The sequence below is a fragment of the Streptomyces sp. NPDC007088 genome, from assembly GCF_042869355.1.
Classification (GTDB): Bacteria; Actinomycetota; Actinomycetes; order Streptomycetales; family Streptomycetaceae; genus Streptomyces.
In genome coordinates this window covers 57672-111836 of record NZ_JBIAFO010000022.1, presented here as the reverse complement: position 1 = coordinate 111836, position 54165 = coordinate 57672, and the positions used below count along the sequence as shown (strand labels likewise).

At 74.0% G+C, this 54165-nt stretch carries 43 protein-coding genes and 1 pseudogene (1 of these 44 cut by a window edge); 20 read left to right on the top strand and 24 right to left on the bottom strand.

What is annotated here, in order from left to right; translation table 11 throughout:
- Positions 1-125 precede the first annotated feature (125 nt).
- The 3 genes from ACFYMP_RS27310 to ACFYMP_RS27300 form a co-directional block, all read right to left on the bottom strand.
- Complete coding sequence (locus tag ACFYMP_RS27310; RefSeq protein ID WP_388862487.1) at positions 126-1508, bottom strand: FAD-binding oxidoreductase; 1383 nt, start codon at positions 1506-1508, stop codon at positions 126-128.
- A gap of 139 nt (positions 1509-1647) precedes the next feature.
- A complete protein-coding gene (locus tag ACFYMP_RS27305) occupies positions 1648-2628 on the bottom strand; it encodes a rod shape-determining protein (protein WP_388862485.1) in 981 nt (326 codons plus the stop codon).
- A gap of 166 nt (positions 2629-2794) precedes the next feature.
- Positions 2795-4066, bottom strand: coding sequence for an MFS transporter (locus ACFYMP_RS27300; protein ID WP_388862483.1), 1272 nt, complete (start codon positions 4064-4066; stop codon positions 2795-2797).
- Between the two features lie 165 nt (positions 4067-4231).
- Between ACFYMP_RS27300 and ACFYMP_RS27295 the strand changes: the two genes are divergently transcribed.
- From ACFYMP_RS27295 to ACFYMP_RS27270, 6 genes are all read left to right on the top strand, one after another.
- Positions 4232-4642: a ferredoxin gene (locus tag ACFYMP_RS27295; RefSeq protein WP_388862481.1), complete on the top strand. Its 411-nt coding sequence runs from the start codon at positions 4232-4234 to the stop codon at positions 4640-4642.
- A 104-nt stretch (positions 4643-4746) separates the two neighbouring features.
- Positions 4747-5694, top strand: coding sequence for an oxygenase MpaB family protein (locus ACFYMP_RS27290; protein WP_388862479.1), 948 nt, complete (start codon positions 4747-4749; stop codon positions 5692-5694).
- Positions 5676-7865 (top strand): tetratricopeptide repeat protein, encoded by a 2190-nt coding sequence (locus ACFYMP_RS27285; RefSeq protein ID WP_388862477.1) that lies wholly within the window; start codon positions 5676-5678, stop codon positions 7863-7865. The genes ACFYMP_RS27290 and ACFYMP_RS27285 overlap by 19 nt, the downstream gene beginning before the upstream one ends.
- Positions 7866-7897: 32 nt before the next feature.
- Positions 7898-9481, top strand: coding sequence for a phytoene desaturase family protein (locus tag ACFYMP_RS27280; protein ID WP_388862475.1), 1584 nt, complete (start codon positions 7898-7900; stop codon positions 9479-9481).
- A gap of 100 nt (positions 9482-9581) precedes the next feature.
- Positions 9582-10370, top strand: a complete 789-nt coding sequence (locus ACFYMP_RS27275) for an alpha/beta fold hydrolase (protein WP_388862473.1) — start codon at positions 9582-9584, stop codon at positions 10368-10370.
- 69 nt (positions 10371-10439) lie between these two features.
- Entirely contained in the window at positions 10440-11375 is a 936-nt protein-coding gene (locus ACFYMP_RS27270; protein WP_388862471.1) for a universal stress protein, read from the top strand.
- Between the two features lie 77 nt (positions 11376-11452).
- On the opposite strand, the pseudogene ACFYMP_RS27265 reads toward ACFYMP_RS27270, so the two are convergent.
- Positions 11453-11629: pseudogene (locus ACFYMP_RS27265) on the bottom strand (GNAT family N-acetyltransferase); the annotation flags it as partial.
- A 589-nt stretch (positions 11630-12218) separates the two neighbouring features.
- Here ACFYMP_RS27265 and ACFYMP_RS27260 point away from each other — a divergent pair.
- Positions 12219-12719 (top strand): hypothetical protein, encoded by a 501-nt coding sequence (locus ACFYMP_RS27260; protein ID WP_388862469.1) that lies wholly within the window; start codon positions 12219-12221, stop codon positions 12717-12719.
- A gap of 107 nt (positions 12720-12826) precedes the next feature.
- On the opposite strand, the gene ACFYMP_RS27255 is transcribed toward ACFYMP_RS27260, so the two are convergent.
- The 3 genes from ACFYMP_RS27255 to ACFYMP_RS27245 form a co-directional block, all read right to left on the bottom strand.
- Positions 12827-14785: an N-acetylmuramoyl-L-alanine amidase gene (locus ACFYMP_RS27255; protein ID WP_388862467.1), complete on the bottom strand. Its 1959-nt coding sequence runs from the start codon at positions 14783-14785 to the stop codon at positions 12827-12829.
- A 112-nt stretch (positions 14786-14897) separates the two neighbouring features.
- Positions 14898-15521 carry a GNAT family N-acetyltransferase gene (locus ACFYMP_RS27250; RefSeq protein ID WP_388862466.1) on the bottom strand — a complete coding sequence of 208 codons (624 nt, stop codon included), beginning with the start codon at positions 15519-15521 and terminating at the stop codon, positions 14898-14900.
- A 160-nt stretch (positions 15522-15681) separates the two neighbouring features.
- Entirely contained in the window at positions 15682-16809 is a 1128-nt protein-coding gene (locus ACFYMP_RS27245) for an aminoglycoside phosphotransferase family protein (protein ID WP_388862464.1), read from the bottom strand.
- 232 nt (positions 16810-17041) lie between these two features.
- On the opposite strand from ACFYMP_RS27245, the gene ACFYMP_RS27240 reads away from it, so the two are divergent.
- Positions 17042-18553: a hypothetical protein gene (locus ACFYMP_RS27240; RefSeq protein ID WP_388862462.1), complete on the top strand. Its 1512-nt coding sequence runs from the start codon at positions 17042-17044 to the stop codon at positions 18551-18553.
- 190 nt (positions 18554-18743) lie between these two features.
- Here the strand turns inward: ACFYMP_RS27240 and ACFYMP_RS27235 are convergent, their stop codons facing one another.
- On the bottom strand, positions 18744-20138 hold the full coding sequence (locus tag ACFYMP_RS27235; protein ID WP_388862460.1) for a SpoIIE family protein phosphatase: 1395 nt from the start codon (positions 20136-20138) through the stop codon (positions 18744-18746).
- Between the two features lie 238 nt (positions 20139-20376).
- Positions 20377-21924: an ATP-dependent DNA ligase gene (locus ACFYMP_RS27230; RefSeq protein WP_388862458.1), complete on the bottom strand. Its 1548-nt coding sequence runs from the start codon at positions 21922-21924 to the stop codon at positions 20377-20379.
- Positions 21925-22079: 155 nt separating this feature from the next.
- Between ACFYMP_RS27230 and ACFYMP_RS27225 the strand changes: the two genes are divergently transcribed.
- Entirely contained in the window at positions 22080-23048 is a 969-nt protein-coding gene (locus ACFYMP_RS27225) for an NADP-dependent oxidoreductase (protein ID WP_388862456.1), read from the top strand.
- A 186-nt stretch (positions 23049-23234) separates the two neighbouring features.
- Here ACFYMP_RS27225 and ACFYMP_RS27220 read toward each other — a convergent pair whose 3' ends face one another.
- From ACFYMP_RS27220 to ACFYMP_RS27205, 4 genes are all read right to left on the bottom strand, one after another.
- On the bottom strand, positions 23235-24059 hold the full coding sequence (locus ACFYMP_RS27220; protein WP_388862454.1) for an aldo/keto reductase: 825 nt from the start codon (positions 24057-24059) through the stop codon (positions 23235-23237).
- 75 nt (positions 24060-24134) lie between these two features.
- A complete protein-coding gene (locus ACFYMP_RS27215; RefSeq protein ID WP_388862452.1) occupies positions 24135-25406 on the bottom strand; it encodes an MFS transporter in 1272 nt (423 codons plus the stop codon).
- Between the two features lie 337 nt (positions 25407-25743).
- Positions 25744-27102 carry an MFS transporter gene (locus tag ACFYMP_RS27210; RefSeq protein WP_388862450.1) on the bottom strand — a complete coding sequence of 453 codons (1359 nt, stop codon included), beginning with the start codon at positions 27100-27102 and terminating at the stop codon, positions 25744-25746.
- A complete protein-coding gene (locus tag ACFYMP_RS27205; RefSeq protein ID WP_388862448.1) occupies positions 27099-27716 on the bottom strand; it encodes a sugar O-acetyltransferase in 618 nt (205 codons plus the stop codon). The genes ACFYMP_RS27210 and ACFYMP_RS27205 overlap by 4 nt, the downstream gene beginning before the upstream one ends.
- A 111-nt stretch (positions 27717-27827) precedes the next feature.
- Between ACFYMP_RS27205 and ACFYMP_RS27200 the strand changes: the two genes are divergently transcribed.
- Positions 27828-28955, top strand: coding sequence for a LacI family DNA-binding transcriptional regulator (locus tag ACFYMP_RS27200; protein WP_388862446.1), 1128 nt, complete (start codon positions 27828-27830; stop codon positions 28953-28955).
- 96 nt (positions 28956-29051) lie between these two features.
- Here ACFYMP_RS27200 and ACFYMP_RS27195 read toward each other — a convergent pair whose 3' ends face one another.
- The 3 genes from ACFYMP_RS27195 to ACFYMP_RS27185 form a co-directional block, all read right to left on the bottom strand.
- Positions 29052-31235, bottom strand: coding sequence for a discoidin domain-containing protein (locus ACFYMP_RS27195; RefSeq protein ID WP_388862444.1), 2184 nt, complete (start codon positions 31233-31235; stop codon positions 29052-29054).
- A 363-nt stretch (positions 31236-31598) separates the two neighbouring features.
- Positions 31599-33329, bottom strand: a complete 1731-nt coding sequence (locus tag ACFYMP_RS27190) for a discoidin domain-containing protein (RefSeq protein WP_388862442.1) — start codon at positions 33327-33329, stop codon at positions 31599-31601.
- Positions 33330-33425: 96 nt separating this feature from the next.
- The gene (locus ACFYMP_RS27185; RefSeq protein WP_388862440.1) at positions 33426-34550 is read right to left on the bottom strand and encodes a DUF1996 domain-containing protein; all 1125 of its coding nucleotides are present in this window, start codon (positions 34548-34550) and stop codon (positions 33426-33428) included.
- Positions 34551-34875: 325 nt separating this feature from the next.
- Between ACFYMP_RS27185 and ACFYMP_RS27180 the strand changes: the two genes are divergently transcribed.
- The 5 genes from ACFYMP_RS27180 (at position 34876) to ACFYMP_RS27160 (ending at position 41953) form a co-directional block, all read left to right on the top strand.
- The gene (locus tag ACFYMP_RS27180) at positions 34876-35928 is read left to right on the top strand and encodes a LacI family DNA-binding transcriptional regulator (RefSeq protein WP_388862438.1); all 1053 of its coding nucleotides are present in this window, start codon (positions 34876-34878) and stop codon (positions 35926-35928) included.
- Positions 35929-37218: 1290 nt separating this feature from the next.
- Entirely contained in the window at positions 37219-38442 is a 1224-nt protein-coding gene (locus ACFYMP_RS27175; protein WP_388862436.1) for a beta-ketoacyl-[acyl-carrier-protein] synthase family protein, read from the top strand.
- A 65-nt stretch (positions 38443-38507) separates the two neighbouring features.
- On the top strand, positions 38508-40388 hold the full coding sequence (locus ACFYMP_RS27170) for an acyl-CoA dehydrogenase family protein (RefSeq protein ID WP_388862434.1): 1881 nt from the start codon (positions 38508-38510) through the stop codon (positions 40386-40388).
- Positions 40389-40475: 87 nt separating this feature from the next.
- The gene (locus ACFYMP_RS27165; protein ID WP_388862432.1) at positions 40476-40736 is read left to right on the top strand and encodes an acyl carrier protein; all 261 of its coding nucleotides are present in this window, start codon (positions 40476-40478) and stop codon (positions 40734-40736) included.
- Positions 40733-41953, top strand: a complete 1221-nt coding sequence (locus ACFYMP_RS27160) for a beta-ketoacyl-[acyl-carrier-protein] synthase family protein (protein ID WP_388862430.1) — start codon at positions 40733-40735, stop codon at positions 41951-41953. Before ACFYMP_RS27165 ends, ACFYMP_RS27160 begins: the two co-directional genes overlap by 4 nt.
- Before the next feature lie 66 nt (positions 41954-42019).
- On the opposite strand, the gene hemC is transcribed toward ACFYMP_RS27160, so the two are convergent.
- From hemC to ACFYMP_RS27145, 3 genes are all read right to left on the bottom strand, one after another.
- Positions 42020-43006: a hydroxymethylbilane synthase gene (gene hemC, locus ACFYMP_RS27155; protein WP_388862428.1), complete on the bottom strand. Its 987-nt coding sequence runs from the start codon at positions 43004-43006 to the stop codon at positions 42020-42022.
- 111 nt (positions 43007-43117) lie between these two features.
- Entirely contained in the window at positions 43118-43990 is an 873-nt protein-coding gene (locus tag ACFYMP_RS27150; RefSeq protein ID WP_388862426.1) for a ketose-bisphosphate aldolase, read from the bottom strand.
- 3 nt (positions 43991-43993) lie between these two features.
- Positions 43994-44878 carry an SIS domain-containing protein gene (locus ACFYMP_RS27145; RefSeq protein ID WP_388862424.1) on the bottom strand — a complete coding sequence of 295 codons (885 nt, stop codon included), beginning with the start codon at positions 44876-44878 and terminating at the stop codon, positions 43994-43996.
- Positions 44879-45015: 137 nt separating this feature from the next.
- Between ACFYMP_RS27145 and ACFYMP_RS27140 the strand changes: the two genes are divergently transcribed.
- The 3 genes from ACFYMP_RS27140 (at position 45016) to ACFYMP_RS27130 (ending at position 47997) form a co-directional block, all read left to right on the top strand.
- A complete protein-coding gene (locus ACFYMP_RS27140; RefSeq protein ID WP_388862422.1) occupies positions 45016-45795 on the top strand; it encodes a DeoR/GlpR family DNA-binding transcription regulator in 780 nt (259 codons plus the stop codon).
- Positions 45796-46295: 500 nt separating this feature from the next.
- Positions 46296-47129, top strand: coding sequence for an endonuclease I family protein (locus ACFYMP_RS27135; protein WP_388862420.1), 834 nt, complete (start codon positions 46296-46298; stop codon positions 47127-47129).
- Positions 47130-47421: 292 nt separating this feature from the next.
- Positions 47422-47997 carry a TetR/AcrR family transcriptional regulator gene (locus ACFYMP_RS27130; RefSeq protein ID WP_388862418.1) on the top strand — a complete coding sequence of 192 codons (576 nt, stop codon included), beginning with the start codon at positions 47422-47424 and terminating at the stop codon, positions 47995-47997.
- A gap of 164 nt (positions 47998-48161) precedes the next feature.
- Here ACFYMP_RS27130 and ACFYMP_RS27125 read toward each other — a convergent pair whose 3' ends face one another.
- Positions 48162-48905 (bottom strand): methylated-DNA--[protein]-cysteine S-methyltransferase, encoded by a 744-nt coding sequence (locus ACFYMP_RS27125; protein WP_388862416.1) that lies wholly within the window; start codon positions 48903-48905, stop codon positions 48162-48164.
- On the bottom strand, positions 48902-49510 hold the full coding sequence (locus tag ACFYMP_RS27120; RefSeq protein ID WP_388862414.1) for an RNA polymerase sigma factor: 609 nt from the start codon (positions 49508-49510) through the stop codon (positions 48902-48904). The genes ACFYMP_RS27125 and ACFYMP_RS27120 overlap by 4 nt, the downstream gene beginning before the upstream one ends.
- A 138-nt stretch (positions 49511-49648) precedes the next feature.
- Between ACFYMP_RS27120 and ACFYMP_RS27115 the strand changes: the two genes are divergently transcribed.
- Positions 49649-50716 carry a P1 family peptidase gene (locus ACFYMP_RS27115; protein ID WP_388862413.1) on the top strand — a complete coding sequence of 356 codons (1068 nt, stop codon included), beginning with the start codon at positions 49649-49651 and terminating at the stop codon, positions 50714-50716.
- 242 nt (positions 50717-50958) lie between these two features.
- Complete coding sequence (locus tag ACFYMP_RS27110; RefSeq protein ID WP_388862411.1) at positions 50959-52047, top strand: NAD(+)/NADH kinase; 1089 nt, start codon at positions 50959-50961, stop codon at positions 52045-52047.
- A 92-nt stretch (positions 52048-52139) separates the two neighbouring features.
- On the opposite strand, the gene ACFYMP_RS27105 is transcribed toward ACFYMP_RS27110, so the two are convergent.
- The 3 genes from ACFYMP_RS27105 to ACFYMP_RS27095 all read right to left on the bottom strand — a co-directional run.
- Positions 52140-52364 (bottom strand): DUF6296 family protein, encoded by a 225-nt coding sequence (locus tag ACFYMP_RS27105; protein WP_388862409.1) that lies wholly within the window; start codon positions 52362-52364, stop codon positions 52140-52142.
- 112 nt (positions 52365-52476) lie between these two features.
- Complete coding sequence (locus ACFYMP_RS27100; protein ID WP_388862408.1) at positions 52477-53514, bottom strand: phosphatidylinositol-specific phospholipase C domain-containing protein; 1038 nt, start codon at positions 53512-53514, stop codon at positions 52477-52479.
- Between the two features lie 134 nt (positions 53515-53648).
- On the bottom strand, positions 53649-54165 hold the 3' portion of the coding sequence (locus ACFYMP_RS27095) for an amidase (RefSeq protein ID WP_388862406.1). 983 nt of this gene lie beyond the right edge of the window; only the last 517 of its 1500 coding nucleotides appear in the window; the start codon falls outside the window, past its right edge — the gene reads right to left on this strand; it ends in the stop codon at positions 53649-53651.

The following is a 54165-nucleotide window of genomic DNA, read 5'->3' as shown; positions in this document are numbered from 1 at the left end:
CGTAAGCCGTGGTGGGGGGGGGCCCCCCCGGCGCGGGGGGGCCCGGCGGGGGGGGGCCCCCCGCGGCTGGGGGGGGGGGGGGGGGCCCCGCGGCGGGGGGGGGGGCCCCCCCCACGTCGTCGGCCTCACACGAGCGCTCGCCCCGAGACGACGACCTTGCCCGGGTTGAGGATGCCGTGCGGGTCCAGGGCCGCCTTCACCGCGCGCTGCATCGCGAGAGCGGCGGGGCCCATCTCCCGGTCCATGCCGCCCATCTTGAGCAGCCCCACGCCGTGCTCGCCGGTCACCGTCCCGCCGAGTGCGATCGCGTCGTCCAGGATGTCCTCGAAGGCGAGCCGGGCCCGTGCCGCCGCCGCCTCGTCCCCGGGGCGGGTGATGATCAACGGGTGCAGGTTGCCGTCGCCCGCGTGCGCGATGTTGGCGACCAGGACGTCGTGCCGTCCGGCGGTCCGCTCGATGCGCGCGAGCATCTCGGGCACCGCCGCCCGCGGTACGCACACGTCCTCCGTCAGCACCGGGCCCAGCCGCTCCAGCGCCGGATAGGCCAGCCGCCGCGCCTCGAACAGGGCGTCGGCCTCCTGCTGGTCGGTGGACCGGGCCGCCCAGCTCGCCCCGGACCGCTCGAAGCAGTCCAGGATCACGGCGGCCTCCGCGTCCCCCTCGGCGCCCGGCGTGTCCACCCGGCCGAGCAGGACGACGTCCGCGTCCGTCGACAGGCCCATGTTCTTCCACGCGTCGACCGCCGCGAGACAGTGCCGGTCCACCAGCTCCAGCGCCGAGGGCACCACCCCGGCCGCCGTCACGGCGCTCACCGCCTCCCCGGCGGTCACCACCGAGTCGAAGTACCCCGCGACGGTACGCTCGGGCAGCCGCGCCGGGCGCAGCCTGACGGTGATCTCGGTGATCACGCCGAGCGTGCCCTCCGAACCGACGAGAAGACCGCACAGGTCGTAGCCGGCGACCCCCTTCGCGGTGCCGCGCCCCACCCGGACGATCTCGCCGAGGCCGTTGACCACTTCGAGGCCCAGGACGTAGTCGCGGGTCACCCCGTACTTGACGCAGCACATGCCGCCCGCGTTGGTCGCCGCGTTCCCGCCGATCGTCGACCACGGGGAACTCGCCGGGTCCGGCGGATACCACAGGCCGTGCTCGGCGCAGGCCGCCCGCAGATCGTCGTTGACGACGCCGGGCTGGACCACGGCGATCCGCTCGGCCGGGTCGACGCGCAGGATACGGTCCATGTCCTCGAAGGACAGCACGATCGCGCCGTCGACCGCGTTGGCCCCGCCCGACAGTCCCGTGCCCGCGCCGCGCGGTACGAGCGGTATCCGGTGCTCCACGCAGTACGCGACGACCGCCCGCACCTCCTCGGTGTCCCGGGGCCGGACGACGGCGAGGGGGACGCCGTGCGGGGCCCACTCCGCCTCGTCGTGCCGGTACGCGGCCACGCTGTCCGGATCGGTGATGACCCGCTGGGCCGGGATGCCTGCCGCCACTGCCTTCGCCACGCCCGTGGCCACCTCCTCGCGCACCGCGACCACCCGCGCTGCTCGCGGGGGACGCCTGTCCCCATCATCGCGCGCCCCTCCCGCGAAGAGACCGGGCGGGGGGCTCTGGACCGCGTGAAGGCACAGGTCAGCGGGTGTTTCAGAGCAGAACGGGCTGGTTCTCGCCGCAGGCCAGCTCCCAGGCGCCCGCCACGGCGGTCGCGCCCCCGGACTCCACGACGTGCGCCGGGATGCGCAGCCGCTCCCGCAGGAAGGTGTCCAGCCCGTGCAGCCGGGCGCCGCCGCCGAGCAGGAGCAGGCCGCGGTCGTGGACGTCGTCGACGAGTTCGGCCGGGCTCGCGTCCAGGACACCGCTGACCAGCCGCACCGTGTCCTCGTAGGTCGAGCGCAGCAGCGCCCGGATCTCCGCGACCGGCAGGTCCACCACCCGCGGCAGCCCGTTCGCGCGGTCCTGCCCCCGCACCGCGACCACCTCGCGGTCCTCGGCCGCGGCCAGTTTCGCCTCCTCGGCGACCCCCGCCCCGACCGTGAGCCCGTACCGGTCCCGGGCGTACCGCACGAGCAGCGCGTCCGCGCTGCCTGCCCCGCTCTTGACGGTCCGGGTCGCGAGCGTCGAGCCGAAAGCGATCATCGACGCCGTCGTGCGGTGCTCGCCCACATCCACCAGCAGGGCGCCCGAAGGGGTCGAGCACACCCGGGCGCCCACGGCCGCGGCCACCGAGTGCGGCACCGAGGTCACCTGGCTCACCCCCGCGTCCTTGCACACCTGCCGCAGCACGTGCTGCTCCATGGACGTGGCGTGGTCCGGCACGCACACGAGGGCACGCAGTCCGCGCAGCCCGCGCCGCCTGCCGCAGGCCGCGCGCAGCCCCATGCCGAGCAGTCGCGCCGCGAGCGCCAGGTCGGTCACCGCCCCGGCGGTCACCGGACGCGCCAGACGCAGGTGCGGCGGCATCCGGCCCGCCATCGCCAGAGCCTCGGACCCCCAGGTGCGTACCGTCCCGCCCTCGTCGACGACCGCGACGTGCGGACTCGACCACCCCTCCTCCCGGTCCGCGCCGTGCAGTCGCAGCGTCGAACTGCCGAGGTCGACGGCCACCTGTCTGCTGCGCGCTGCCATGAACTTCAACTCCTGCTGTCCGGGGCCACGGGTGTCTCGCCGCGCCCCTCGCCGCCACCCGGCGACGAGGGCACGGCACCACCCCCGACGTTCACCCGCCGGAGCGGCTCCGGCAACTTCGGCGCGGCGTTCGAGTGTGGGCGAACGGCGCGCGCCGCTGCCCCGTTCAGCGGTCCAGTGCGCGGTGCGCCGTCTCCGGCAGCCTCAGGTAGACCACCGAGGAGACCAGACACAGCGCCGCGACGTACCACGGGAAGAGCCCCGGCCGCTCCACCTGCTTGAACAGGGTGCCCATGTACGGGGCGGTCCCGCCGAACAACGCGACCGTCAGCGAGTAGGGGAAGCCGATCCCCGCCGCCCGCACGCGGGCGGGGAAGACCTCCGCGTTGACGGCCGCGGAGATGGACGTGAACCCGGTCAGCAGGACCATTCCGGCGCAGCTCACCAGCAGGAGCGACACGAAGGAACCGTCGATCAGCCGCAGCAGCGGAACACACAGCAGCGCGAAGCCCAGGCCGAAGAACAGCAGCAGCGGCCGGCGCCCGTAACGGTCGGACAGCAGGCCGCCGACCGGTTGCAGGACGGCGAAGAAGGCCAGCGCCAGGGTTCCCGCGAGCAGCGCGTCCGACTTCGGGACGCCGGCGTTCAGCTCGGCGTAGGTGGGCAGGTACGAGGTCCAGGTGTAGTAAGCCAGCGTGCCGCCCGCCGTGATGCCGCCGATCAGCAGCGAGGCCCGCGGATACCGGCGCAGCGCCTCGAACAGCCCCGGGCGCGCCGTGGCCTGCTCGGCGCTGCGCGTCTCGTGCGCCCCGCGCCTGATCCAGAACCCCGCGAGGCTCAGCACCGCGCCCAGCACGAAGGGGAGCCGCCAGCCCCACGCGTCCATCTGTCCGTCGTCCAGCAGGCGCACCAGGAGCGCGGCGACGCCCGAGGCGATGAGCTGCCCGATCGTCGTCGAGACGTACTGGAAACTGGAGAAGAGACCGCGCCTGCCCGCGCCGGCCGATTCGACGAGGAAGGTCGTGGAGGCCGCGAACTCCCCGCCCACCGACAGACCCTGGAGCAGCCGGGCCAGGACCAGCACGACGGGCGCGAGCACGCCCGCCGAGGCGTACGTCGGGGTCAGCCCGACCAGCAGGCTGGAGCCGCCCATCAGCAGGATGGTCACCGTGAGCGCGGCGCGCCTGCCGCTGCGGTCGGCGACCGCGCCCATCAGCAGACCGCCGACCGGCCGCATGAAGAAGCCCACCGCGAACACCGCGAAGGTGGACAGCAGCGGGACCAGGGAGTTGTCCGCGCCCTTCGGGAAGATCTGATCGGCGATGTAGGTGGCCAGGAACGTGTAGGCGTACCAGTCGTACCATTCGACCGCGTTGCCGACGGAGGCCGCGGCCAGCTGCCGCACCGGTCGCCGGGTGGGGGACAAGGTCAGTGTCATGCGCACGTCCCTTTCCCGGGCCGGGGGTCCGCACACCCGCGGCGCGTGGCGATCTTGCGCAGGGGACGCGCGCACCGCGCACCGGGCCGGTTTGGGCGTCCCGTGACCGGCAACCCGCTCCACGGTCACGCGCGCCGTCCTGTCCGGCGCCGGAGAGGAGCCCCCATGACCTCGGCGAGCACCCGCTCCGCCCGGCAGGCGGACGGGGAATGGGACCGCGAACGGCTCGTGCGCTACCTGGAACAGCGCTTCGCGTGCGTCGAGTCCTGCCGGGCCTGCGCGCGGGCCTGTGCCCGTCACGCGCACGGCCTCGACACCAGCAACCGGGCCCTGACCTGCGTGGAGATCTGCGACCGCACCGCGCGTCTGCTGGCCGGGGAACCCCCGCGCCGGGCCGAGGACGAGTCCGAGCTGAGCTTCCGGCTCGCCTGGTGCCGTGAGGCGTGCCTCGACTGCGCCGCCCGCTGCACGGACCTGCGGGCCCCGGACGCCGAGGCCGCCGACTGCGTCCGCGCCTGCCGGGCCTGCGCCGACGCCTGCACCCAGCTCCTGCGCACCCTCGAAACCGCGCACTGACCGCGCACCGGCGGGCCCGGCGACGCGCGCCGGGCCGGCCGGAGGCAGAATCGGCGGGGCGGCCCCTCAGGCGGCCGCACCCGACCAGCCGAGGAGGCGCCGACATGGCCGAACGGCCGCACCCCGCCCAGGCGCCCGACCCGGGCCTGTTCGGGCCCGACACCGTGACCTGGCACCTGCACGCCGACCCCATGATGTGGATCGCCGGAGTCCGCGCCCTCTACTTCCAGGCCCTGCACCCGCGCACCCTGCGCGGGGTCACGCAGAACTCCGACTTCCGCGAGGACGCCTGGGGCCGGCTCGTCCGCACCGCCCGCTTCGTCGCCGCCACCACCTACGCGCCCACCGAGGACGCCGAGAAGACCGCCGCCCACGTCCGCCGCGTCCACCGCGCGCTCGGCGCCACCGACCCCGGCACCGGCGAGCGCTACGGCGTCGACGAGCCCGCACTCCTGCTGTGGGTGCACTGCGCCGAGATCTCCTCCTATCTGCACACCGTGCGCCGCTCCGGCTTCCGGCTCACCGACGCGCTCGCCGACCGCTACGTCGCGGAGCAGCGCACCTCCGCGCGGCTCGTCGGCCTCGACCCGGCCCAGGTGCCCGCCACCGTCGGTGAACTCGACGCCTACTTCCGCAGCGTGCGGGACCAGCTCGCGGTCGGCCCCGAGGCCCGCGAGGTCGACGACTTCCTGCGCCGCCCGCCCGTGCCCACCCTCCTGCGGCCGGCCCGCGCCGTCCTGTGGCGCCGGGTCGCCTCGCTCGCCTACGACTCGCTCCCGCCGTGGGCCCACACCCTCTACGGCACGCCCGCCCCGCCGCACGCCGTCGTGACACGGCGGCTGCGTGCGGCCGGCCGGCTGCTGCGGGCCGTACCGGCCACCGTGCGCTGGCAGCTCCCGCCCAAGCACATCCTCACCGCCGTCGCACGGCTCGGCCCCGGCGCGCGGCCCTCCCCGTACCCACGGGGCGAGGGGACGGCCATACTGGACGCTTCGGGCACAGCGCGGCGAAGCGACGGGGGCGACGGCACGCGATGGCGGACACCAGGCTGATCCAGGGCCGCTACCGGCTGCTGGACCTGATCGGACGCGGCGGCATGGGCGAGGTGTGGCGCGCCCGTGACGAATCGCTGGGCCGGCGGGTCGCCGTCAAATGCCTCAAACCCCTCGGCGCGCGACGGGACGCCGACTTCACCCGGGTCCTGCGCGAGCGCTTCCGCAGAGAGGCGCGGGTCGCCGCCGCCCTCCAGCACCGGGGCGTCACCGTCGTCCACGACTTCGGCGAGCACGAGGGCGTGCTGTACCTCGTCATGGAGTTCCTCGAGGGCCGCAACCTCAGCCAGCTCCTGGAGGACCACGCCCCCCACCCGCTGCCCCTCGACGTCGTCCTCGACATCGCTGCCCAGGTCGCCGCCGCCCTGGCGCACACCCACGAACAGGGCGTCGTGCACCGCGACCTCAAGCCCGCCAACATCATGCGGCTCGCCGACGGCAGCGTGAAGATCTGCGACTTCGGCATCGCGCGGCTGGGCCACGACATCGGCTTCACCTCACGGCTGAGCGGCACCGGTGTCGCCATGGGCACCCCGCACTACATGTCGCCCGAGCAGATCGGCGGGGAGAGCGTCGACCGGCGCAGCGACCTCTACTCCTTCGGCTGTGTGCTCTACGAACTCGCCACCGGGCAACCGCCCTTCGCCTTCGACGACGTGTGGGCGATCCTCGTCGGGCACAGCGACACCGCGCCGCGTCCGCCGAGCGAGCACCGCCCGGAGGTGCCCGACCACCTCGACCGCGTCGTCCTCGACCTGCTCGCCAAGGACCCGGGCCTGCGCCCGCAGGACGCCGGGGACGTCGTCGCGCGACTCACCGAGAAGCTGCCCACCGCCCGCCCCGCCACCGAGGCCCCGCTGCCGGCCTGGACACGGGGCATGACGGCCGGCCACAAAGCCTTCGCCACCACCGGGGCGCGCCACACGGTGCCGCCCGGCACGGTCACCGGGTTGTCCGCCACCTGGGCCGCCCGCGCCGCCGGGGGCGTCCCGGCCGCGGCCGAGCAGCGCCGGCCGACCCCCGCGCCCGAACTCCTCGCCCACCTCGGCAGCCGTCACCAGGCGGGGCTGAGCCTGGGGCGCCTGGGCCGCTGGGAGGAGGCGGGCGAGGTGCACCGGGCGGTAGCCGCCGAACGCGCGCACCTGCTGGGCCCCGCCCACCCCGACACCCTCGCCAGCCGGGGCGAGATCGCCCTGAGCCTCAGTCGCACCGGCCGCCTCTCGGACGCGCTGCGTGAGTACACCAGGATCGCCGGGGCCCGGGAACGCACGCTCGGTCCCGAACACCCCGACACGCTCACGGCCCGTCACGAGACCGGCTACGTCCTCGGCCGGCTCGGCCGGCACTTCGAGGCCCACGAGGTCTACCGCCGCGTCCTCGCCGCCCGCGAACGCACCATGGGGCCCGGCCATCCCGACACCCTGTGCTGCCGCCACAACCTCGCCTACACCCTCGGCCGCCTCGGCCGTCTGGAGGACAGCCTGCGCCTGGCCGAGGAGACCGCCGTCGAGCGGTCACGCGTCCTGGGCGCGGGCCACCCCGACACCCTGCTCACCCGGTACGAGATCGCCCACACCCTCGGCAGCCTCGGCCGCTGGGGCGAGGCGCTCGACAGCTACCGGGCGGTGGCCGCCGGCCGTGGCCGGGTACTGGGCGCCGGACACCCCGACACCCTGGCGGCCCGCTACGAGGCCGGCATCGCCCTCGGCCGGCTCGGACGTACCGCAGAGGCCCTGGAGCTCTACCGCGCCCTGGTCGAGGACCGGACCCGCGCGGAGGGTTCCGAGGCGCCCGAGACCCTGCGGGCCCGCCACGGCCTGGGCGTGAACCTCGGCCGGCTCGGCCGCTGGGAGGAGGCCCTGAACCAGGCGCGGGAGGTGGCCGCGGCCCGCGTACGGCTCCTCGGTCCCGGCCATCCCGACACGCTCGTCAGCCGCCGGGAGATCGCCGTCGCCCTCGGCTGGCTCGGCCGCTGGGACGAGGCGCTGGACGCCTACCGGACCGTCGCCGGGCACCGCGAACGCGTCCTGGGCGCGACGCACCCCGACACTCTCTCCAGCCGCGACGACGAGGCCCACTGCCTCGAACAGCTCGGCAGGTCCCAGGAGGCCGCGCTGGTCTACCGCGAGGTCGCCCTCCTGCGCGCGCAGTCAAGAGGCTCCGGCCCCTGACGGAGGCCGCCCGCGCGTGCTACCAAGGGTTCATGGCCGACACCGCGCCCCCCGCCCCGCCCCCGGGGCCCAGCCGTGAGGCGTACGACGCGATCATCGTCGGCGGCGGCCACAACGGCCTGGTCGCCGCCGCCTACCTGGCCCGCGCCGGCCGCATGGTCCTCGTCCTCGAACGGCTCCCGCACACCGGTGGCGCCGCCGTGTCCTCCCGCGTCTTCGCCGGCCTGGACGCACGGCTGTCCCGGTACTCCTATCTCGTGAGCCTGCTGCCCCGGAAGATCGTCGACGACCTCGGCCTCGACTTCCGGGTCCGCACCCGCGCGGTCTCCTCCTACACCCCCACCGTCCGCGACGGCCGCCCCACCGGACTGCTCGTCACCCGCGACGAGGGACGCAACCGGGCCGGATTCGCCGCGCTCACGGGGGACGACCGCGCCCACCGCGCCTGGCGGGAGTTCTACGGGATGACGGCGCGCGTGGCCCGTGCCGTGTTCCCCACCCTCACCGAGCCCCTGCCCTCGCGCGCCGCGCTGCGCGCACGGATCGGTGACGCGTACGCCTGGCGGGCGCTGTTCGAGGAGCCGCTCGGCAGGGTCGTCGAGGCGACCTTCGAGGACGACCTGATACGCGGCCTCGTCCTGACCGACGCGCTCATCGGCACCTTCGCCGACGCCCACGACCCGCAACTGAGACAGAACCGCTGCTTCCTCTACCACGTGATCGGCGGGGGCACGGGCGACTGGAACGTGCCCGTGGGCGGCATGGGCGCCCTCACGACCGCCCTCGCCGACGCCGCGCGCGGGGCCGGGGCCGAGATCGTCACCGGCCACGAGGCAATCCGTGTCGACACCGACGGACGGACGGCGCAGGTGCACTGGCGGTCGGCCGCCGGAGAAGGGCGCACCGGCACCCGCCAGGTCCTGTCCGGAGCCCCGCCCCAGACCCTCGCCCGGTTGCTCGGGCGGGCCGCGCCGCCGGCCCCCGAGGGAGCCCAGCTCAAGGTCAACATGCTGCTCACCCGGCTGCCCCGACTGCGCGACACCTCGGTCGATCCCCGCGAGGCCTTCTCGGGGACCTTCCACGTCGACGAGGGCTACGCCGGCCTCCGGGCCGCGTACGGGCAGGCCCGAGCCGGCGAGCCGCCCGCCGTCCCGCCCTGCGAGCTCTACTGCCACTCGCTCACCGACCCGGGCATCCTCGGCCCCTCCCTCGCCGCGAGCGGGCACCACACCCTCACCCTCTTCGGCCTGCACACCCCCGCTCGGCTGTTCGGCGGGGACCACGAGAAGCGCAAGGAGGCCCTGCTGCGCGCGACTCTCGCGGGACTGGACGCCCACCTCGCCGAACCACTCGCCGACTGCCTCGCCGTCGACGCGGAGGGACGGCCGTGCGTCGAGGCGAGGACCCCGCAGGATCTGGAGCGGGAGCTGCGGCTGCCCGGCGGCCACATCTTCCACCGTGACCTCGCCTTCCCCCACGCCGGCGAACACACCGGCCGCTGGGGCGTCGAGACGGAACAGCCCAACGTGTTCCTGTGCGGGGCGGGTGCCGTCCGGGGCGGAGGCGTCAGCGGCGTTCCGGGGCACAACGCGGCGATGGCCGCGCTCGGAGTCTGACGGCCCGTCCGCGCCCGCGGGCCAGGACCGCCCCGGTACCGGGGCGGCGCCGTCCGCGCCTCGATGTCTGACCGGCGGCGCGGAGGGGGAGGACTCTGCCATGAATCAGCACCCCGCGGACCAGCCCAGGACCCTGCGCGCCCACGGCATCACCCTCGCCTACCGGGTCGCGGGCCCCGAAGACGCGCCCCCGCTCCTCCTCCTGCACGCCCGGGGCGAGAGCGGAACCGACTGGCGGCCCGTACTCGGCGCGCTCGCCGACCGGCGCCGGGTCTACGCCCTCGACCTGCGCGGACACGGGGCGAGCACCTGGCCCGGCGAGTACTCGTACGAACTGATGCGCGACGACGTGTACGCCTTCCTCGGCGCCCTCGGGCTCACCCGCGTCGACGTCCTCGCCCACTCGATGGGCGGACTCGTCGCCTGTCTGCTCGCCCAGGACCGGCCGCGCCTGATGCGCAGCCTCGTCCTGGAGGACGTGCCCGCGCCGCTCCCGCTCGATCCGCCCCGGCCGCCGCCCGCACGGCCCGAGGGCCCCCTCTCCTTCGACTGGCGCATGGTTCTCGCCACCGAGCGCCCCCGCAACCTGCCCGACCCGGCGTGGTGGCGGCGCATGGACCGGATCGACCTGCCGGTCCTCATGATCGCCGGAGGGCCGGACAGCGTCGTCGACCAGGCGTCCGTGGCCGCGCTCGCCGAGCGGATACCCGGCGCCCGGCTCGTCACGGTCGACGCCGGTCACCTCGTGCACGCCACCCGTCCCGAAACCTTCCTCGCCCACGTGCTGCCCTTCCTGGACGCACCGGGCGCCCGCGTGCGGCCCAGCGCGCGGGAGGAGGACGCGCCCCGACACGGGCCCTTCGGCTCTCCCCTTCCTGGCCCCCGCTGAGCGAGGCTTGGCCGGAGGACCGATCATGGCGCGTGCCGGGGACGGCGCGCGCCGGGAACGAGGAAGAACATGAGTGACCTGCCGGTACTGGCCGCGGTGGACGGCTCGGAAGACAGTCTGCGGGCCCTGGACTGGGCGATCGGGGCGGCGCGGACGCGCGGCAGCGTCCTGCGGATCGCGCACGTACGCCAGTACGCGGCCTGGGCCCAGCCCGAGGTGCTGGCGGCGGGGGAGGAGCCGGTCGGCGACCCGGTGCTCGACCGGTTGCGCCAGAGCCTCGGCGAGCGGACCCAGTTGCCGCCCCTGGAGTTCGTCACCGTCGAGGGTGCTCCCGAGGCCGTCCTGCCCGAGATGGGCGCGGACGGTCAGCTGCTCGTCCTCGGCTCGCGCGGGCGGGGCGGATTCGCGAGCCTGCTGCTCGGCTCCAACGGCATGGCCGCGGCGCGCGAGGCGGCCTGCCCCGTCGTGGTCGTACCGCGGCCCGGACGCGCGGTCCCCGAGGACATGGCGATGGAGGTGGCGCCGGGGCCGCGCGTCGTTCTGGGCCTTCCCGCCGACGTCACCGACGAGAGGGCCGTCGAGTTCGGCTTCGAGGAGGCGGCTCTGCGCGGCGCCGTGCTGCACGTGGTCTCGGCCTACCCCTGGCCCGCTCTCGCGTGGACCGCGCTCGGCGACTACACCCCCTCCGTCGAGGACCAGGAGGCCGCGGAGAACGAGTGTCTCGCCCTGGCGCAGGGGGTGGTCGACCGCCACCGCGCCGCCCACCCGAAGGTCGACGTGCTCGTCTCGGTCGCCGCCGGGGACGCGGCGGGTCACCTCGTCGCCGCCTCGGCGGACGCCGAACTCGTCGTGGTGGGCCGCCACCGCAGGCGACTGCTCCAGCCCGGCCGCATCCTCGGTTCCGTCACCCAGGCCGTGCTGTTGCACGCCGCCGCGCCGGTCGCGGTCGTCCCGCCCGCGCAGGCCGAGGAACAGGACGAGGACGCCGACGCCTCCGCGGCCTGAGCCCCGCCGGGGACCGCCTCAGGCCGCGGACGGCACCAGCCGCCGCGAGTGGTCGACGTAGCCGGCCGTTCGAAGGCGGCGGCCGTCGGCGTGTTCCCGAGGTCGGTGTCGGCGCGCACGAGCCGCGCACCGGCCTCGGCCACGAGCACCCGGATGACCTCGCCCAGCAGCTCCTGGGCGTACCCGTGCCCCCGGTGCTCGGGCAGCACACCGGGGTAGCCGACGACGGGGTGCTCGTGGTTGCGCGAGGGCACGGCGAAACCGGCCGTCGCCCCGCGGCGTCGCGGGCCACCCGCCACCACGCGCGCTCGCCGGGCATCGTGTCGCGACAGAACCCCACGTCCCGCCGGGCCTGTTCCCGCGCGCCCAGCTCCACGGCCTCCCGCGCGGAGGCCGAGTCAAGGCTTCCCTCCAGGCAGCGCCGGAACAACTCCACGAACACCTCGTCCGCGGGCTCGGCACGGAAGTCCAGCCGACGTGAGGGCGCCGGGAGCCCCCGCGAGGGCTCCCCCTCGTAGCGCGGTCGCTTCAGGCTCCCGGTCGAGGTCTCCGTCGGGACGCGGGGCGGGTGCTGCGACATCCGGCTCCCGTCCCGCGCGGCACCTTTCGCCCGCACCCCTCAAGCTCCGCACTCTCACCCTGAAGTGCAGGGTGAGAGTGATGTTTCACGAGGGTTGCGCGCGGGTCCGCGCCGCAGCACCCGGACCCGCGCGCACGACGCCGTCCCGGGCCCGCTGCGCCGCCGACGCCCCGGGCGCCGCACGGGAACACGCCGTCGCGGACCGGGTCTCGTCACGCAGGGGTGCCCGCCGGTCACGCCTCCCGGGCACGTACCATGGCGGCATGTCCTTCCTCCGCCGCCGCAACCCCGCCACGCCCGCGGGCCCCGCGTTCGACGTCCTGGCCATGGACCCCGGGGACTGGCCCGGGAACCTTGGCGCCGGACTCCTGCCCGCTCCCGACGGCAGCTGCCAGGGGGTCTTCCTGCGCTACGACCTCTTCGGCGGCCGGGGCCCCGCGATGATCATCGGTAACCTGCCCGAGGGCTCCCCGGCCCGGGAGCTGGCCGACAATCAGGTGCCCTTCGAGGTCGCGCAGCTTCTTCTCGCGCTGGAGAACGACGAGGACGTCGAGGTCGTGGGCGTCGAGGACATGCCCGTCATGCAGGGCGACAACCTGTTGATCGTGCGCCGCCTCAAGCTCTCCGAGAGCCGGATCTCCTGCGTGCAGTTCGACCGCAGCGACAACGTCCTGGTGACCATCGCCGCCTGGGACCGGCCGATCACCGACGATCTGTACACCCTGCTCAAGCCGCTGCCCGCCGAGATGTTCCAGCAGGGCTGAGCGCGCGCGGCGCGAGCGGAGGCACGCCGACGGCCGGCCCGGAGCCTGCTGCCCCGGACCGGCCGCTCACGCGTTCACGCCCGCTACGGGCGCGACGCCGCCGTGGATCAGTGCCGCGCGTCCGTCACCTGGACGTCGTCCGCGTTCACGTACGCGACGCGGTGGCCGAACTGGATCTCGTAGTACGTGTTCTTCCCGCGCACCACCTGATGTCCCGCCGTGTCGAAGGTCGGGGAGTAGAAGTACTCGCCGTGCACCTTCGCGCCCGCGACGTACCGCTGACCGGCGGGCAGCTTGTACGAGAACGGGGAGAGCGCCTGCGGGGTGATCCCCGCCGGGTAGGCCGCCGCCTCCGGATAGGCCCTGCCGTAGACGGGGACGTCCTCGCGCCCCGCCCTCGGCGTGATCACGAGCGCCTTCGCCGGCACCGCCGTCGGGGCCTTGCGCGGGTTCTTCAGCCACGCCTTCTGGCCGAGGTACCACACGGCCGTCCAGTCACCCTGGCGCCCGGCCACCGCGAACTGCTGGCCGGTGGACACCCGCGAGCCGAGGTCGTTGACACCGGTGGTCGAGTCCTGACCGCCGGGCCGCAGGCCGATGTCCTTGACCAGCGGGGCGTCGTCCGAGGGGGCCGTGCGCAGCCACAGCTCGCTCGACCCGTGCGAGGGACACGCCTCCCCGGCAGCCGTGCAGCCCGTGTACTGCGGACGGTTCCTCGCGTACCGGGGAAGCACCGTGACGACCTGCGCGCCCGGCCCGGCCGTGGGGTGGAAGGGCTTGCCCATCAGCGCGAAGTAGTGCGCCCAGTCCCAGTAGGGGCCCGGGTCGGTGTGCATCCCGGGGATGCCCGAGGTGGTCGTCGCCGGCACGTTGTCGTGCCCCAGGACGTGCTGGCGGTCCAGCGGGATGTCGTAGCGCTTGGCGAGATAGGCGACCAGCCGCGCGGAGGTCCGGTACATGGCCTCCGAGTACCACGCGTCCGGCGAGGTCAGAAAGCCCTCGTGCTCGACGCCGATCGACTTCGCGTTGACGTACCAGTTGCCCGCGTGCCAGCCGACGTCCTTGGTCCGCACGTGCTGCGCGATCAGGCCGTCGGTGGAGCGGACGGAGTAGTGCCAGGCCAGGTACGTGGGGTCCTGGACCAGGCCGAGCGTCGTCTCCCAGTCGGCCTCGGTGTCGTGGATGACGATCGAGTCGATCGTCTGGTCCTTGGGCCGGTCGGCGAGATCGTGGTTGCCGTAGTCGCCCTCGCCGAACTCCTCGTACGGTGCGGGCACCCACGTACAGGACACGGTGCGCGGACACTCGGCCTCGCTCTTGCCGGCCGGACGCAGCCCCGTGCCGCGCAACTGGGCCGGGTCCGCCTCGGCACGCGGGTCGGCCTTCAGCAGCACGCGCTGACCGGCGTCCGTCGTGCGGCTCTCCCCGTCGTGGATGACGGAGAAGACGTCCTGGGCGTAGGAGGCGGCCGTGGCCCTATCCCCGGCGCCCGAGAACGCCGCGACCGCCCCGAACCAGTCGGCGGGGTCGGCGCTCAGCGGCCGGCCCTGCGCGCGCTGGGCCCGCGCCAGCAGCGCCGCCCCGCCGGCCACGTTCGCGGCGGCGTCCGTGCGCAGCGTCGCGGCGGGCCTCCCGGTGAGCTTCGCCGCCTTCCCCAGCGTCTTGAGGCGGGCGGGCAGTTCCGCGGCCTTCGGCGCCTCGTGCCGCGGGCGCAGAGCGGCACGCGAGCTGTCGCCGCGCGGGTCCTCGGTCCCCTCGCTGTGATGCCCGGCGCCGGCCAGCGCCGTCACGGCGTCGGTGAGGTGCATGGGGCCGTAGCCGCCGCTCACGCTCGGCGCCCCGCCGTGCTCGTCCCAGCGGGACTGGAGGTACGACACACCGAGAAGCACGCTCTGCGGTACGTGGTAGGCCGCGGAGGCCGCCGCGAAGGCGTCCTGGAGGCGCTGCGCGGGGCGCGGGGCCGCGGCGCCGGACGGCACCGCGGTCAGCAGCGGGAGAAGCAGCGCGGACGAGGCGACGACGGCCGCCGTCCTGCGTCTGCCGCGGACAGGGGGAATTCCTCGCAAGACAGCCTCCTGTGGGGAGATGGTGCGCGATGGGACTTCGGGTCCGGACGTGCCAGTGGTACCGGCTGTCCGACGATCCGTCAATCACGTACCAGGGCAAGGATTTCCCATGTCAGGGATGGTCCTGTGAAGTACCAGTGGAGTGGACCAATGACGTTCGGCCGGCCCGCCACTCCGGAGCGAGGACCGACATCGTCACCCAGTCGACCCATACGCCGTCCTGGAACAGCGAGGCGCGCCGCCGCCCCTCGACGACGAAGCCGAGCTTTTCGTATACGTGGCGGGCGCGCGTGTTGAAGGGCAGCACCTCCAGCGCCACCCGGTGCATGCCCAGTCGCCCGAAGGCGTGGCCGACGATCAGCTCGGTGGCCTCCGTGCCGATCCCTCTGCCGCGGCCCGCGGCGCCCACGAGGATGCGGAAGACGCAGCCGCGGTTGCGCGCGTCCCACTCGTACAGCGCGGCTTCCCCGACCAGTCGCCCGTCGGCGCGGTCGGTGATCGCGAGGTCCAGCCGGTCCGGGGCGTCGACGGCCCGCGCGTAGAAGGTGCGCAGTCGCTCGTCGTCGAAGACCACTCCGGCCGCCCCCGTCAGACGGCCCACCTCGGGCTCGCGCACGATCGCGCTGATCCGCGGGAGGTCGGCCGGGGTGAAGGGGCGCAACACGGTGCGCTCACCGACCAGCGTGGGTATGACGGACAGGTCGGGGGCGGACCGAGGAGGAGCCTGGCTGTTCATCCCGGGATTCTCGACGGGGCCGGGGTTCTGTGCAAGCGCATGGTGCCGCGCGCCCGGTGAGAGGCGTCCGCGTACGGGGCGGCCCAGGGGGCGAGGGCGGGTCGGGCGCCGGGGCCCGCGGCCGAAGGCGCCGCGGGCTCACCTCGCCGGTCGACGGCGTTCAGCGGGTGCCGACCGCCGCGCGCACCGCGTTGCGGGCCGTCGCGCAGTCGTCGTGCAGCCTGCGCAGCAGGAGCCGCTGTTCCTCGCCCGAGCTGGGCACTCCGGGAACGGCGGCGGGTGCCGTCTCGTGCATCGTGCGCTGGACCGCGGACTCGTAGGTGCGGATCTCGCGGGTGAGGACCAGCATGAGGTTGATGAGGAAGGCGTCCCGGGCGGCGGGGCCCGTGGACTGCGCGAACTGGGCGATCTGCCGGCGTACGTCGGGCGCGTCACCCAGTACCGACCACAGCGTCGCGAGGTCGTAGCCCGGCAGGTACCAGCCGGCCTGGTCCCAGTCGACGAGCACCGGGCCCGCGGGGGAGAGCAGCACGTTGGTCAGCAGCGCGTCGCCGTGGTTGAACTGGGCCAGGCCGCCGCGGCCCGCGCTCGTCGCGATCCCGTGCAGCAGTTTCTGCAGGTCGCCCAGGTCACGGTCGGTCAGCAGCCCCAGCTCGTGGTAGCGGTTGAGGCGCGCCGCGTAGTCCAGCGGCGCGTCGAAGGTGTGCGGAGCCGGCTGCCAGGCGTTGAGCCGGCACACCGCGGCGAGCGCGGCCCGTACGTCCCCGCGGGCGGGGGCCTGCACCGGATGCCGGCGGCCGGCGGCGGGCCGGCCCGGCATCCGCTCGATCACCAGTACCCCCTGCTCGGGATCGGCCGCCACGAGCCGGGGCGCCCGCACCGGCGGACGCTGCCGCACGAAGGAGCGGTAAGCGGCTATCTCGTGCCGGATGTGCTCGGCCCACACCGGTGAGTGGTCCAGTAAACACTTCGCGACCACGGCGGTTCGCCCGGTCGTGCCGACCAGCAGCACCGAGCGGCCGCTGCGGCGCAGTACCTGCGCGGGGTGGAACTCCGGGCAGATCCGGTGCACGGCGCTCACCGCGGTGCGCAACTGGGCGCCCTGCGCGCCGGAGAGGTCGAGACGGCCGCTGGGCTGCTGGCTCCCCACGAGGCCCGGCGCCCGACGGGCCCGGCCCGCGGCGAAGGGGGCCCCGGCCGGCCGCGCCGGGTCCAGGTAGGGGGCGCCCGGCTGGCGGACCCGCGGCGGCCTCGGCGGCGCGGACACGGAGGACGATGCTGTGTACATGGGCGGGGCAGGTCCCTTCGTGGGCCGATGAGTTACCGCGCCGGCCCCGGCCCGGAGGGCCGGGCACCCTGGGGAGTGCCGACCGGAAACCGGGTCGGGGTGGCGCGTTCCTACCCGACACCCGTCCCCCTGTGGCACACCATCTGGCGCACCCTGGCGAACCCTGGCGAATAGTCGCGACGCATCTGACAGGCGGTTAGTGTCAAATCAGCCGAGAACCTGGGGGCTTGACGTGAGCGGACAACCCAACACCCGCCTGAACGACCTGTTCGGCCTGGCCGGCTGGTCCAAGGGCGAACTCGCGAGACTCGTGAACCGGCGGGCGGCGGCCATGGGCCACCCCCAACTGGCCACCGACACCTCGCGGGTGCGGCGCTGGATCGAGGTCGGGGAGATCCCGCGCGACCCCGTGCCGAGGGTGCTGGCCGCCCTGTTCACCGAGCGTCTCGGCCGTGTCGTGACCATCGAGGACCTCGGTCTGGTCCGGCGCGGGCGCGCGGGGAAACAGCGCGCCGACGGGAGTACCGACGACAATCCCGACGGCGTGCCGTGGGCGCCTGAGCGGACGGCTGCGTTCCTCACCGAATTCACGGGAATGGACCTCATGCTCAACCGACGCGGCTTGGTGGGTGCGGGCGCCGCGCTCGCCGCCGGCTCAGCACTCAGCAACGCCATGCACGACTGGCTTCACACCGACCCCGTACTCGCGGCCGACGCGCCGCGCGTCGGCGACCCTCTGCACGCCGATCCCGCGGGCTTCGACCGCTACGAGGCGGCCCCGGTCGGCTCCCAGGAGATCGACGAACTGGAGCGCTCCGTGGAGGTGTTCCGTGCCTGGGACGCCTCCCGCGGCGGCGGCCTGCAGCGCAAGGCCGTCGTGGGACAGCTCAACGAGGTGGGCGGCATGCTCGCCTACCGCCACCCCGACCACCTCCAGCGGCGCCTGTGGGGCGTCGCCGCCAACCTCGCCGTCCTCGCGGGCTGGATGTCCCACGACGTCGGCCTCGAACCCACCGCCCAGAAGTACTTCCTCATCGCCGCGCACGCCGCCAGGGAGGGCGGCGACCGGCCCCGCGCCGGAGAGGCCCTGTCCCGCGCGGCCCGTCAGAAGGTCCATCTCGGGCAGCCCGGCGAGGCCCTGGACCTGATGAAGCTCGCCTCCTCCGGGGCCGGCGAACGGGCCCTGCCCCGCACCCGCGCCATGCTCCACACCATCGAGGCGTGGGCCCAGGCGTCCATGGGGCGCGGGCAGGCCATGCGCAGGACCCTCGGCGAGGCGGAGGAGCTCTTCGTCTCCGACCGGGCGGACACACCGCCGCCCAGCTGGATGCAGATGTTCGACGAGGCGGACCTCTACGGCATGCAGGCCCTGGCCTACCGCACTCTCGCCGAGCACGACCCCTCCGCCGCCGCCGTGGCCCAGCGCCACGCCAAACGGGCCCTGGAACTGCGCAACGCGGACAAGCGGCAGCGTTCCCAGATCTTCGACTACCTGTCCATGGCCTCGGCCTCCCTGCTCGGCGACGACCCCGAACAGGCCGACACCTACGCGCGGCTGGCCCTCGTGTCCATCGGCGAGACCTCCTCGCACCGCACCTGGGACCGGCTGCGTCAGATGTACCGGCTCACCGCCCAGTACTCCGGCTACCCGAGGATCGACCAGCTTCGAGAGGAGATCCAGCTGGTGCTGCCGAAGAGCCCGGGAGCCAAGGGGAGGACGGGCGGCCGGGCGGCCGAGGCGTGAGCGGCCGCGAGCGTATCCGCCGTCCTGACACGGCCCGGGAGGGCAGGAGGCGGCGCTTCGGTCCGGCCCGGCCCGCCCGGGACGGTCGTGGGGCACACCCCGGCCGCCGGGGACGCCGGGTGTGCCGAGGCGCCGGGCGGCTCTCCCGTGCCCGTCGTCGTATGCGGCCTCCTCCGCTTGTCCCGCCTCCTCAGCCCGCCCGGCCCCGTACCCGGGCGACCAGTACGTATGCGTCGTCCTCGCGCACCACGGACGCGAACTCCTCGGTGAGCGGGCGCACGCAGTCCTGTGCGGTACGCGCGGTGGCGAGGGCCGGCACACGGTCGAGGACGTCCCCGTCCGGCACGGAGCCTCCGGTGCACAGGAGGACGAGGTCGCCGGGGAGCAGGGGCTCTCCCGCCTCGGCGTGTCCTCCCACGGAGGCGGCGCCGAGCAGGGGCCCTCGCGCGCCGGGCAGTTCGCGCGCCTCCCCGCCCCGCAGCAGCAGGGGAGCGGCATGTCCCGCACGGGCCCAGGTCAGCAGGCCCGTCCGTGGGTCGTAACGGCAGCACAGCGCACTGCCGGGCGTGGGTCCGGCCTGTGCCGCGACCAGCTGGTCGAGGCAGCCGAGCACCTGGCCGGGGCCGATCCCGGCCAGGGCGGTGCCGCGCAGCGCGCCGAGCAGGGTGGCCGTCGCGGCGGTCAGCCGCGCTCCGCCGCCCGTGAGTTCACCGGCGGCCAGTACCGTGCGTGCGTCGGGCAGTTCGAGGGCCTCGTGCCAGTGCCTGCCGGGCGGTTCTCCCCCCGTGGCGGGCAGCCGGACCGCGGCGAGATCAAGGGGGCCCGGGGCGGCGCTGGGGGAGAAGCGCAGCGGGCCGTGCCGGGCGGGGAGCAGGGCCTCGCGCAAAGCGGCGGCCGCCCGCCGGCCCGCCGGCTCCTCGCCGGTCTGCCTGACGAGTGAGCGACCGGACTCGCGGAGCGCGTGTTCGCCGCGTCGCAGCGCGCTCACGTCGCGCACCACCGCCCACATCGAGACAATGGCGCCCTCCCTGTCGAGTACCGGTTCACCGGTCATGTGCACGGTGCGCGGGCTGTTGTCGGGGCGCGTCAAGCGGAACTCCCCGTCGATCGGCTTCCCGTCGATCAGGCAGCCCGTCACCATCGTGGTGAGGCGGGGCCGGTCCTCGGGGACGACGAGAGAGGGGAGTTCGTCGAGCGTGGGGGGCCGCGTCGCCGGATCGCGACCGACGATCGCGTACAGCTCGGGCGACCAACTGACCTCGTCGGTCAGCAGGTTCCACTCCGCGCTGCCGACCCGGCGCAGCAGCGAAGCGGCCGGCTCGCGCCGCGCGGCCGGTGCCGGCGGGGGCCCGCCCGCCCGTAACTGCGCGAGATGGCCGTCGAGGTCGTCGAGATGGTGCATCGCCAGTTCGCACAGGGCGCGCTGCCAGCGGGCCCTGGTCTCGTCGGCCCGCGGGTCCTGCGGCCGCGCGCGCACGGCGTCCATGCCCCCGCGCAGGCGCCGGGCCTGGGCGATGAGGGCGTCGACCGGTCCCGGTTCGGGCGAGGCCGCCGCGGGGCGGTCCGTGAACGCGTGGGACGGCATGGGGACTCCGTTGCTGGCGGCGCCCCGCGGAGCTGGGACGGGGCGGCCTCACCCCCTCAGGCAGTGGTAAACCTGTGGAATACCCGCTCCCGTAACGGAGTTGGCGTCCCTTCGGGCGTGACGACGGTACGACTTTCGCACAGCGCCTCCGGTCCCGTAAGGCATTTGGCAAGACCCGACCCGCTGGTGCCGTCGGCATATGCCACAGTCCCCGGCGGGATCGCGGACGGTACGCCCTTCAGTCCGCGGCCGGAGCGCCGAAGTCCAGCACCGTCTCCAGGGTGTCGGCCTCGGCGGCGGTCTTGTCGGGCCGGTAGCGCACCACCCGCGCGAACCGCAGCGTGACGCCCGCCGGATACCGGGTGGAGCGTTGCAGTCCGTCGTACGCGATCTCGGCCACCAGCTCCGGCCGCACCCGCACGACATGGCCGTCGTCCGACACGGACCGCTCCAGCAGACGGCGGGTCTGCTCGTCGAGCATCGCGTCCGTGAGCCCCTTGAAGGTCTTGCCGAGCATGACGAAGCCGCCCTCCCCGTCACGCGCCCCCAGGTGCAGGTTCGACAGCTTTCCGGTGCGCCGCCCGTGCCCCCACTCGGCGGCGAGCACCACCAGATCCAGCGTGTGCACGGGTTTGACCTTGAGCCAGGCGGCGCCGCGCCTTCCCGCGCTGTACGGCGCGTCCAGAGACTTGACCACGACCCCCTCGTGCCCGCGCTCCAGGGTCCTCTCCAGGAACTCCCGCGCCGCCGCGACCTCGCCGGGCTGCTGAGGGGCGTCGACCTCGTAGCGGCGCACCCGCAGTTCCGGCGGAACGAGCACCGCGAGCGCCGCGTGCCGCTCCACGGCGGGCGCCTCCAGCAGTTCACGGTCGTCGACCAGCAGCACGTCGAAGAAGACCGGGGCCAGCGGCACCGCGGCGCGCGCCGCGCTCACGTCCACCCGGGAACCGGTCCGCCCGGCGATCTCCTGGAAGGTACGCGGCCGGCCCGCCGCGTCGAAGGCGATCACCTCGCCGTCCAGGACGCAGCGCCGCGCCGACAGGGTCAACGCCGCCTCGACCACCTCGGGCACCCGGTCGGTGATGTCGTCGAGCGTGCGCGTCCACACCCGGACCGCGTCCCCCTCCCGGTGCACCTGCACCCTGATGCCGTCCAGCTTCTCCTCGACCGCGCACGGGCCGAGCGCCCCCACCGCCTCGGCGACCGACTTGGCGGACCGCGCGAGCATCGGCTGCACCGGCCTGCCCACCGTGAGCCGGAAACCGGCCAGGGCCTCGCGCCCCTCCGCGAGCAGCGCCCGCGCCACCGGGACCAGCGCCCCGCGCAGCATCACCGCACGCCGTACCTCCTCGGCGGGCACCCCGGCCGCCGCCGCGAGCCCCTCCACGGCCATCGCGTCCAGCGCTCCCTGGCGCACCTCGCCGGTCAGCAGGCCCACGAGGAACCTCTGTTCGGGCTCGGTCGCCGCGCCCAGCAGCAGCGCGAGCAGCCGGCGCCGCTCCTCCTGGGACCCCTTGCCGCCCACGGACGCCAGCTCCGTGAGAGCCGTGTCGACCGCCTCCAGCGTCAGCGAGGGACCGGAGGCCGGCGCCACCGCGGCGCGCAGACTGCTCCAGCCGACGCCGATGCGGCCCTGCGGAGGGCGGCCCGCGAGATACGCGATGGCCAGCGGCGCGTCCCGCGGACCCGCCGCGCGGAACAGCCCGGCCAGCAACGCCGTCTTCTCCGTGCGCGCCCGGGTCGCCGCGACCGCCGCGGACACCTCCACCACCTTCGACAGCAGCATGCCTCTCATCCTCCCCCGCCGGGCCCCGCCCGGCACGCCCGCGCTCCCCCCGGCGCCGTCCCCGGATCACGTGGTAGTAGTGCCGGGGAGGATCTTCGGCCCCGCTCGGCCCCTTCCTCCGACCGCCCGCCCACCGCCCGAAGGACCAGCCAGCCATGACCGACCGCACCATGCGCGCCATCGTCCAGACCGACTTCGGCGGACCCGAGGTGCTCACGTCCACCCGCGTCCCGCGCCCCGAGCCCGTACCGACCGAGGTCCTGGTCCGGGTCCGCGCCGCCGGCGTCAACCCGGTCGACGGCAAGACCCGGCAGGGGCTCGGTGCGGCCGCCGCCCTCGCGAAGCCGCCGCTCGTACCCGGCTGGGACGTCGCGGGGGTCGTCGAGGAGGTCGGCGCCGGGGTGACCGTCCTGCGGCCGGGAGACGAGGTCTTCGGCATGCCCTGGTTCCCGCGCGCGGCCGGTGCCTACGCCGAGTACGTGACGGCCCCCGCCCGCCAGTTCGCCCGGAAGCCCGCGGGGCTGAGCTTCGAGCAGGCCGGGGGGCTCCCGCTCGCCTCGCTCACGGCCTGGCAGGCCCTTGTCGACACGGCGCGGCTGCGGCGCGGCGAACGCCTGCTCGTGCACGCCGGGGCCGGGGGAGTCGGCCACCTCGCCGTGCAACTCGCCCACCATCTCGGCGCCCACGTGATCGCCACGGCGAGCGCGTCCCGGCACGCGTGGCTGCGCTCGCTCGGCGCCGACGAGGTCCTCGACTACCGCACGACCCGGTTCGAGGAGGAGGTCGCCGGTGTCGACACCGTCCTGGATCTGGTCGGCCCCAAGGACGACACGAGCGAGCGCTCCCTGCGGGTCCTGCGCCCCGGAGGTCTGCTCGTGACGGTGCCCTCCGGCGGGGGCTCCGGAATCCACGAGCGGGCCGCCGGGGCCGGGCTGCGGTCCACCGGAATCCTCGTGGAGCCGGACGGGGCCGCGCTCTCCCGTATCGCCCAGCTGGTCGAGAAGGGGGCCCTGCGGGTCCATGTCGACGACGTCCATCCACTGGAGGACGCCGCCGCCGCGCACACCAGGCTGGAGGCGGGAGGCACGCGCGGCAAGCTCGTGCTGAGCGTCGCCGACCACTGAGCCGGCCGCTCTGCCTCCGGACGCCGACCGGCCCCCGCCCCCCGGTCGAAGACGAGGAGGGGGCGGGGGCCGGTCGGCGCGCAAGGGCGGCGGGGGAGCGGACACGTCGTCATCGCGCCGCCGACCGTGGGGCCCTCGGGCGGGGCCGGTGGCTGTCCCTGACTCCGGCCCCGCCCCGTGCGGGTGCTAGTTCAGGGTGTCCGGGTCCGGGCCGGTGCGCATGCCGCGGTCCAGGGCGGCGATCGCGTCCAGGTCCTCGCCGGTCAGCTCGAAACCGAACACGTCCAGGTTCTCCCGGATACGGCTCGGGGTCACCGACTTGGGGATGACGATGTTGCCGCTCTGCAGGTGCCAGCGCAGGACCACCTGGGCCGGGGTGCGGCCCAGGCGCGCGGCGATCGACGCGATCGCCTCCTCCTTGAGCAGGGCGCCCTGCGCGAGCGGGCTCCACGCCTCCGTGGCGATACCGTGCCGCGCGTGCGTCGCCCGCAGCTCACGCTGCTGCAGCCCGGGGTGCAGCTCCACCTGATTGACGGCGGGCACGACACCCGTCTCGGCGATGAGACGCTCGACGTGCGCCGGCTGGAAGTTGGACACCCCGATGGCACGGGCCCGGCCGTCGGAGAGCAGCTTCTCCAGGGCGCGGTACGACTCGACGTACAGGTCACGGGCCGGGGTGGGCCAGTGGATCAGGTACAGGTCGACGTGGTCGAGGCCGAGCCGCTCAAGGCTCGCGTCGAAGGCGCGCAGCGTCGCGTCGTACCCCTGGTCCTCGTTCCACAGCTTGGTGGTGACGAAGAGATCCTCGCGGGAGACTCCCGAGGCGGCGAGCGCGCGGCCCACGCCCTTCTCGTTGCCGTAGACCGCGGCCGTGTCGATGCTGCGGTAACCCGCCTCCAGCGCGGTGGCGACGGCGGCGGTGGTCTCCTCGTCGGGGACCTGGAAGACGCCGAAGCCGAGCTGCGGCATGGTCACGCCGTTGTTCAGGGTGACGGTGGGGATGGTGTGCATGACCTTCTCAACTGTTCTTTCGGTGAGGGACGGTAAAGGGGTGGTCCCGTCCGCCGGGGCGGGCGGGAGGGGCGGTCAGGGACGGACGGCCCCGCTCGGGGCCGGCGCCTCGGCGACGGGCCCCGAGCCCGTCTGCGGCTGGTCGCCGCAGAGGCTGTTCGACGCGGACGGGCGCGCTGCCGGCACCGGCGTCACGCCGGGGCGTCCGGCCCGCTCCAGCCACGCGGAGAGGAACGCCACGAGCAGTGCGGACAGGGCGAGTGCGGCGCCCACCCAGTTGGGCGCGGTGTAGCCGAAGCCCGCGCTGATGACGAGGCCCCCGAGCCAGGCCGCGAGGGCGTTCCCGAGGTTGAAGGCCCCGATGTTGACGGCGGAGGCCAGTGTGGGGGCGCCCGCGGCCTGGTCGAGGACCCGCTTCTGCAGCGGGGGGACGGTGGCGAAGCCGAGCGCGCCGATCAGGAAGAGCGTCACGGCTGCCGAGGTCTTGTCGTGGGCCGTCGTCGTGAACAGGGCCAGCACCACGGTGAGGCCGCCGAGCGCGGTGAACAGCATCGGCATCAGCCGGCGGTCGGCGAACCGGCCGCCCACCAGATTGCCGGCCACCATTCCGGCGCCCAGCAGCACCAGCAGCCAGGTCACGGAGGAGTCGGCGTACCCGGCGACCTCGGTCATCATCGGGGCGATGTAGGTCACCGCGGCGAAGACGCCGCCGAAGCCGAGTACGGTCATCGCCATCGCGAGGACCACCTGGACGTTGCCCAGCGCACCCAGCTCGTGGCGCAGCCGCACCCCCTCGGGCTTCGGCAGTTCCGGGACGAGCCGCAGGATGCCCAGCAGGCCCACGAGGCCGAGGGCGGCCACCACGAGGAAGGTGACGCGCCAGCCGGCGGCCTGCCCGATGAAGGTGCCGAGCGGTACGCCGACGACGTTGGCGACCGTGAGCCCGGTGAACATCAGCGCGATCGCGTTGGCCCGTTTGGCGGGCGGGACGAGTCCGGCGGCCACGACCGAGCCGATGCCGAAGAAGGCGCCGTGGGCGAAGGAGGCGATGACGCGACCGACGAGCAGGACGCCGAAGGCGGGCGCGAGGGCGGAGACGACGTTGCCGATCACGAAGAGCGCCATCAGCAGCATCAGCATGCGCTTGCGCGGCACCTTGGTGCCGAGGAGGGTCATGATCGGCGCCCCGACGAGGACGCCGAGTGCGTAGCCCGTCACCAGGAGCCCCGCGGTGGGCACGGAGACCCCGAAATCACTCGCGACGTCGGGGAGCAGGCCCATGATCACGAATTCGGTCGTGCCGATACCGAAGGCCCCGATGGCCAGGGCCAGGAGTGCCAGAGGCATGGGGAGGTACCTTCCAGAAGTCCAAGAAAAGCGGTAGCCGCTTACGAGCGTCGACAATACTTGCGTGCGCGCTATAAAGGCAAACGCATGCAGGCTGCGGTAGCGCTATAGGGGCGTCCGGTCGTCTCGGAGGTCCGGGTGGGGAGGACGAAACCCCGGCGCGGCGGGCGAGTGGCCGGCGGGTGGTGTGGAGGCTGCCGGCCAATCCCCAGTTCGGACGGGGCGTGACCGGGGCGCCGTGCGGGCTGCCGGGGGCCACCGCGCCGCGACAGCCGCGGAAAACGACGGGGCCCCCGCCGCGCGACGCGGCGAGGGCCCACGGCCGGCGGTCGTCCCGCTAGGGTTCCGTCCGCTTCCGGGACACCGGTTCGCGCTCCAGCGGTTCGCCGGGCGCCAGGACGCCGGGTGCGAGCCCCGCCGGGCCCCGGCCCGCGTCCTGCGCCGGCAGGCGCGCCCCGTCCTCCTCCCTCGCCGCTCGGGGCGGCGCCGTCGCCGCGGCCAGGGTGCCCGCCAGCAGGGCCACGACGGCGACCGAGAGCATCGCCGGGCGCAGGCCCACGTGCTCGCCGAGCAGGCCCAGCGAGGGCGGACCCGCGAGGAAGGCGAGGTAGCCCGTGGTGGCCACCGCGCCGACCCGGGCCGCCGAGGCGCCGTCCGTGCCGTCACCGGCCGCCGACAGGGTGACCGGGAAGCCGAGCGAGGCACCGAGCCCCCACAGCACCACCGCGCACGCGGCGAACACCGCGTTCGGCGCGAGGGCGACCACGAGGATGCCCGCCGTCGCGAGCGCGGCGCTGATCCGCACCACCACGGTGCGGCCCAGCCGGGCGAGCACCGGCTCGCCCAGGAAACGGCCCGCCGCCATCGAGGCGGCGAACAAGGTGTACACGAGCGAACCCGTGGCCGCGTTCAGCTCGTAACCGTCCACCATGATCAGCGGCAGCCAGTCGTTCGCCGACCCCTCGGTCAGCGCCATGCCCAGCACGATCAGGCCCAGCAGCACCGTACGGCGCTCCCGCCAGACCGAGGGGCCCCGGCTCTCGCGGCCCCGCCCCCGCGCACGGGCCGCCGCCTCGACGCGCCCCGTCCCCGCCGGGATCTGCCGGATCGCCCACCCGGCGCACGGGACGCACAGCAGGGCGACGCCCCACAGGTGCCAGGTGACCGGGAAGCCGAGCGAGGTCAGCAGGATGCCGAGCCCCGCACCGGCCACCGTCCCCGCGCTGTAGCAGCCGTGCAGCGCCGGAAGCACCGGGCGGCCCAGCACCTTCTCCAGGGCGGCCCCCTCCACGTTGACCGCGATCTCCATCAGCCCCGTGCCACCGCCGAACACCAGCAGCCCCGCGAACACCACGGGCGCGCTGCCGGTGGCCGCGCCCGCGCCGAGCACCAGCGGTGCCACGCAGGACGCGGCGACACCGATCGCGCTGACCCTCCGCCCGCCGAGACGCGCCACCCCGGTGCCCGAACTCAGGACGCCGATCATCGCGCCCACCGAGAGGCCGAAGATGACCGCGCCCATCCCGGCGGTCGAGGCCCCGATCTCGTCACGGATGGCCGGCGTGCGCGTCACCCACGAGGCCATCACGACACCGTTGACCACGAACAGGGTGAACAGGGCGGCCCGCCGGCGTGAGGTCGCCGCGCTACGGCCCGCGCCCCGCGGTGCCGCCGCTTCCTCCCCCCGGCCGCTCATTCCGGTGACCCGCTCTCGGACGGAGCGGTGCCCCCGGCCCTGCCGGCGCCGTCGAGCCGGCGCACCACACGGGCCGGATTGCCCACCGCCACGACGTTCGCCGGCAGGTCCCTGGTGACGACGGCCCCCGCGCCCACCACCGTGTTCTCCCCGATGCTCACCCCGGGACAGACGATCACCCCGCCGCCCAGCCACACGTTGTCCTCGATGCTGATCGGCTCCGCCGCCTCCCACTTGGCCCGCCTGGCCTCCGGCTCCACCGGGTGCGTGGGCGTCAGGAGCTGCACGTTCGGGCCGATCTGCACGTCCGCGCCGATGGTGATGGGGGCCACGTCCAGGAAGACGGCGCCGAAGTTGACGAAGGTACCCGCCCCCACGCGGATTCCGTAGCCGTAGTCCACCCGTAGCGGCGGACGGATCTCCGCCCCCTCGCCCAGCTCCCCGAGCAGCTCCGCGAGCGCCGTGCGCCGCGCCTCGGGCTCACTCGCCGAGGAGGAGTTGAACCGCTCGCTCAGCAGCGCCGCCCGCAGGGCGTCCGCGGACAGCTCGGGATCGTCCGCACGGTACAGCTCGCCCGCGAGCATGCGTTCCTTCTGGCTGGTCACAACCCGCATTCCTTCTGCCGTGCCGGTACGCGAGGGGCGCAGCGGCCAGTAAATGTATCGATACAGCACAGTGTCATAGGCTGGGACCGAGCAGCAAGACGACCGGACCGGGAGTAAGAGATGGCGACCCTGAAGGACGTGGCGCGCGCCGCGGGTGTCTCCGTCATGAGCGTGTCCAACGTGCTCAACGGCACCGGACGCTTCTCCGCCGGCATGTCCGAGCGCGTCCTGCGCGCCGTCGAGGAGGTCGGCTACGCCGGTCCCGACCCGGCCGCGGCCTCGCTGCGCCGGGGCCGCACCGGCACCCTCGGCGTCGTCCTGCCCACCGCCCTGGAGAACGCCTTCGGCGACCCGGACGCCGTGCCCTTCCTGAAGGGGGTGGCGCGCACCTTCCAGCGGCGCGCCACCACCATGACCCTGCTCGCCCTGCCCCCCTCCGCGGGGCCGCTGCGCCGGTGGGACGCGGAACCGCCGGAGCGGGTCGCCCGCGGACCGCTGGCCGCCCTGGAGAGAGCGGTGGTCGACGCCGTTCTGCTCTACAGCGTCGAGGAGGATCACCCGGGGCTCGACGTGGTGGCCCGCCGGGCCCTGCCCGTGCTCGCCGTCGACTCGCCCGGCCCCCGGGTCGGGCGGGAGCGGTTCGGCGGTGCCTGGGCCGGCTTCGTGACCGTGGACGACCACGGCGGGGCCCTCGCGGCCGCCCGCCACCTCCTCGAACGCGGGCACCGCAGGGCCGTCGTCCTCGTGGACCGGCTCCTGCTCCAGCCCCGCCTCGGGCCGGTGCCCTGGCACCGGGCGCTCGCCACCACGAGCGCCATCGTCCGGGCCCGGCTGACCGGTTACCGGGACGCGTGGACGGGCGCGGGCCTGCCCCTGGAGGACCTGCTGGTGATCGAGTGCGGCACCCTCGACCCGGCGGCCGGGCGGGCCGCCGTCGCGGAACTGCTCGCCGCCCCGGGAGCCGCTCCCGGCGCGGTCCTCGCCCTCAGCGACAGCCTCGCCCACGGCGCCGTGGAAGCGGCGCTCGCCGCCGGGCTGCGGGTGCCCGAGGACCTGGCGGTCGTGGGCTACGACGACAGTGTCGAGGCCGTGCGGGCGCCGGTACCGCTCACCACCGTGCACCAGCCGACCGTGCTCAAGGGGGAGACCGCCGCCTCCCTCCTGCTCGACCACCGCACCGCCCCGGCCGGGGGCGAGCCTCCCGTGCGGCAACTGCCCACCCGGCTCGTGATCCGCGCGAGCACGTGAGACGTGAGGGCCGGCCCCCGCCGGGGCCGGCCCTCACTTCGCGCGCCCTTGGGCGGTGCCCGCCCGACGTGGCGGGCGGGCACCGTCAACGGCCGTCTACGGGAAGGAGGTCACCGTCGACGGCACCGTGGAGGTGCCCGAGGTGGCCGAACCCGTGCTGTTGATGACGTGGTTGTACTGGCCCATCCCGCCGAGCGACACGACCAGCAGGTCGTGGAACTTGACGCCCGGCTTCACCGGGGCCTGGAAGCCGTGCTCCTGGACGATGCCCGGGTCGGAGGTGTAGTTGCAGTAGCTGCCGAGCCCCCAGCCCTCGTGCGTGTTCACCGAGTCGGCGACCTTGTAGGCCGCGTACCCCCGCGTCGAACCGTTCTGGATGGCGGCCTGGTTGGGCGCGTCGTACGCCTTCTCGTTCTGGAAGAAGATCGTGCGGCCGCGCTCACCGTTCCACTGCACGTCGTACTTGTTGAAGTGCTCGACGAACAGACCGGTCGCGAGGACGTCATCCCCGTTGACGGTCAGCCCGTAGTCGGCGCGGTTGGTCTCCCAGCCGACACCGGAGCCGTGGTCGGCCCGCCAGAGCCAGGTGTGGTCGATGATCGCGTCGTCACTGTTCACGACGACGCTGTTGGTCGCCTTGCCGGGGCCGGCGCCGCCGATGCGGACGAACACGTCCTGCAGCGAGGTGGGGTTGGCCGCGTGGTCCGCGGAGGAGTTCTGCGGACCGATCTCCAGCAGGGTGGGCGAGTTGACCGGTCCGGCGTCGATGAGGAAACCGGCCAGCTTCACGCCGTCCACGTCCGCGACCTTCATCGCGGTGACCCCGTTGTCCGGGATGATCGTCGCGAGCCCGAGACCGAGGACCACGGTGTTGGCGCGCTTGACGTCGATGGTCTGGTTGAGGTGGTAGACGCCCGGGGTGAACAGCAGGTTCAGGCCCTGGTCGAGCGCCTGGTTGATGGTCGCCGCGGTCGCGCCGGGCTTGACCACGTAGAACTGGCTCAGCGGCAGCGACTGGCCCTGCGGGGTGCCGGCCCAGGAGACGCCGCGCGCGTTGGTGCGCTTGGCCGGGACGAACACCTTGTAGTCGTTGCCGTCCAGGTAGAGGAAGGGCTTCTCCCGGGAGACCGGGGTGTTCTGCAGCGTGGTGTACGGCGGGTTCGGGAAGCCCTGGGCGGGCGCGCCCTCGACACCGGAGAACACCATGTTCCACACGCCGTTGGTCCAGCCGCCCACGGAGCTGTCGCGGGTGTACCACTGCTGCTGCGAGTACGGGCCGACCGTGCCGTCGATCTTGCTGTCGGCGATGTAGCCGCCACTCGCCCAGCCGTAGCCGTTGGGCGCGAGGTTCAGACCGCCCTTGACGTGCATCCGGCGGAAGGGCGCGGCCTGGGCGACGGCCCAGCGGTCGGTGCCGTTGACCGGGTTGAGCGCCAGATTCTCGGCCGAACGCCAGAAGTTCTGCGTCGCGTTGCCGTTGAACCAGCCCGCGTCGACGGTCACGTCACCGTTGAAGGTCGTGTCGTCCGGCTTGAGCCCGAGGCCCGCGATCGAGGTGTAGAACCCGATCTGCGCGTTCAGGTTGTTGTACGTGCCCGGCTTGAACAGGAGCGCGTAGCGCCCGTTGCCGAACTGCGCCGACTCCTGCTGCTGGAAGATCGCGTCCACCTGCTGCTGGATGTTCGGGGTGGAAGGGGAGAACACCTTCACGTTGGGACCGAGGTCCCCGCCGCCGGTGATCGGCCCCGACGGGTCGGTGCCGCCACCCCCGGTGGAGCCGAAGACCTGGAACTCCCAGAGCGAGTAGCCGTACTGGGTGGCGCGGGCCGTCCCGTACACCCGGACGTAGCGCGCGTCCCCGCTCAGGTTCAGCGTTTCGACGCCCCCGTTGCCGGTGGTCGTCGAGTACTTCGAGGTCCAGTTCTGGTCGTCCGTGGAGAACTCGACCCGGTAGCCCTTCGCGTACGCGGTCTCCCAGCGCAGGACCACCTGGCTGACGGAGGCCGTCGAGCCGAGGTCGACCTTGATCCACTGCGGGTCGCTGCTGGCGCTCGACCAGCGGGTGCCGTTGTCCCCGTCGACCGCGTTGACCGCCGGAGTGCCGACGTTCTCCTGACTGGAGGCGGTGACGTTCTTGCCCTGCGAGAGCAGCACGGGTGCGGCCTGTGCGGCGGTCGCGGGAAGGAACGCCAGAAGCGCTCCGGTCAGGGCGAGCACCACGGTGCCCACAAGGGTTCTTCGTGGTGGTCTCGGTCTTGCCTGAGTGCGCGAGGCAGCCATGTAGGTCTCCTGGAGACGAGAAAAAAGGGGGGTGCCGTGAAGAGTGGAGAAAAGGGGGAGCGAGGCGATGGAGCGCTCACTCGCTTCCCTCGTCAGGATGGTCTGCCGCGCCGCCATGGGCCGTCAAGAGTTGTGCACAAGGTCCTTCCGGCAAGTTCCCAGGTCGGGGCGGCGAACCGAGCGAAGGCCCTGGATAACACTTTTTCCAGGGCGGTTTGACGGCAGCTCAGAGGCGTTGGACGCTTCGAGAAGTGGTGGGGAGGAGCGAGGGGCCGACCCGAAACGGCCAAGAAATGAAAGGGCGAGGGCCGGGCCCTCATCCGCACGGATGGGGCCCGGCCCTCGCCTCGGTGGTGCCCCGGATCAGCCGTAGATGCCGAACTCGTGGAGCGAGTAGCCGTATCCGGTGCCGCGTGCGGTGCCGTGCAGCCGGACATAGCGGGCGCTGTCACTGACGTCGAAGTCGTCGATGCCGCCGTTGCCGTCCGTCACCTCGTGCACTGTCCGCCAGCTCTGCCCGTCGTCGGACACCTGGATGGTGTACGCCTTGGCGTAGGCCGACTCCCAGTCGAGCTGGATGTGCCTGAACGCGGTCCGCTCGCCCAGATCGACCTGGATCCACTGCGGATCGCTCCAGTCGCTGGCCCAGCGCGAACCGGCGTCGCCGTCCACCGCGTTCTCCGGACCGCAGGGGCAGCCGGTGCCGGTGGGCTGGAAGGAGGAGGCGGTGGCCGTCTTCCCGCGCGCCAGGTCGGTCCCGTCCACCGGAGGAGCCACGACCTTGGCCGAGGTGGTGGCGACACCCACGTTGCCCTTGCCGTCCTTGGCCTTGACGTAGATCTTCCACACACCGGTGCGGTCCGGGGCGGTGAAACGCAGCTTGCCGCCACCCAGGTCGGTGGCCGGCACCGTCCGCAACGCCGAGGCGTCGTCTATGTACTTGCTGCCCACCTGCACCTCGTAGGTGACGGCGTCACCGTCGGGGTCCTCGGTGGGGGCCGTGACGGTCGTCTCCTTGCCGGCCGGGACCGCCGAGGCGCCCCCGTCGATCGACAGTTCCCCGACCACGGGCGGCGTGTTGTCCCGCGAGGTGTCCGCCCCGTAGGCCTTCTTCACGCTGTAGTACGCCAGCCGCTTCTCGTCGGCCGGCAGCAGGTTGAACCAGATGCCGCCGAAGTCGTACTCGGTGCCGTAGTGGAACATCGTCGCGCCGAGGGCCACTCCCTGGTGGCCGGTCACGCAGTCCCAGGCCCGGGTGTAGCCGGCCGCCTTCTCCTCGTCGGTCGGCTCCCGCGGGACGCCGTTGGCGTCGTCGGGGACCTCCCACTCGCCGGCCGGGCCGGTCTCCGTGATGATGTACGGCTTGTCGTAACCGCCGTCCTCCCACGCCTTCTTGACCCCGCACACGTCCTGGTAGGCGTTGACCGCGTACAGGTCGAGGTCGGGTGCGTTCTTCTTGTAGTACGGCCACGCGCCGGTCCAGGCGTCGGTCGAGGTGACCGGGTGGTTGGGGTCGACCGCGTGGATCTTCTTGGCGATGTCGTTCACCAGGGTGGTGTAGGCGTCCCGCTGCTGCTCCAGCGCGTCACCGCTGTAACAGTTCTGCAGACCGAGCACCGACTCGTTGCCGACGTTCCACATGAGGACGCCCGGGTTGTCCTTGTAGGTCTCCACCCACTTCGGGAACTCGGCGAGCATGTCGTTCTTGTAGTCGGTGTCCGTGAGGTAGTCGACACAGCCGCCGCTTCCGGGGCCGCCGCCGGGCTGGAGCCAGAAGCCGGCCACCACCTTGATGCCGTTGGCGGCGGCGGCGTCGAACAGCGGGGCGCTGGAGGCGTCCGTGCCCCAGGTCCTGATGGTGTTGACGCCCATCGACTTCACGTCGGGCAGGTACTTCGCGGCGTCCGTGGGGGAGGGGCCCCAGGTGAGGCCCTTGACGGTGTACGGCGAACCGTCCACCGTGAGCTGCCAGTTGCTCTGGCCGCCCGTCACCTTCACCACCGAGCCGGCCGCCTGGGCGGCGGGGGCGGGAAGGGCGAACGCGGCGGCGGCGAGGGCTGCCGTCACCGCCAGGGCCGTAGTGCTTCTGCGCATCGTGACTGGCTCCTTCGGGAGTCCGTGGGTGGGGGGACCCGCCCGCGCCGATGCGGGCGCGGGCAGGCGTCAGTCAGAGAGAGCGGAGCGGTCCGGTCAGGGCAGTTCGTAGTTCGCGTTGAGGGCCGCTCCCCGGTCCGGGTTGGTCTCGTCGTAGCCCCGGGCGTCGCACTGGAGGCCCCCGACGATGCAGTGGTTCACCAGGGCCTTCAGCGTCGCGTCGTCCCAGGCGTTGAAGAAGTCGTAGTGGAAGGTGTGGGCCGCACCGCTGGCCAGCCGGAGCTTGGAGGTGTCACCGTTGACCGGCCAGGCCATCTTGAACTCGATCATCGGCAGTGCGACGGGGTGAGTGCTCGGGCACATGTTGTCGTTGGTGCCGGGCTTCACGACCGGGTAGGACATGTGGGCCTTGTGGTCGGGGGTGTCCAGGTTCTTCCCGTCCCAGCAACTGGGTGCCTGGAAGCGGAGGTTGAGCTGTACGTCCGGCCGGCTGGGGCAGCTCGGGGGGAACTCGGTGTTGAAGTAGCTGTCCCCGCACTCCCAGCCCTCGACGAACCCCTTGCTGTTGCGGAACTCCTCCGCGGACTGCATCGGGCTGCCCACCACGAACCGCAGCCCCTTGGGGAAGGGGCGCACGCTCGTGTAGTCGGTGACCCCCGACTTGTAGTAGATCGTCTGCGGGCCCACCGGGAGGATCTTCTGGTCGCCGTTGTAGAGGGAGGGCATCCAGTAACCGGACCTGTCGGCGGGCGCCTTGCAACTCGAGGTGCCGGCGTCCAGGGTCGCGGTCGTGGACTTGGCGTTCGTGGTGCGGTTGCCCATGAACGTGTGGTCGTGCGAGGCACCGGGCTGGCCGGGGTACACGATCGGGTCGTCCGGGGCGGTGTGTGTCTGCGAACAGTTGGCCTGGAACTCGTGGAAGTACCGGTGCGGCGGCATCTGGGCCGGCGGAGGGCTCGCGGTGACGGGCGGTACGGCCGGGATGTAGCCGTCGCCGTCGGGGTCGTCGCCGAACGCCCTGGGCGCGGCCGGAGCCATGTGCTTGCTGTGTGCGGCCGGAGCGGCCCGGTCGGCCTGGACCGCGCTGACCGAGGACTTCTGCGGGGCTTCGCCCGCCGACGCCTGGGGCAGCGCCAGCCCCACCGAGGCGGCGAGCACCGCCGCCGCGACCAGTATTCCGGAACCGTACGTCGAGCTGCGGAAACGCGATCCCCTCGCCATGGGAGACCTCCTGTCGTCCGAGCGGATGGGGGGAAGAGCGCTCCGGTGCCGCGCACTCCCCCGTCCCCGGCCCGCCGTCAGGAGCTGGGCCGCGGACGTATGACGCGTCGGGAGAGCGCTCTCCCACTTCCGGAGTGTTCCGCCGCTGACAAGTTCGTGTCAAGGGAAGATGAACGTCTCGTTTCCGTTATCGTTCCGCCCTCGCTCCGGTCCGCGAGCGTGTGGGATGGTGATTTTCGGACAGTGGGCCGATGTGGTCCCGTCTCGCTCGCGGGGCTTGGGCGAAGGCCGCGGAGAGCGCTCTCCGCTCGGTTAGGCTGCTGGCATGAGCAGAGAGCCGCAGGCCCGTACCGGAGCGCCCACGCTGGAGGATGTGGCGCGGGTGGCCGGGGTCTCACGGGCGACCGTCTCGCGGGTGGTCAACGGGGTGCGCAACGTCGACCCCGCCATCCAGTCGGCGGTGCGCGAGGCCATCACGGCGACCGGTTACGCGCCGAACCGGGCGGCCCGGTCCCTCGTGACCCGGCGCGCGGGCACCATCGCGCTCGTGGTCTCCGGGGCGGGCGGCGACGCGGAGGGCGCCGATTTCGCCGCGCGGGTCTTCGCCGACCCCTTCTTCGGCCGCGTGGTCGGCGGGGTGGTGGGGTACCTGCGACCGCGCTCCCTGCACCCCGTCCTCCTGTTCGCCGAGACGGACGTGACCCGGGAGCAGGTGATCGCCTACCTGCGCCAGGGCAGTGCGGACGGCGCGCTCGTGGTCTCGACCCACGCCGCGGACCCCCTGCCCGCGCGGATCGTGGAGACCGGGGTTCCGGCCGTGCTGTTCGCCCGGCCGGGTATCCCGGTGCCCCTGAGCTACGTGGATCTCGCCCACCGCGAGGGGGGCCGGATGGCCGCCGAACATCTTTTGGAGCGCGGTCGCAGCCGGATCGTGACGATCACCGGGCCACTGGACGTGCTCGCCGGCCAGGACCGGCTCACCGGCTTCCGGGAGGCGATGGCTCGCCGGGGAACAGCCCATGTCCCCTTCGCCGAGGGCGGGTTCACGCTGGCCAGCGGCGAGGAGGCGATGCGTGGACTGCTGCGCGAGGTGCCCGATCTCGACGGCGTCTTCGCGGCCAACGACCTGATGGCGCAGGGGGCGTGCCAGGTCCTGCGCGAACAGGGGCGGCGCATCCCGCGGGACGTCTCGGTGGTCGGGTTCGACGACAGCGCGGCCGCGACGACCTGCCGCCCACCGCTGACGACCGTACGGCAGCCGGTCGAGGCCATGGGGGCGGAGATGGCGCGGCTGCTGCACGAGCGTATCGAGGGCGGACCGGCCGAGGCCGAAGCGGTGCTCTTCGATCCCGAGCTGATCGTGCGCGAGTCGTCCTGACCACGGGCCGGGCCGCCGGGCCGGCGCCGGGTCCCGGTGGACGAACCCCAGGGCTCGCGGAGTGCCGGTGACCGCCCCCGCGGCGCCCGGGACGACGGCACGGACAGCCCTCGTCGCGCGACCCCGGCAGGGCCATCGAGCCCGCTCCGGAGCGCCTGTCCGGATTCAGCCGTACGGTCGCCGTCCTCCCAGCGAGTGAAGTCCCCAGGGTCACGCTGCGTCATGCGACGGCGTTTGCGCAGGTAGTCGCCACTATGGGTGCGCGGGCGCCGCAGGTTTGCGACAGGGAACGGGTCGTCATGCGGTAGGAATGTCCTGGCCGATCTTGCCGGAATGTTTCTCCGTGGCGAGTTTGTTTCCTTTGCCCGTGTACGGCCATTTCTGTGACGGAGTGTGATGCAGTCGCTAGTCATGCCGCTCGACGGCCTCGTACGCCTCGGGACGCTCCCGCGGGGCGCGGCGGCGTACGAGCGGTTCGGCGGACGAGTGCTCTGTCGTGCGGTCACCCACGCGTCCTTCCCGCCACCCCGGGAGGCGCACGCGCGGTCGGCGGACCGGCGCGGGGGAGCGGGCGGACGGCTCGTACGAGCGGCGGCGGTGACGGCGACGGCGACCACGGTGGACCCGGCCCACAAGGCCGCCCCGTGTCCGTGCGGGGAGTCCGGGCCGCCCCCGCCAGGCCCGCGGCGGTGCCCTCACCCGGTCACGCCCGGCCGGTACATGCGGGGCCGGGGCACGGCAGCGGCCGTCCGGACCGCGTCCGGTGCCCTTGCTTCCGGACAACTCCCGCTTGAGGGAGTCCGGTTCGTGTACGGAACCGGCTCTCCACGCGCTCGCGGGGCGCAGGGGGTCTGCGGCCGGAGCCCAGGCTGTGCTCGACGACCATCGCACCGTCCGTGCGGACCGCGCACCGCGCGGGGCCTGTCCTGGGGCGGCCCCGCCGTGCGCCCCGAGCCTCCGCGCGGACGAGCAGGCGAACGGTTTCTGCGCCTCTCCGCGCCCCGTACGGACAGGAGGCCGATCGCCTCCAGGCGGTCCGGAGCGGCGCCGGGGCCCCTCGCACGGAGCTGAACGGCCCCGGCGGGGCCGGTGACGTCACCCCGTCGGCCGTGCCGGGCCGGCCGCCTCCCCACCGTCCGGGCACCGTCCGGCGCGGGCCCCGGCACCTCGCACCCCGCCGGTTCACGGTCCGTCCACGGCCGACTGTCCTGTCCAACCCACTCGAACTCAAGGAAAGCGCATGGAGCGTGTACCGACGCCAGGGCCACGAGCGTGCGGCGGTGATCAGCCGTGAACCGTCGTGCGGTGGCCGTCACCGGCCTGGGTGCGGTGAGCCCGGCCGGGCTCGGCACCGGTGCCCTGTGGGACGCCCTGTGCGCAGGCCGCTCCCTGGCCCGGCGGCTGCCCGAACTGGGCTCCGCGCCCGTCGGCTTCGGGTGCGCGCTGCCCGAGGACATCGACGTGGACGCGGAGGTCGGAGGGCGCGCGGCCTGGCGTATGGGACGCTTCAGCAAGCTCGCGCTGCTCGCCGCCCGGGAGGCCGTCCAGGACGCCGGGCTCGACCCGGCCACCTGGGAGGGGACGCGGGTCGCGGTCGTGCTGGGCGTCGGTGTCGGAGGGGTGTCGGCGCTCGTGGACAACGTACGCCGCCTCGACAGCCGTGGGCCGGAGGCGGTCGCGCCCTCCCTCGTCCCGCTCATGATGCCCAACGCGGCGGCGGGTGAGATCGCCATCGCCCTCGGCGCACGGGGCCCCTCGCTCGCGCCCACCACGGCCTGCGCCTCCGGTGCGAGCGCGCTCGCGGTCGGCCGGGACCTCCTCGACACCGGGCAGTGCGATCTCGTGATCGCCGGAGGCGCCGAGTCCCTCCTGACCCCGCTCGTGCTCGCGGCCTTCGCGCGGATGGGCGCCCTGTCGACCCGTACCGACCCGGCCACCGCCTCGCGCCCGTTCGCCGAGGACCGAGACGGCTTCGTCCTCGGCGAGGGAGCGGGCGTGGTGATCCTCGAACGCCTCGCCCACGCCAGGGCCCGGCGCGCCCGCGTACGCGCCCTGCTCGCCGGTACGGGTTCCTCGACCGACGCCTACCATCCGACCGCCCCGCCGGCCGACGGGGCGGGCGCGCGGGAAGCGGTACGTGCCGCGCTGCGGGACGCCGGCTGGTCCGCGCAGGACGTCGACCACATCAACGCGCACGGCACCTCGACCCCGCTCAACGACGCGATGGAAGCCGCCGTCATCACCCGCACCTACGCCCGCCCGCCGGTCGTGACCGCGGTCAAGGGCACCATCGGCCACACCTTCGGCGCGGCCGGGGCGCTGGAGGCCGTGGTGTCGGTGCTCACCCTGGAACACCAAGTGGTGCCGCCCGTCGCGAACCTCGACCTGAGCGGTATGGGGTTCGACCTGGACTGCGTCACCAAGACCCCGAGGCCGGTGCGGCTCGCCACCGCGCTGAGCCACTCCTTCGGATTCGGCGGCCACAACGTGGTCCTCGCCCTCTGCTGCCCATGACCCCCGAAACACCCCGCCCGGAGCCCCCACTCCAGGTCGAGAACGCAGAACGGAGAACAGTGGACGTGCACGACACGACACGACTGCCCGGCACGCTCGACGGACTGACCCCCCTGCTCATCGGTCCCGAGGCCGGACGCTGGCGTGCGCTGGTGGCCCGGGACTCCCTGCTGCCCACCGGGACGACGGACCGCGAGGAGCGCCTGCGCACCGCGTACCGGCGGCTGCGTCAGGTCCGTGACGTCCAGGCGGAGGCGGGAGGCGGCCTCGGCCTCGCCCGCGACCTCGCCGCGCTGGCGAGCCTGCACGAGTGGACGGCGCCGGTCGACCCGGACCTCTCGACGGTCGCGGGCATCCACTACAACCTCTTCCTCGGCAGCCTCGTGGACCACGCGGGCCCCGGGGCGCGCGACCTCGGCCCGTACGAGGCGGTGGAACGGGTCGGCACCTTCCTGTGCACCGAAGTGGCGCACGGCAACGACGCGGTGGCCCTGGAGACCCGCGCCGAATGGGACGCGGAACGCTCCGGCTTCGTGCTCACCACCCCGCACGCGGGGGCGCAGAAGTTCATGCCCAACACCAGTACGTGCGGCGGGCCGAAGACCGCTGTCGTGGCGGCCCGGCTGATCGACCGGGACGGCACGGACCAGGGCGTCTTCCTGTTCCTGGTGGATCTCACCGGGCCCGAAGGGCCGCTGCCCGGCGTACGGGTGCGCAGGCTGCCCGACCGGATGGGCAGCTCCGTCGACCACTGCCTCACCTCCTTCGACCGGGTCTTCGTGCCCCGCGCGGCGCTGCTCACCGGGGACCAGGGCGGCGTCGACGAGACGGGGGCCTTCACCGCGGCCCTGGCCGGCCGCCGACGGCGGTTCCTCGTCTCGATCGGCCGGGTCACGGCCGGCCGGATCTGCATGAGCGCCTCGGCCGTCGGCTCGGCCCGGCTCGCCCTCGCCCTCGCCGTCCGGTACGCGCGACACCGGACGATCACCGGGGTACGGGCCGGCGAGCGTGTCCCGCTGCTCGCGCACCGCACACACCACGCACCCCTCGTGGAGGCGATCGCGACGACGTACGCCATGAACCTCCTGCACCGCGCCGCGCTCCACCGCTGGCTGCACCACACCCCGGCCGAGGCCGCCGAAGCGGCCCGGGAGAGCGCCGTGGCCAAGGCGTGGATCACCTGGCAGGCCCGTTCCGTCCTGACCGAGTGCCGCGAACGCTGCGGGGCCCAGGGCCTGTTGGCGAACAACCTGCTGCCCTTCCTGGTCACCGGGATCGAGGGAGCCATCACCGCCGAGGGCGACAACCTGCCGGTGTACGCGAAGGCCGCCGCCGAACTGGTCGCCTCCCCGGCCGTGCCCCGGCCCGCGAGCGGGCCCGCGGGACGCGAGCTGACCGACTACGGCTTCCAGCGTGACCTGTTCACCACCGCCGAGTCCCTGCACCACGAACACGCCCGCGCCGCCATGCGCTCGGTCCCCGCGGGCGACGCACTCGACCGCTGGAACGCGGGCGCACCCGCCGCGCTCCGTCTCGTCGAGGCGCACGCCGTGGGACAGGCGCTCGACGCGCTCGCCGCCGCCGAGGCCGGCCTCGCGCACGGCACCCCCGAGCGCACCGCGCTCGCCGACCTGCGCACCCTCTTCGCGCTCACCCGCCTCGACGGGACGGCGGCAGGACTCCTCGCCGAGGGAGCGATGACCGCCCATCAGGTGCGCGCGCTGTCCGGGCTGCGGGAGGCACTCGTCGCGGACCTCGCCCCGCGTGCCGCCGCACTGACCGCGGCCTTCTCGGTGCCGTCCGAAGTGCTCGACGCCCTTCCGCTGGGCCGCCCCGACTTCCTCGACACCTATGACGACCCCGGCGGGCCGTGGCACGGCGACCCGGTCCTCACCGAGACCGCCGCCGGAACGCTCCCTCCGGCCGCGGTGGGCGCCTTGAGCTGACGCCCCCGGTCCGCACGGCCGCCCGCCGCCCCCTGTTCTCTCCTCGACCTTCCTCTCCGCAACGCGACCCCTCATGGAGGAACCACCATGACCGAGACCGGCTCCGGCACGATCCACCCGGAGATCCTCGACATCCTGACCGGCACGTTCAAGATCCCGCACGCCGAACTCCGTCCCGACGCCACCGTGGACAGCCTGGAGATGGACTCCCTGGCCGTGGCCGAACTCGCCGTCGTGCTCAAGGAGCGCACGGGGGTGGACGTCGACGCCGGCGAAGTCCACAAGAACGCGACCCTCGCCGAGATCACCGGCCACCTCGACCGCGCCACCAAGAACGCCACCCGATGAGCGCGCCCGCCGTCGTCGTCACCGGCCTGGGCATGATCACTCCGGCCGGCGGCGACGCCGAATCCACCTGGAAGGGCGTCTGCGCGGGAATCTCCACCGCCCGCCCGCTACCCGAACTCGCGGGCCTGCCCATCGACTTCGCGTGCACCGTCGACGGCGACCTGGCCGGCGCGGTGGGCGGCAGGGCCGCCTACCGGATGGGCCGCTTCACTCTGCTGGGACTGCTCGCGGCCGTCGAGGCCGTGGCGGACGCCGGGCACGACCCCGCGACCTGGGACGGTACCCGTGTCGCGGTCGTCGTCGGCACCAGTAGCGGCGGAACGGCCTCGCTGACCGAGCAGGCGGCGCTCTACGAGCGGCGCGGCCCCGGGGCGACCTCCCCGCAGGGCGTCCTGCTGACCATCCCGAACATGCCGGCCGCCGAGATCGCCATCCGCATGCACGCGACCGGACCGAGCATGGCCCCCTGCACGGCCTGCTCCTCCGGGGTGACCGCGCTGTCCGTGGCGCGCGACCTGCTGGCCTCCGGCGCCTGCGACGTCGCCGTCGCGGGGGCCACCGAGTCCCTCGTGTTCCCGCTCGTCATGCAGGCTTTCGCGACCTCGGGGGCCGGGGCCCGCACGGACGGCGATCCCGCCCAAGCCTGCCGCCCCTTCGCACCCGACCGTTCGGGTCTGGTCGTGGGCGAGGGCGCCGCCATCATGGTCCTGGAACGCGAGGACGACGCGCGGGCCAGAGGCGCACGGTGCCGGGCCCGTCTCGCGGGCTTCGGGGCCTCCACCGACGCCCACCACCCGACGCGCCCCCACCCCTCGGGGCGGATCGCCGAGGTGGCGGCACGCTCCGCGCTGCGCGAGGCCGGATGGACACCCGAGGAGGTCCAGCACGTCAACGCGCACGGCACCTCGACCGTACTCAACGACGCCACCGAGGCCGCGTTGATCGCCCGGCTCTACCCGCACCGGCCCCCCGTCACCGCGCCCAAGGGGGTGCTCGGGCACTGCATGGGCGCGTCCGGGGCCATCGAGGCGGGGCTGACCGTCCTGAGTCTCGAACACGGACTCGTCCCGCCGGTCGCCAACCTCGACGCGCCCGACCCGGCGTTCGCCATCGACTGCGTCACCAAGACGACACGCCGGGTCGACCTGCGGCGGGCCGTCAGCCACTCCTTCGGCTTCGGCGGTCACAACGCCGTGGTCGCCCTGGAGCGGGACTGAACCACGCGGGACCGACACGCCGGGCCGGAGGTGTTCCGGCCCGGCGGGCGCCGGCCGCGGGGGCGCTCAGCGCGCACCGGCCGCCCCCGGACGCCGCCCCGCCCACGCGTGCGGCAGCAACCGGTCCGCGCCCTCGGCGAGCAGACGACGCGCCGTCTCCTTGCCGACAGCGACCGGCTCCGTGCCCTGCCCGCGCGTGTCGATCCGGACCGTCGCCGAGCCGTCCGGAGCGAACACCGCGGCGTGCACCGCGAGCGCGCCGTCCGGGTGCAGGACCGCGTGCACCGAGGCGGCCGTCGCGCAGTCGCCGAACAGGGCGGCCAGCGCGGCCCGTTCGGCCCGCAGCACGATCTCGGTGGGGGCGTGGTTCAACGGGGCCAGCAGCTCGGCCATCGCCGTGTCGCCCGCCCGGTGCTCGACACACACGATCCCCGCACCGGTCGCGGGCAGCCACACCGCGGGGTCGAGGATCTGCGAGGCCCGCTCCTGCACCCCGAGCCGCAGCATCCCGGAACGTGCGACGACCAGCGCGCCCAGCCCGCGGGCCCCCTCGTCCAGCCGCTGGAGCCGCCCGTCGAGATTGCCCCGCACCGGCACCGGACGCAGCGCGGGACAGAGGGACCTCAGCTGGGCGATCCGTCGCGGGGCCCCCGTCCCCACACAGGTGCCCGCCTCCAGCGCGTCGAGGCCGAGGGGACGCGCACCGAGCGGGAGGACCACGGCGTCCCGCGGATCGTCGCGCTCCAGCACAGCTCCGCGCACGATGCCCGGCAGCCGGTCGTGCGGACTGGGCAGATCCTTCGCGCAGGACACGGACAGCTCCGCGCCCCCGCCCAGCAGCACGTCGTCGATGGCCTTCACGAAGGCGCCCTTGCCGCCGACGGAGGCCAGCGGGCCCGTGTGCCGGTCGCCCAGCGTCAGCACCGGTACGAGCCGGAAACGCAGGCCGGGCCAGGCCGCACGCAGCAGACGCAGACAGGTCCGCGCCTGGTACGTGGCCATCGGACTGGTACGGGAGGCCAACCGGATCTCGGTGCCGGACGGGACCGCCATGACGGGCTCCTTCGCTCGGGGTGGCAATGAGGGGGCGCTGTCCCGGGCAGGGCGTCCCGCCCGGGACAGCGCCCCCTCATGCCGTCACCAACGAGCCGGGGCCCGCCGGTGTCACGGCCGCGCCGCGATCGCCTCCCCCCGCACGAGCCGCGCCAGCTCGGTCACGGTCCGGGTCATCTCGTCCCGGCCCGCGCGCAGGTACCGCCTCGCGTCGACGGTCCGCGGCTGGGCGTCGAGCACCGCGCGCACCGCGCCGGTCATCGCGATGTTGAGCGCGGTGCCCACGTTGACCTTCGTGATCCCGCCGCGCACCGCCCGCCGCAACTCCTCGTCCGGCACCCCCGAGGAGCCGTGCAGGACGAGTGGTACGTCCACGCACGCGCGCAGCCCCTCCAGCAGCGCGTGGTCCAGGACGGCCGTACGCGAGGTCATGGCGTGGCTGCTGCCCACGGCGACCGCGAGGGCGTCCACCCCGGAGGCCGAGACGAAGGCACGGGCCTGGACGGGATCGGTCCTGGCCCCCGCGGCGTGCGCGTCGAGCGGTGGCGCGCCGTCCTTCCCGCCCACCTCTCCGAGCTCCGCCTCTACCCACAGGCCGTGCGCGTGCGCCCAGCGGGCCGCCGCCCGCGTCGCCGCGAGGTTCTCCTCGTACGGCAGGTGGGCCCCGTCGAACATGACGGAGCCGAAGTCCGCGTCGGCGGCCTGCCGCAACAACTCCTCGCTCTTGACGTGGTCGAGGTGCAGGGCAGCCGGCACCGCGCAGGCCCGTGCCTCGGCGACGGCGGCGCGGGCGAGCGGGGCGAGCCGGCCGCCGTGGTACTTCACCGCGTTCTCGCTCACCTGGAGGACGACGGGGACACCCGCCGCCTCCGCGCCCGCCACCACGGCCTCGACGTGTTCGAGGGTGATGACGTTGAAGGCTGCTATCCCCACCCCCTCCGCACGCGCCCGCGCGACGAGTTCACCCGTTTCGACGAGCGGCATCGCCTACACCTCGTCGAGCACGACAGAGCGGGTGAGGTGGCGCGGGGAGTCCGGGTCCAGGCCCCCGGCCTCGGCGAGCGCCACCGCGAGGCGCTGGGCCCGCAGGAGGTCGGCGAGCGGATCGAGGCGGCCGTTCACCCACAGCCCGCCGGTCTCGCGCACCTGCTGCGCCAGCCCGTCGGGCGCGTCCCCGAACATCCAGGTCGCGGTACCCGCCGTCGTGATGCTGATGGGCCCGTGGCGGTACTCCATCGCGGGGTACGCCTCGGTCCAGGACAGCGAGGCCTCCCGCATCTTGAGCGCCGCCTCGCGCGCGATCCCGACACTCCAGCCCCGGCCGAGGAAGGTGAACTGGTGGCAGTCCAGGAGTCCGTGGGGCAGCGGGGCCTCCAGCACGGCCCGTGCCTGCGCCACCACCTCCTCGGTGTGCAGCCCGAGGTGGGCGCGCAGCAGCGTCAGCGCCGTCGTCGCGAACCGGGTCTGCACGACGGAGCGCTCGTCGGCGAAGTCGAGGACCACGACGTCGTCGGCGGCGCTCATCACGGGCGAGTCCGGGTCACCCGTGATCGCGGCGGTGCGCACCGTGCCCCGCACCTTTCCCAGCAGCTCCAGGACCTCCGTCGTGGTACCGGATCTGGTCAGCGCCAGGACCCGGTCGTAGGCGCGGGCGGCCGGGAACTCGGAGGCCGCGAAGGCGTCCGTCTCACCCTGCCCCGAGCCCTCGCGCAGTGCGGCCACGGCCTCGGCCATGAAGAGAGAGGTGCCGCAGCCCACGACGGCCACCCGCTCCCCCCGCTCGGGCAGCGCGGCACTGCCGCCCGCCGCGATCCCCGCCGCCCGCTCCCAGCACTCCGGCTGCGAGGAAAGCTCACCCTGTACATGGCTCATTGCGAGATCCCATAAGTTGAAGGAATAGTTGCCTGTGCGCGAACGCACTGGTCGAACGGCCGGTGGAGGTCGTGCGCACCCGCACCGGGTCAGGCCGCCCGCCCCCGGGGAGCCGGCCCGTCGAAAGAGAGCGAGACATGTCCCGCGACGCACGTTGGAGGGCACTGCTGGAACTCCTCGCGGACGAGGGTCGGCTCGATGTCGACCGGGCCGCCGGCGAGCTCGACGTCTCCGCCGCCACCATCCGGCGCGACTTCGACCAGCTCGCGAAGCAGCGCATGCTGGTGCGGACCCGGGGCGGGGCCGTGGCCCACGGGGTGAGCTACGACCTGCCCCTGCGGTACAAGGCCGCCCGCCGCGCCCCGGAGAAGCAGCGGATCGCGCGTGCCGTGGCCGGGCTGATCAGCACGGGGGAGGCAGTGGGACTGACCGGGGGCACCACCACCACCGAGGTGGCCGGGGCGCTCGCTGCCCGGCCCGACCTGGCGGAGGGGACACCCGCCCTCACCGTCGTCACCAACGCGCTGAACATCGCCTACGAGCTGTCCGTCCGCCCCCAGTTCAAGATCGTCCTGACCGGAGGGGTCGCCCGCCCCCAGTCCTACGAGCTCACCGGTCCCCTCGCGGACGGTGTCCTCGACCAGATCACCGTGGACACGGCCGTGCTCGGCGTCAACGCCTTCGACGCCGTACACGGCGCCGCCGCCCACCACGAGGACGAGGCGGGCATCAACCGCCTGTTGTGCGAGCGGGCCCAGCGCGTCGTCGTGGCCGCCGACGCGAGCAAGCTCGGGGTCCGCGCCTTCGCCCGGATCTGCACCGCCGATCAGGTCGACATCCTGGTCACCGACAGCAGCGCCACGGCCGAGGCCCTCGCCCCGTTCAGGGACGCGGGCATCGAGGTCCTCACGGTGTGAGGACGTCTTCCCACTGATCACCGGCCGGACGGCCGGCAGCGGTTCGGGCCGCCCGCGCCGGCCGGCCGGCCGCGCGTCACGACCGACCCGTCCCGGCGTCGTCCCGGTCGGGACGAGCACCGGCGGTGCGCCCGGCAAGGGCGCCGTGGGCACAGCGGTGGGCACTTTCACCTCCGCGTAGCGGGACAGGAAGAGAGCGGGCACGGACGGCCCCCGCGCAGCGCAGGGCGCGCTCACGGGGGTGTGGCTGCGCGATGCACTGATCCTGCACTGACGCTCAGTGAATGACAAGAGTTGATCGGAAAAAGCTCATTGAGAGCATTAACGAGCATGTTTCGAGCAACGCGTGCACGTGTCTCCTCCGGGTGGCCGGAGGGCTGTGGCGAGTGCGTAAGAGTTGTGTGAGACCGGCCCGCCGAGGGCCGGGCCATGCCACAGTGCCCAGGACCTGACGGACCGGCAGTGCTCACGAGGCGGCTGCCGCCAGCGAGAGGGCCACTATGCCGACCCCCCACCCGTCCCGCCACGTTCGTGTCTCCCGCAGGGCCCACGGGCTCGCCCTCGGCTGCGCCGCGCTCCTCGCGCTCGGCGCGGCCGCGGCTCCCGGGGCCGCCGCGCAACCGGCCGCCCCGGCCCCGCCGTCGGCGGCCGTCGCCGACTACTACGCGGACGCCGAGGGCAAGAGTGGAGCGGCGCTCAAGGACGCTCTGCACGACATCGTCAAGGACCAGACCTCGATCTCGTACTCCGCCGTGTGGGACGCGCTCGGCGACACCGACGAGGACCCGGCCGACCCCACGCACGTCATCGAGCTGTACACGGGCGCCTCCGTGGCCAAGTCCCGCAGCGGGGGCAACGCCGGTGACTGGAACCGCGAGCACGTGTGGGCCAAGAGCCACGGCGACTTCGGCACCGCCACCGGCCCCGGCACCGACCTGCACCACCTGCGCCCCGAGGATGTCGCCGTCAACGCGGCGCGCGGCAACAAGGACTTCGACGACGGGGGAGCCCCCGTCTCCGGCGCCCCGGGCAACTACACCGACGGCGACAGCTTCGAGCCGAGGGACGCGGTCAAGGGCGACGTGGCCCGGATGATCCTGTACATGGCCGTCCGCTACGAGGGCGAGGACGGCTGCCCCGACCTGGAGCCCAACGACAAGGTCAGCAACGGTTCCGCCCCCGCCCTCGGCAGGCTCTCCGTCCTCAAGGAGTGGAGCGAGCAGGACCCGCCGGACAGCTTCGAGGAACACCGCAACGACGTCATCTACACGAGCTACCAGCACAACCGGAACCCGTTCGTCGACCACCCCGAGTGGGTCGGGTCGATCTGGTGAGACGGCGGCTGGGGTGAGCGGCCGAGGTGGCCGGGAGCGTCGCCGCCACATCGCCGCGCGAGCCCACGGGCCAGGAGCGCGCGAGCGGAACGCCGGCCGCCCCCGCCGCGCGCAGCGCGAGGTGCACGATGAGCAGGATGACGATGACGAGGGCAGGAGCCGTGGCGAGAGGGGCCTTCAGCGCGTGGGCGACCCCCGGCGGTGTTCGGCGTTCCGCGGGAGTCCTGTCCTCGGCAAGGCGGAGGTGGCGGACGGAACTTGTCGGTGAAAGGTTCCGGCCTATGCTGCTCACGTGACAACTCGACACCCCTACCACCACGGCGATCTGCGCCGCGCCCTCCTGGACGCCGCCGTCGAGGCCATCGAGCGCGACGGACCCGCCCGCCTCAGCCTGCGGGATCTCGCGCGGCGGGCCGGAGTGTCCCACGCCGGCCCCGTGCACCACTTCGGTGACAAGGCAGGAGTGCTCACCGCCCTGGCGACCGAGGGGTACGGACTGCTCGCCGACGCGCTCGGAGCGAGCCCCGCCGGCGCCTCGGAACTCGTCGAACTCGGCGTCTCCTACGTGCGGTTCGCGGTACGGCACCCCGCCCACTTCGCGGTGATGTTCCGGCGCGACCTGTTGCACCCCGAGGACCCGGAACTGCGCGCGGCGCAGCAGCGGGCCCGCGCCCTGCTGACCGGGGGAGTGGAGCGGGCCGTGGGCGGCCGCACCACGGCGGGGCCGCGGCTCGCCGGAGTGGCCGCCTGGTCCCTCGTCCACGGCTACGCCTCCCTGCACCTCGTGGGGGCGCTCGGCGAGGAGGCGGGCGAGGACGTGGAGGAGACGGCCCGGGTGGTCGCGGGTCTGCTGTTCTCCTCCCCGTGAGGAGGCCACCGGCCCGCGCGACGCCGAGCGGGCCGGTCAGGGCGTGGTGCCCAGGAGAACAGGGCGTCCCGGCGGACACGGCGCCGCGTGAACCGGAGGACGCCGCCGCGTGAACCGGACACGCCGCCGCGTGAACCGCACACGGCACCGGGGAAGGCCCGTTCTCAGGCGGCCCGTTCCATCGTCAGCAACAGGTGCTTGGCCTCGGGACCGCCCGCGTATCCGCCGCTCGTCCCGTCCGAGCGCACCACCCGGTGGCACGGCACCACCAGGGGCAGCGGATTGGTGGCGCACGCGGTGCCCACGGCGCGTACCGCCCGGGGGCTGCCGGCCGCCGCCGCCACCTGGGCGTAGCTCTCGGTGCGCCCGTAGCCGATGTCGCCGAGGTGGTCCAGGACGGCGCGCCGGAAACCCTTCGACAGCCTCCGGTCCAGCGGCAGTTCGAACCGCCTGCGGGTCCCCGCGAAGTACTCGTCCAGCTGTCGTGCGCTCGCGTCGAGCCGGGCGGGGGCGCGCAGAATCCGGGGGCTCACCGTGTCGGCGAGGTCCTGGAGGACCGCGGCGTGGTCCTGTACGGCGAAGGCGACCCGGACCAGCCCCTCCCGGGTCGCGGCCAGCAGCAGGTTTCCCGCCGGGGTGTCGAGCGTGCGGTACGCGACGTCCAGGAGGTCCGCCTCCTCGGCGCGCCCGGCCAGTCGTGCGTGCAGCCTGCCGAGCGCGGGCGCCTCGTGGGCGGCCAGCCCTGAGAGCAGCCGTCCGGCCTCGGCCCGCTCCGCGCCAGAGCCCCCCGGGGCGTCCGTCGCCTCGTCCGGCCCCTCCGCGTCGCTCAGCGGACCCACCTCCTGCACCCAGCTCACCTCGTGCGCGGTCAGGTGCTCGCGCGTCTCGTTCCTCGCGGTGTCCTTCATGGCTTCGGTCCGTCCTTCCGTTTCCGCCCGTGCCCTCGTGAGCTGTTCGTGCTTCTCGTGCCTCTCGTGCTCGGCGGTTTTCGGCCCTCCTCCTCGTCGATCCGTTCCCCGCCGCTCGCGGCGCCCGCACCGGCCCGGCGCAGACCGGCGATCCCGTCCGCCGCCGCCCGGCGGGCCGCCTGCGTGCTGCCACCGGTGAGCGCGGCGATCTCCTTGTACGGCAGCCCCGCCAGGTAGTGGTAGGCGACGGCCTGTCGCTGCCGCGGCGGCAGTGCCCGCAGCGCGCTCCACAGGTCGGGGTCCGCCTCCTCGGGCCGGCCGGTCCTCGCCGTCCGGTCCGGGAGGCGCTCCACGGGTACCGCCCGGCGCGCGTTCCCCCGCGCGACGTCGAGGGCCTTGCGGTGCGCGATCGTCACGAGCCACCCCTCCACGCGGGCCCCGGCCGGCAGATCGGGGTAGGCCCGCATCGCGGACAGGAAGGTCTCGGACCAGGCGTCCTCCGCGTCGTAGGGACCCAGTACGGCCCGCGCGACGCGCAGGACGACCGGGCCGTACGCGGAGACGATCTCCTCGAAGGGCGGTTTCACGACGCTCTCAGCACTCACACCGGGTAAACGCTCGGGCGCCCCGAAACGTGAGCCGTGAAAGCGGGCGTCTTCCGGGCGTGACCCCGTGACCGCCCTGCCGCCTCGTGCAGCGGGCCGCCCGGCCGGGTGATCACCCGGCGCGGTAGCCTCCCGGCCATGCACCCAGCCGCAGCCGAACCGGCCCCCGCCCCGAAGCAGCCGCCCCGCTCGCGTGACCTCGGGCTCGGCGTCGGCGCCCTGCCCACCGGGCCGCACAACGCCCTGACCGACGTCCCCGGGGTGCGCGTGGGGCACACGACACTCGTGCGGCCCCCGCACGTGCACAGCGGCGTCACCGCGATCGTGCCCGCCGGGGTGGGGCCCGACCGGCCGCTGCCCGCCGGAGTGTTCGCGGGAAACGGCTACGGAAAGCTGCTCGGCAGCACTCAGATCGCCGAACTCGGGGCGATCGAGACACCAGTGCTCCTGACGTCCACGCTCTCCGCCTTCCGCGTCGCCGACGCCCTCGTCGGCTGGCTCCTGGAGCGGCCGGAGGCGGCCCGGACACAGAGCCTCAATCCGGTCGTGGGGGAGTGCAACGACGGACTGCTCTCCGACATCAGGACCCGCCCCGTGCGCGAGGAACACGTCCGGGCGGCTCTCGACGGCGCGGTCGGGGGCCCCGTCGCCGAGGGCTGCGTCGGGGCCGGCACCGGGATGACCGCGCTCGGCTTCAAGGCGGGGATCGGCACGTCCTCCCGGATACTGCCGCTGGCCGGGGCCGAGATCACCGTCGGCGTTCTCGTACAGGCCAACTTCGGCGGGACGCTGCGGGTCGGCGGACGTGCCGTCACACCGGCGAGCCTCGGCCTCCCGGACGGCGACCCCGAGCCGGAGAACGGCTCCTGCATGGTCCTCGTCGCCACCGACGCCCCGCTCGACGCCCGTCAGCTCACCCGGCTGGCCCGCCGCGCCGTGTACGCGCTGGCCCGCTCCGGAGCCGCCTACGGGCACGGCAGCGGGGACTACGGGCTGGCCTTCGGCACCCGCCCGGTCGGCACCCAGGCGGGCCCCGCCGCTGTCCCCGACGAGGCGCTGGACCCCGTGTTCACCGCCGTACTCGACAGCGTGGAGGAGGCCGTCCTCAACTCGCTGCTCACCGCGACCACGACGACCGGACCGCGCGGACACACCCGCCACGCCCTGCCCGCCGCCGCCCTGACGGCGCTGCTGTCCCGGCCGTAGCGGCTCGTACCCCCGGAGACGCCAGGAACCCGTGCGGAGCGCCGAGGCGATCGGGTACGGGGACAGCGACGCCGCGCGGCGGGGGAGCCCGGCACCGACCGCGGCGGACCACGTCCTGCTGACACCCGCCGCGTCCTGCCCGGCGCACACCGGCGCGCGGTGGACAATCGGCTCCCGTCGAAGCAGGCGGAGGGCCGCGCCCACACGGCCCGGTCCGCCGTGCCCCGTCACAAGGAGGCGTCGTGTCCGTCAGCCGGGTAGGACTCGTGGTGCACCAGGGGCGGCCCGCCGCCGTCGAGGTGGCCCGTGCGATCCGCGCGTGGTGCGCGGACCACGGCGTCGGCTGCCACGACATCGACGTCTGGCGGGAGGGCGAGGAGCGGCGCAGCGCGAAGGAGGAGGCGCGGGCCGCCGGACGCCCCGACCTCGTCGTCACGACCGGCGGGGACGGCACCTTCCTGCGGGGAGCGCGGGTCGCCGCGTGCGACGGGGCCGCGGTCCTCGGTGTCGACCTCGGCACCGTGGGCTTCCTCACCGAGGTGCCCGCCGCCGGAGTGCGACCCGCGCTCGACGACGTCCACGAGGGCCGGGCCACGATCGAGGAGCGCATGCTGCTCACCGTGCGCGCCTCCCGGCCGCTGGAGATCCCCACGGACATGGAGGCGCTGCTGCACTACGGGCGGGGGCCGCTGCTGCCGCCGCCACAGCCCCGCGAGGCGCCGGACCGGACCGAGGGCGGGGGCTGGGGCACGGCCCTGGACGTCTACGCCGTCAACGACATCGTGCTGGAGAAGCTCGCCAGGGACCGGCAGGTGGCCGTCGGGGTGTACATCTCCGGACGGCTGCTCGCGTCCTACTCGGCGGACGCCCTGCTGACCGCGACCCCCACGGGCTCGACCGCCTACAGCTTCGCGGCGGGCGGGCCCGTCCTGTCCCCGCACACCGAGGCGGTCGTCTTCACGCCGGTCGCTCCCCACATGACCTTCGACCGCTCCGTGATCGTGGCCCCCGACGAGCCCGTCGCGCTGCGCGTCCTGCCGCACTCGGGGCGCGCCGCCGTGAGCGTCGACGGACAACTGCGCGGGGTGCTCGAACCGGGGGACTGGATCGGCGTCTACGCGGCCCGGCGCCGGCTGCGCGTCGTGCGCATGCGCACCCCCGACTTCTACGGCAGGCTGCGCAGCCGGCTGCGGCTCACCGACGCCCCGGCGGCTGAGGAGGCGCCCCCGCTGTGGTCCTTCACCAGCCCGCCCCCGCCGGAACTGGCCCACTTGCGCATCTCGCCCCGCCCGCCGCGGAACCCGGACCAGTCCGCGCCACCGCCGCGCTGACCGGGCGGCCCGCGAGGCCGTGGCTGTGGCGCGAGGCAGGCGGAGGAAGGACGCGAAGGGCTTCCCCGCCCCGCCCCTCCCGCCACCCGGCCTCAGGTCCGCAGGGGCCTCACCTCGGAGGGAGCGTCGTGCGACTGCTGTCCGCCGCTGGCCAGCATGCGGATCTCTCCCTGGTCGTTGATCTCGGCCCGTACGATGCCGGTCTCGTCCTCGTACACGGGTGCGCCGCCGGCGCCGGTGCGGTCGGTGCGCAGGACGACGATCGCGTCCTTCACGTCGGGGTCTTCGAAGACCAGTTCATAGCCGTCCGGATACATGCGGGGGACCTCCGTCGAACCTGCCCGGGAGAGGTGATCGTCCTCGCATGATCCGTGACGGCTCGGGGCGGCGGCGCGCTGAGCTGGGCTGTTCGAGTCGCCGCCGCCCGGCTCAACCGCGCGGTACGACCGTCGACAGGACGGCGGGCAGCGGGTACCAGTCGGCGGAGACCACGCTGGCCCCGGCGCGCGCGAGCAGGGCGAGCCGGTCCCTGGCCTGCGCCTCGGTGGGGTGCACCCCGTCGATGGCCGGGGCGACGTTCTGGGCGTCCGTCATGACGAGCAGGTAGTTGCGGTCCACGTACCAGCGCAGGTCGATCGTGCCGTTGGTGTAGGTGGCCGCGTCGCCGTCGAAGAGGACGAACCACGGGCGCAGCGAGGCGTCGGCGTACCGTCCGCGCGGATCGCCGGCCCCGGCCCGGTGCACGGCCGGGAAGGCCGCCGCCTCGTCCAGGCGGCCGGCGGCGGACAGGGTGCGCAGGTGCCGCGCGTACTCCTCGTCCGTCCACAGGGTGTCCAGCGGGTTGCCCTCCTCCACCGTGCCGGGGATCAGTTCGACCACGAACTTCCCCGCGAGCGCCGAACGCGTGGGCCAGCCCCTCTCCCGTACGGCGGTGTCCAGGTCGGGGGAGGTGCCGGCGAGCTGTCCGGGGGTGTAGAGCGCGTCCCCGAGCCGTTCGCGCAGCAGGGCGTCCAGCTCGGCCGGGCCGCGCTGCCTGGTCGCGAGGAAACCGTCCTTCAGCTCCATCTTCAGCAGGACGGGGCGGTGCCCGGGGTGCGCGTCGTGCCAGCTCCTGATGTCCGCGAGGCAGCCCGCGAGACTCTGGTTGCGGGCCTTCGTGCGCAGTTCCGCCGGACCGCGCGCGTTCTCGCAGTTGTTGTCGTTGCCCAGGGGGTTGCCGTGCGAGACCCGCCAGGACGAACCCAGCGCATTGGTCCACACGTCGAGTTCCAGCATTCCGGCACCCGAGTCCAGGGCGTCGGCGAGGTAGGGGTACTTGTCCTTCTCGTAGGCGTTGTGGACGCCGACGCCCGTCGTCGAGGAGTAGGCCTCGGGCTCCGCGCCCGAGGCCGTCCCGCCCGCAGTGATCCACAGCACCGCCGCTGCGAGCACCGCCCCGTACCGTGCCCGTGTGCCTCGCGTCCTCATACGCCACCTCCGCAGAACCGACATGCCCATGCCATGACGTCGATCACGCTAGAGGTGTTCGGTGTCGCGGGGAAGGACGGCCGCTGACGATCAGCCGGCCACCGGTACACGAGCGAGGGCGTTGTGCGGTGCCCTCAACTCCCCGCAGCCGCCGCCGTGATGTGCGCAGGCGGCCGGTGCCGAGCCCAGGGGGCCACCTGTTCGAAGGCGGCCGCGGCGCGCAGGACCGTGGAGTCCGCGAGGTGCCGGCCGACGATCTGGAGGCCGACCGGTCTGCCGTCGGACGTCCACCCGGCCGGGACGCTGACTGCCGGCTGCCCCGTCAGATTCGCGGGAGAGGTGAAGCCGGTCCAGGCGGTCGGGGAGACCTCCCTCCCGTCGATCCGGCCGGGCCCCTCGATGCCCACCGGGAAGGCGGGCACGCAGGTGGTGGGGGACAGCAGCAGGTCGTAACGCCTCATGAAGCGGGCCGACTGGTTGACGAGCCGCTTGCGCGCCATCTCCGCGTCGGTGAACTCCTGCGCGCTCCAGTCCCGTTCGAGCAGCGCGCGCAGATGCGGGGAGATCGCCGCCCCGTGGGCGCGCACCAGTGCGCGCATGCCGGTGAGGTCCGTGTCGGCCATGATCAGCGCGGCGAAGTGGTCCGCGGGG

What these genes read in the sequence shown, in the direction of transcription:
- ACFYMP_RS27305 (WP_388862485.1), bottom strand. Translation starts at nt 2,628, where the DNA reads ATGGCAGCGCGCAGCAGACAGGTGGCCGTCGACCTCGGCAGTTCGACG.
- ACFYMP_RS27300 (WP_388862483.1), bottom strand. Translation starts at nt 4,066, where the DNA reads ATGACACTGACCTTGTCCCCCACCCGGCGACCGGTGCGGCAGCTGGCC.
- ACFYMP_RS27295 (WP_388862481.1), top strand. Translation starts at nt 4,232, where the DNA reads ATGACCTCGGCGAGCACCCGCTCCGCCCGGCAGGCGGACGGGGAATGG.
- ACFYMP_RS27290 (WP_388862479.1), top strand. Translation starts at nt 4,747, where the DNA reads ATGGCCGAACGGCCGCACCCCGCCCAGGCGCCCGACCCGGGCCTGTTC.
- ACFYMP_RS27285 (WP_388862477.1), top strand. Translation starts at nt 5,676, where the DNA reads ATGGCGGACACCAGGCTGATCCAGGGCCGCTACCGGCTGCTGGACCTG.
- ACFYMP_RS27280 (WP_388862475.1), top strand. Translation starts at nt 7,898, where the DNA reads ATGGCCGACACCGCGCCCCCCGCCCCGCCCCCGGGGCCCAGCCGTGAG.
- ACFYMP_RS27275 (WP_388862473.1), top strand. Translation starts at nt 9,582, where the DNA reads ATGAATCAGCACCCCGCGGACCAGCCCAGGACCCTGCGCGCCCACGGC.
- ACFYMP_RS27270 (WP_388862471.1), top strand. Translation starts at nt 10,440, where the DNA reads ATGAGTGACCTGCCGGTACTGGCCGCGGTGGACGGCTCGGAAGACAGT.
- ACFYMP_RS27260 (WP_388862469.1), top strand. Translation starts at nt 12,219, where the DNA reads ATGTCCTTCCTCCGCCGCCGCAACCCCGCCACGCCCGCGGGCCCCGCG.
- ACFYMP_RS27250 (WP_388862466.1), bottom strand. Translation starts at nt 15,521, where the DNA reads ATGAACAGCCAGGCTCCTCCTCGGTCCGCCCCCGACCTGTCCGTCATA.
- ACFYMP_RS27245 (WP_388862464.1), bottom strand. Translation starts at nt 16,809, where the DNA reads ATGTACACAGCATCGTCCTCCGTGTCCGCGCCGCCGAGGCCGCCGCGG.
- ACFYMP_RS27235 (WP_388862460.1), bottom strand. Translation starts at nt 20,138, where the DNA reads ATGCCGTCCCACGCGTTCACGGACCGCCCCGCGGCGGCCTCGCCCGAA.
- ACFYMP_RS27230 (WP_388862458.1), bottom strand. Translation starts at nt 21,924, where the DNA reads ATGCTGCTGTCGAAGGTGGTGGAGGTGTCCGCGGCGGTCGCGGCGACC.
- ACFYMP_RS27225 (WP_388862456.1), top strand. Translation starts at nt 22,080, where the DNA reads ATGACCGACCGCACCATGCGCGCCATCGTCCAGACCGACTTCGGCGGA.
- ACFYMP_RS27220 (WP_388862454.1), bottom strand. Translation starts at nt 24,059, where the DNA reads ATGCACACCATCCCCACCGTCACCCTGAACAACGGCGTGACCATGCCG.
- ACFYMP_RS27215 (WP_388862452.1), bottom strand. Translation starts at nt 25,406, where the DNA reads ATGCCTCTGGCACTCCTGGCCCTGGCCATCGGGGCCTTCGGTATCGGC.
- ACFYMP_RS27210 (WP_388862450.1), bottom strand. Translation starts at nt 27,102, where the DNA reads ATGAGCGGCCGGGGGGAGGAAGCGGCGGCACCGCGGGGCGCGGGCCGT.
- ACFYMP_RS27205 (WP_388862448.1), bottom strand. Translation starts at nt 27,716, where the DNA reads ATGCGGGTTGTGACCAGCCAGAAGGAACGCATGCTCGCGGGCGAGCTG.
- ACFYMP_RS27200 (WP_388862446.1), top strand. Translation starts at nt 27,828, where the DNA reads ATGGCGACCCTGAAGGACGTGGCGCGCGCCGCGGGTGTCTCCGTCATG.
- ACFYMP_RS27195 (WP_388862444.1), bottom strand. Translation starts at nt 31,235, where the DNA reads ATGGCTGCCTCGCGCACTCAGGCAAGACCGAGACCACCACGAAGAACC.
- ACFYMP_RS27190 (WP_388862442.1), bottom strand. Translation starts at nt 33,329, where the DNA reads ATGCGCAGAAGCACTACGGCCCTGGCGGTGACGGCAGCCCTCGCCGCC.
- ACFYMP_RS27185 (WP_388862440.1), bottom strand. Translation starts at nt 34,550, where the DNA reads ATGGCGAGGGGATCGCGTTTCCGCAGCTCGACGTACGGTTCCGGAATA.
- ACFYMP_RS27180 (WP_388862438.1), top strand. Translation starts at nt 34,876, where the DNA reads ATGAGCAGAGAGCCGCAGGCCCGTACCGGAGCGCCCACGCTGGAGGAT.
- ACFYMP_RS27165 (WP_388862432.1), top strand. Translation starts at nt 40,476, where the DNA reads ATGACCGAGACCGGCTCCGGCACGATCCACCCGGAGATCCTCGACATC.
- ACFYMP_RS27160 (WP_388862430.1), top strand. Translation starts at nt 40,733, where the DNA reads ATGAGCGCGCCCGCCGTCGTCGTCACCGGCCTGGGCATGATCACTCCG.
- hemC (WP_388862428.1), bottom strand. Translation starts at nt 43,006, where the DNA reads ATGGCGGTCCCGTCCGGCACCGAGATCCGGTTGGCCTCCCGTACCAGT.
- ACFYMP_RS27150 (WP_388862426.1), bottom strand. Translation starts at nt 43,990, where the DNA reads ATGCCGCTCGTCGAAACGGGTGAACTCGTCGCGCGGGCGCGTGCGGAG.
- ACFYMP_RS27145 (WP_388862424.1), bottom strand. Translation starts at nt 44,878, where the DNA reads ATGAGCCATGTACAGGGTGAGCTTTCCTCGCAGCCGGAGTGCTGGGAG.
- ACFYMP_RS27140 (WP_388862422.1), top strand. Translation starts at nt 45,016, where the DNA reads ATGTCCCGCGACGCACGTTGGAGGGCACTGCTGGAACTCCTCGCGGAC.
- ACFYMP_RS27135 (WP_388862420.1), top strand. Translation starts at nt 46,296, where the DNA reads ATGCCGACCCCCCACCCGTCCCGCCACGTTCGTGTCTCCCGCAGGGCC.
- ACFYMP_RS27125 (WP_388862416.1), bottom strand. Translation starts at nt 48,905, where the DNA reads ATGAAGGACACCGCGAGGAACGAGACGCGCGAGCACCTGACCGCGCAC.
- ACFYMP_RS27115 (WP_388862413.1), top strand. Translation starts at nt 49,649, where the DNA reads ATGCACCCAGCCGCAGCCGAACCGGCCCCCGCCCCGAAGCAGCCGCCC.
- ACFYMP_RS27105 (WP_388862409.1), bottom strand. Translation starts at nt 52,364, where the DNA reads ATGTATCCGGACGGCTATGAACTGGTCTTCGAAGACCCCGACGTGAAG.
- ACFYMP_RS27100 (WP_388862408.1), bottom strand. Translation starts at nt 53,514, where the DNA reads ATGAGGACGCGAGGCACACGGGCACGGTACGGGGCGGTGCTCGCAGCG.